The organism is Lactobacillus sp. C449L, from assembly GCF_059900815.1.
This window is the reverse complement of sequence record NZ_JBWXGA010000004.1, coordinates 1-57,671: the sequence shown is the minus strand read 5'-3', so window position 1 is coordinate 57,671 and position 57,671 is coordinate 1. Positions and strand designations below refer to the sequence as shown.

Genomic DNA, 57,671 nt, shown 5'->3' with positions numbered 1-57,671 from the left:
CTTTTTAAACAAGCATAGGTAAGAATGTTAAGCAAATCGGTTGGAATGCCCTTCTCATTATACAAGCTATCTAGCACTTTATATTCACTAGCATCAACATAATCATTACGTTCAGTTTTCAAGCTATAAATAAATTGCGCTGGCGATTTAGTTTGCGCAAGTTGTAAAATTTTCTGGTCTTGTTTGCTAAATTTAATATTCGTCTTACTATTTGTATTTTGCGTTTCTCGCTTGATTTGTGAACGGGTGCTGGCTGCATGGATGTTGCTAGCAATTGTTTGCTTAATTTGCGACATATTTAGCTGGTAATCGCCATGCAAAGACGACAGTGCCTCATCAATAAACTCTTGCTCAGACAAACCATAGGTTCTCATCACGCCACGAATTCCTTCACGGTTTTTGTCAATTTCGTTATTGGGAATTTGATATATCTCAAACTGTTGCTTCATGAAGTCCCAATCAACATTATCATTTTCGTTAATAGTGGCCTTGGCTTTTTGACTAACTTGGTTTTCCTTGGCAGCATTTTTAACCACTTGAGAAGGATCGATAGCTTCTTCTTCAGGCAACCTAAAAACATCCATAAATGAAGCTGAAATATCTTTAGCTTTTTCAACGCCTATAACTTGATTTTCGTTTATTTTACTTTCACAAGCAAAATCATGGCTTAACTTTTTAAAATTAGTTATGCCAACCTTCTCTTTGAGTAAACTAGCCAAAAGAGCAGTTGAAAAAAACTCACTGCTACTAGGAATTTGTAACAGATGAAAGCATAAAATTTGTCCCATAATGTGGTTTTCAACAATTTTGGTCTGAACTAAGCCCACAGCTTCAAGCTTATGCAAGGCCGCAAAAAGTTTTTTAAGATCACAATCAAGTTGTTCTTGAAGTACATATACTCCTTTTGCATCCGATAAAATTGCATTGGAATCGTAATCCTCATTTAGGCTTAAGTACATAGACAGTGCTAAAGAGCCAATCAGGGGTTGATACAACTTAACCAGAATGCGCAAATCACTAGGAAAAAGATTGACTCGGTTAGAAATGAAAAAAGGTTGTTTGGGATTAAGCGTCTCAAACATGGCTAATTTCCTTTCTCTCGTTTAGCAATCATGTCTTTCATAGTTTTCATAAAACTTGACATGTCTTGGAACTCACGATAAATAGAGGCAAATCGGATATAAGCAACATCGTCAAGTTCAGCAAGCTCGTCCATGACTAACTTACCAATCTTTTTAGACGATATTTCACTAACCCCTTGTTGCCTTACCTTATTTTCGACATGATCAACCAATTGCTCGAATTGCTCACTGGTAATTGGGCGCTTTTGCCCAGCTGCCATTACTCCATGCAAAATCTTCTTACGGCTAAAGGGCTCACGGGTGTTGTCGTTTTTAATTACTAGTAATGGGGTAGTTTCTATCCGTTCAAAAGTTGTAAAACGGAAGCCACAGTTTTCACACTCTCTGCGGCGTCTAATAGCTCGATTTTCGTCGCTTGGACGAGAATCAATTACGCGCGAGGCATTTTGTCGACAATTAGGACATTCCATGCTGGTTCTCCTCTTTTATTTTTAGTAATAGTCGATTTAACTTACTTTCTAATTCTTTTATTGTACCAGTATTTGTAATCACATAATCAGCTAATTTTTCTTTTTCAACAAGTGGCATTTGACTATGTATGCGTCTTAGCGATTCAGCTCGGGTCAGATGGTCACGTTGTTGCAGCCTTTTAATCTGCAAATCTTCAGGAACAGCAATCAGTAAAGTAGAATCGTAATAGCTTTGATCACCTGACTCAAATAACAAAGGTACATCGACAACCACAAGTTGTTTACCAGCTTGTTTGTTTTGCGTAATTCTATTCTCAATTTCTTGAAAAATCAACGGGTGAGTTATTTTATTTAAAATCTGTAATTGTCTTGGCTCGTTAAAAACCAACTCTCCTAGTTTACGTCGATTAATCGTTTTGTCTGGATTTAAATAACTGGGACCAAATTGGCTAACTACAGCAGCATAGCCCACGTTACCAGGAGTTAAAATTTCATGACTAATTACATCACTGTCAATAACTGGGATATCCTTTTGATGAAAAAAATTATCGACAGTACTTTTACCGCTAGCTATTCCGCCAGTTACTCCTAAAACAACTGTCATTTGTATATTACCTGACAGTGCGGACAGTAAGTAGTGCCTCGTCCGGTCACTTTTATTTTTTCTAGTAAATGACCACAGCGCAAGCAAGGCTCACTTTTATGACCATATACTTGTAACATTTTTTGAAAGTCACCATTTTTACCATTAGCATCTAAATAAGTGTGTACGGTCGTACCATGTTTTTCAATTGCTAGATTAATCAATGAATTTATATTATCGTGCAACTTTTTAATTTTCGTTTTCGGGATTTTATTCGCCATGCTCAACGGGTGAATTTTGGTTTGCCACAAAACTTCGTCGACATAAATATTCCCTAGCCCAGCAACAACCGATTGATCAAGGAGTGTACTTTTAATGCTCTTTTTTTTCTTACTTAATCCTGCCGTCAAATTCGCCACGGTAAACTCAGGAGAATTTGGTTCAGGTCCCAGTTTTTTGATTCCAGTTGTCTGTTTTTCAGTTCCCGTCGCAACTAACTGCATTCGCCCAAACTTACGCACATCATTATAGCGAAGCGCCGAGCCATCAGTAAAAATAAATTGAACATGATCATGCTTATCTTTTGGGGTATTTTCTTTTACTAATCGATATTTGCCTTCCATTCGCAAATGGGAAACTACAGTTAAATCATCTGATAAACGGATTAAAAGATATTTAGCATAGCGATCAATTGATACTACTCTCTTACCTGCTAGCTTTTGAACAAATTCAGTTGGATCACTGGCAATAATCTTTGGGTACCACAAAGTGACTTTTTTGATTTTTTTCCCTTTAATCAGTGGGAGCAAAGTTCGACGCACCGTTTCAACTTCCGGCATTTCTGGCATAAAATTTCACTCCTTACTTTGCATCAAACCAATTATGACCGTACCCAGAATCGGCAACTAACGGAATATCAAGCCGTACTGCAGATTGCATTACTTCGGGAACAATCTTTTTAATAGTTTCTAGCTCATCTTTTGGCACGTCAAAAATCAATTCGTCATGAACCTGTACAACCATCTTGGTCTTTAAGTTGAGTTCATCTAGTTTCTTTTGCATATTAATCATAGCAATTTTTATTATATCAGCAGCTGATCCTTGAATTGGTGAGTTAATTGCCGTCCGCTCCGCAAATGAACGAATATTGAAGTTTTTGGCATGAATATCCGGTAAGTATCGTCTTCTATGCATAATTGTTTCAGCGTAGCCTTTTTCACGGGCAAACTTAACCGCCTTATCCATGTAATCTCTTATTTGCGGATATTGTTCAAAGTAATTATCTATAAATTCTTTAGCCTGCTTTCGACTGATGTTCAAGTTTTTAGATAAACCATAATCGGAAATACCGTAAACTATTCCAAAATTAACAGCCTTAGCACGTCTTCTCATTAAAGGCGTTACTTCATCAGTCGACTTTAAATGAAAAATTTTCATGGCCGTATGCGCGTGAATATCATACCCCGTCTTAAAGGCTTCTTGCATCTGTTCGTCTCCTGACACTTGAGCCAAAACACGCAATTCAATTTGCGAATAGTCACAGGAAAAGATGTAACCATCTGGTTCACTAGGAACAAAGGCCTTTCTAATTTGCTTACCTTCTTCTGTTCTAGTAGGAATATTTTGCAAGTTCGGGTCAACCGAGGATAGTCGGCCAGTCGCAGTCAAAGTCTGCAAATATCTGGTATGAACACGACCATCTTTTTGAATAACGTCAAGTAGACCATTAACATATGTTGACTGAATCTTAGCTATCTGTCGGTAAGATAGTATCTGCTCGATAATCGGGTTTTCGTCTTTTAGCTGATTTAGAACATCAACTGAAGTCGAATAGCCTGTTTTAGTCTTCTTAACCGGCTTCAAACCCATTTTTTCAAACAAAATATGACCTAACTGTTTGGGCGAATTAATATTAAATGTTTCGCCAGCTTCATCATAAATTTGCTGTTCCATTTTCTTCAGCTCAATTGCAAATTCATCTTGCAACTGGGTTAACGTACTAGCCTGGACTTTTATTCCATTAATTTCCATAATGGCCAAAACGCGAGCAACGGGAATTTCGATGCTAGCAAAAAGATCATCCTGTTCGTGTTCTTTCAGCTTATCAAGCAAGGTATTTTTCAACTTTTCAATTGCTTGTACCTTGGTTGCTAAATGATTAAATAAAACTTGGTCATCATCGGGAATTTGTTCACTCTTACCTTTACCGTATATATCAGCGTCATTTCTGACAGAACTGTTACCATACATACGACAAACTTCAGCCATATCATCTGAATTATTTTCATTGTTAATTAAATAAGAAGCTAAAAGCATGTCATAATCAATACCTTGAGCATCTATCCCTAAACGATTAAGACCAACAGTAGTCCGTTTAAGATCAAAAACATCTTTTTGAATTTTTTCATCTTCAATAATGTGCTTTAGATTTTCATTTTTGAGCAAATCAACTTCACGACTAACAAAAATTTGCTTACCAATCTTAAAAGAAAAACCAACGAAATCCGCCAAATGATAATTTGAGCCTAACATCCCTAAATAAAAGACAATATCATCACCGGCTTTAGCTTTTACATCCACTATATTTTCTTTGGTTAACTCAGTATAGGCTATTTTGACATCATTTTCTTGACTGCTTTGATCATTAGACTTTTCACTAGCAGGATCAAGCTGGCTTAAAAACTTACGAAAGTTCATTTTTTCATAAAAACGGCGTAACTTTTGGTAGTCAATGTCACGTCTTTTAATATCGTTAATACCGATAGCTACGGGAGTCTCGCAATTGATCGTTGCCAGCTTTTTTCCTAACAAAGCTTTATCTTTATCATTAATTAAGTTTTCTTTGAGCTTTGATTGTTTCATATCGTCAACATGATCATAGAGATTTTCCACTGAGCCATATTCTTGAATCAGTTGCGAAGCCTTTTTAGGACCCACTTTAGTTACTCCGGGGTAATTATCAGAGTTGTCACCCATCAGTGCTTTCATGTCAATGAATTCAGTTGGACTTACACCATTAACTTCTTTCATATGCTCTGGCGTAAAAGCTTCAAGATTCATTACTCCGGATTTAGTTACCATGACAGTCGTTTTATCGGTAGCAAGCTGTGTTAAATCCTTATCACCGGTTACAATGGTCACTTCAAAACCCGCTTTTTCACCTAGGCGAGCAAAAGTACCAATGATATCATCAGCTTCGTAGTTTTCCAGCTCGTATGTTGAAATTCCCAAATCATGTAGAAGCTCTTGTACGTAAGGTAATTGTTCCGATAGTTCACCAGGAGTTTTTTGACGGCCACCTTTGTAGTCAGCATACATTTCATTTCTAAACGTTGTTTTACCTGCATCAAAAGCAACCAAAACATAATCGGGCTGAACATTATTTAATACGACATCCAGCATGTTTTTAAAAGTATAAATGGCGTTCGTATGCAAGCCCTCAGGATTTCTAAAATTTTCAAGTTGACGGTAAAGCGCATAAAAAGCCCGAAAAGCAACTGAGTTACCGTCAATTAAAAGTAGTTTTTGTTTAGCCATTTGATCTCCTCATAATTAAAATTGGTCTTTAATTCATCTTCCATTTTACCAGTTTTTATATCAATCTTGCACAATCCTGTTTTTTTCGTTAATTATGGCTTTTTTAAAATTTTTATATACAAAAAAAGACTGAAAACCAGTCTTTTTTCTTAATATCTAGTTTCATTTTGTTTAGTACTGACGCTCATACACATATGGTGTTGTCTGATTTAAAATTTTATCAGCAGCTTCTTGGCTCTCACTACAATTAAGCACATCAGCTTGAGTTTTCGTCAATATGGCCGTTGCTTTTTTAACTTCAGCAATAGTTGCATTGTCTGAACTGTTAACTGCTTTGGCAAATTCTAGAGCATAATTAAATCTACGGTCACAGATTCTTCCTGAACTAGGATTTTGGTAAGAACTAATATTTTCTTGGTCAATTAAGTTCTGTAAACTCTGTTTATCTGATGATGTGGCTGTTTTTGCATCAGCCTGCGCCTGCTCTGGCGTGTTATCAGGTTTTAAATAAGGTCCAGATAAATAATCTGCATTAGCCGCTTTGACATAAATTAAACCAGCAGAAGCAGTATTAAGATAGTTCGAAAAAGTGAAAAAGTCAGGTTTGTTCCAGGAATCTCTCAGCAAATAGAATAATTCGGCTTTATTTTCGCTAGGAATCCAGATATATGTGAGTTCCTCGACCGGATAAAGATCATTGCCAGCAAAAGTTGAGCGAAGATCATTGGTTGGTTTAGCTGCACCACGCGCATCATAAGTTCCAGTCTTTTGATTAAAACTTATATAGGTATACTTTGTATAGATTTTCAAATTATGTTGTGGCCTTACCTTCACCTCTTCTGCAGGCAAAAAAGCATCAGTCGTTCCACTTATTCGATACTTGGTTGAGCTGTTTGGTTTATCAAATATTGCTGTTATAGCATCAACTTGGTATTTTCTACCTCTTACTATTTTGGTTTTATCTTTACCAGTGCCAATTGTAAAAGATTTATTCTTTTTAGAATTCCGAACCTTAACTGTTGCTTTAGCAGTATAAAGAAGTTTGCTGTTAATTAGTCCTACATTGGTAGCTTTAATATAGCTACCCGAACTGATTTTGTAGTAATACTGTCCATGAATTTTCGTATATGGTAACCAAGACTGATTATAGTTATCATCCTCTAGAAGATAGAACTGTTTAGTATTAGGTTCAATTGGTTGAACAGCTTCAGCAACTTTGACCTCTTCGCCTTGCTTAAAGTATGTTTTTGACGCTTTGCTTTTCTTTAGACGCTTGCCGTTTTTGTTATAAACATAAGAATTATGTGACAAACTTAGTTTAGAAGTTGACGAAGCTGCAATCACGCTTGTATCAGGGTCCTTTACAAATGATGCAAAAGAACCTAACAAAAGAAAGTTAACTCCTATTAACGTGAAAATTTTTTGCCTTTTTTTCATAAAATACCTCATAAATAACAGTATAGATTTTATTTTTATTGTATAGAAAAATTCACGTTATTAAAAGAGAATTCGTAATAATTTAATTATTCTTTTGCTTACGTTTAATTGCTATTAAACTCGTTAATAGTAGCGAGGCTCCTAAAATGAGTATTGCAACATTAGATAGATAATCTGTTCCAGTATGCGGTAACGTACTACTTTTTCTTTCAGCTACAGGCAAGTGACCTTGTTTTTTGACTTCATGTTCTGAATTTAATTTGGGTTTTTTAACTGTTTTTAAATTATGTTCTTCGGATTGTACATGATTACTTGCTTGGCTAGTATTAATAATCTTAGTATATACATAAGTTACAATTTGCGTCTGCGTACTAAATACACCAGTGGCATTTACGGGACGTTCTTTTAATGTATATCCGGTTATTGCTAATGCATCAGTTATATAACCGTCTCCAACTCTGCCCGTTAAAATTGTGTCTGATGCTAGCGCATTACCAGCCTCATCTTGATAATGAACAATAACTGTCGCTGTTTTCGCCGGTTGGGGCTTTTCTGGCTGATTTTCCTGATAAATAAAAGTTACTTCCTGCGCAGTTTTGCCAAACTTTATTTTCGCCTCACTGATGCTGCTGATTTGTCCGCCGTTTACCTTAATCGAGTTAATTAAATAATTGCTCAGGTTGATTGGCTGAATCGTTAATTCCTCATTGATGCCATAATTGTCAATTATTTTATCAGGGGCTAATTTTTTACCCGCTGTGTCTTGGTAATGAACCGTAACCGGCTGAGCCAGAATAATATACGTATCGTAGTCCTGGCTGCCCTGATAGTTTTCAACAAATTCTTCTGAGGTCCATATATGGGTGCCTCTAGGCAAACTGGGATTAGTACCGGTATTGATCCATTTCGCGTTATACAAAGGATCTGCAGGATCATCATGAATATGTCCATTTTCAAGGTTAGGCATTCCCGGTCCAAGGACTAATGTATTTAGAGATATGCAAAGTTGGAAAAAAGAATCACCCAACCTATTATTATCTGGATTTTCAAAATTGAATCCGCTAATGTCTACTTTTTCCAATCTGTAACATCTTTTAAACATTTCATCCATATCTGGGTCACTAGTTGTTTCAAAGTTTTTTAAATCCAGCTCTTTTAGGTTGTTACATTCCGTAAACATGCTAAACATGCTTTCCACCTTAGCCGTATTAAAACTGCTCACATTTAATTTTTTAAGACTAGTACAGAAATGAAACATTTCACCCATGTCAGTTACCTTAGCCGTATTAAAACTGCTAAGATCTAACTCCTCAAGATCTCTACATTCGTTAAACATCTGTTCCATGTTTTCAACATTTGCCGTATTAAAACTGCTTAAATTGATTTTTTTCAATCTATAGCAATCTGAAAACATCGCAAACATATCTTCAACGTTTGTCGTCTTAAAGTTACTGAGGTTTAATGCTTCTAAACTTGAGCAGGATACAAACATAGTTGCCATACTAGTAACTTCACTGGTATCTAGTTTTTCTAGCCCTTCAATGCTCTTCAGATCCCCAAGGTTGCCAAAAAGCCGCTCAGCACTACCCGTAATTTTTAAGGGATTTTCAATAATTATTTTTGTGACGGTGCGATCGTTTAAAACATCAACGAGTGTCTCAGGATCATTAATTGGGGTGCTGCTGCCCGGTATCATTAATGTTTGAGAGTTGTTGTCATATGATAGTGTCAAACCGTTCCACATAATATCTGTTGTATTTGATCTTTTTAGACTCTCAGTTTTTTCATTAGAGGATTGCTCTTTGTCTTGAATAACTGAACCTGAGTCTGGGGAATTATTGACTATGTGATTTGAAGAACTTTCTTCTTGAGAATCACTTTCTACAAGATTAGTCTTACCCACTTCTTCCTGCTTTTTAGTCATCCACTCTGCATTGTCAGTTTTAAGCTTAAAGGAGTTTTGGGATTTTTGAGACTCTACATTTTCAGCTTTACCTTGCTCACTAAGTGGAATTTTAGCAGCTTCAACACTCTTTACGTTATAGCTCAACAAGCTCAATGCCATTCCAGCTAAACTGCTAATTACAAGCTTTTCTTTCTGCCTATGTATACCCATTGTTTTATCCTTCCTTTATAGATCTTTCTAACCATATGTTAACATTTATAAGGTATCACCTAGTAAATTATGCTTAAGAACAAACGGTTTTTTGCGTTGAGTTTAGTTTTACTGTTCTACATTATATGAACTTTTTTAGTAAAAGTACTCCATATTAACTAAGGATATACTGTGCTAATAGTTATTCGCAATCTCTTGGCAAGCAAAAAACCTGTTATGAAATAAATCTATAACAGGTTTTGCTTTACTATTTATTTTTAAATTAGCTTTTCCAAGGCGTCTTCATACTTTTGAATGTCGCCAGCACCCATAAAAACAATAACACTATTTTTATTTTTAGCTAAATCGGCAATATTATCAAAGTCAAGCACTTCAGAGCCTGGTATTTTGGCTGTCAAGTCACTGCTCGTAATATCACCTCCCGCTTCTCTTGCAGAAGCATAAATCGGAGTAATGTATGCCTTATCAACATCACGTAAAATCTTTTCAAAATCCGAAGCATACTTTTTCGTACGAGTAAAAGTATGTGGCTGAAAGACAACAACTAATCGTTTGTTGGGAAATTTTTGTCTAGCCGCTTGGATAGTTGCTCGCATTTCAGTTGGGTGGTGCGCGTAATCATCAATAACGTTAATGTCCCCAAAATCTTTCTCGGAAAACCGACGTTTAGCGCCTTGATAGGTCAGTAATCCCTTTTGAATGTCATCGAGCGGTATCTTCTCCGTATACGCAACAGCAATGACAGCAGTTGCATTCAATATATTATGGTCCCCAAATAAATGAATGGTAAATTCACCAATATTTTTACCATGAGCTAAAACGCTAAAAGTTGATCCTTCAGTTGTTCTTTTAACATTAACCGCTTGAAAATCATCAATAGATTCAAAGCCATAGGTATATTTAGGAACTTTAGCCTGTAAAGTTTTAAGGCGCTCATTACCACCCCAAACAAACAAAGCCTTCTTAGTTTGATCAGCCGCTGTTTGAAACGCCGAAGTATAATCATCCTGATCTTTAAAATAATCTGGATGGTCGAAATCAATGTTAGTCATAATCTGATAGTCCGGGTGATAGGCTAAAAAGTGGCGCCGATACTCATCTGCTTCATACACAAAAAAACGTGAGTTTTTGACACCCTTACCTTCACCATCACCAATTAAATACGAAGTAGGAGCAGCTTCGCTCATTACTCGAGCAAGAATCCCAGTGGTTGAGGTTTTACCATGAGTTCCCGAAACTCCAATACTGACATGCATTTTAATAACTTCTTCAACCGTATCGGGATAGCTCTGCCAAGTTATTTTTTTATCTTCACATGTCCTAACTTCGATATTATCATTTTTGAAAGCATTGCCCTTAATAATAACCTGGCCCTCATTCTTGATATTATTCTTATCAAACTGAGCTACTTCAATTCCGGCTTTACTTAAAGGGACTTGCGTAAAAGTATATTTGTCAATATCGCTTCCAGCTACTTGATAGCCTAAGTCGTTTAACAACAAGGCTAAAGCTGCCATACCAGTACCCTTAATTCCAATAAACCAGATTTGTTTGTTTTTATCTAACATTTTTAAGCTCCAAAATTCTAATTTAACATCGTTTATTATTTTACCATTACTACGACAAAAAGAGCTTAATCTCCCCAAAACTGTAGTAAAAATTTATTTTTGTTAAGTTATTCCTCTAATTCAGGAGGTCTTACCTGATGTTTTAGGAAAACCAATATCACCAGCATGATCTCCTTACTGGTTTAATTTCACAGTGCCATATTGGGAGGCAGCAAGTGTTCTAACAACAAATTATCGACAAGCAAAATAAAGCGAATGAATGTCAGCTTTCAAAATTTTGAGTAAACAAAAATATCTTAATCATTTTAATTGCTAAACGCATTGAGTAAGTTACCAATAAAGGAAAATAGATATTTAATCCGAGTCAACTATAAATAAAAAAGATAGTAATTACTTTCTCGGATTATTATTCCAGCAGTTTACCGACGATAGATGCTAGCCTCTTTATGCCCAAACAGCGATACTGTTACTTAGTATTACGATTTACTTTTTAAATCTTAAATTTGAAAAGTAAATTGACAAATCAAACTTCCAAAATTAAAATTTAATACATTATTAATCTTGCTTTCAACTAAAACGGAGGTCTAACATGCAAAGATTAACAGCAAAAGACTTATTAAACTTAACAAATGCCGGAGAATTAAAGACACAAGGTGATAATAGTATTTTCCAAACCGCGGATCCTAATCCTGATAATTTAGATAAATATAAGTGGTCACTTGTTAAACAAAATGGTAAGAAAGGCTTGCGTACCGTTTTAACTACCGACACTTATCCAGCTTTTGTCTTTGATAAAGAGCCTAATGTGTATTTTACAACGACAAATGATAAACAAAAGACTCAATTATTTAAATTAAACACTGATACTCAAGATTTGACTGTAGTTCATGAATTTAAAAAACAGAGTTTGGCAGTTCAAGAAGTATTAAAAGACAAGCAATTGCTCTTATCAGGTACAGCTTTCTTATCCAAAACTGGTAATGATTTGCCCTGGCATGAAGTAACTGAAGTACCCTATTGGACAAACGCTGAGGGAAATGTGAATGGTAAACGACATCAACTTTTCATTTTTGATTTAGAGAATAAAAAATTGCACTCATTAGTACCAAAAGATTTTGCGGTAAGCAACTTTTGGTATCAAGACGGTCGCCTGTTCTTAACTGGATCACAATATAAAAATCACCGACCATTTCAAGACGGTCTCTATGAATATGACCTTTCTGAAAAAAAACTTCATGAGTTGCTTAAGCCTGAAACTTGGTCTATAGGTGCGGTTGCATTATTGAATGATGAATTATATCTAGCAGCAACTGATAATAAAAAATATGGAATCGAAGAGAATCCCGATTTTTATCATTTGACTAAAGATACTCATGAAATGCGGCTAGTGCAAGAATGGGATCATAATTTATCCAATATTGTCATACATGATATGGAAGTAGTTCCAGGTAAAACCACCTTTGTCCACAACAATAAACTTTATTTTGTTTCTACAATTGCTACACATAATGAAATTTATACATTTGACGGTGAGAAAACAGAACTAGTTGGCAAGTGGGATGGTTCGATTGTTTCTTTAGCATTTCAAGGCGATCGTTTACAATTTATCGCTAATAGTCCACAAAGTCCGCAGCAGCTCTACCAATTTGAAAAGGATGGACAAGTTAAACAACTTAGTCATTTTAATGAATTTTTGAATGATCGATATGTTGCCGAACCAAAACAAGTTGATTATCAGGATCATAATGGTGATAAACGTTATGGTTGGGTACTTTATCCGCTTAATTATCAAGAAGGTAACAAATATCCAGCTGTTTTAGAAATTCACGGTGGTCCACGTGCTACTTATGGAGATGGTTTTTTCCATGAAATGCAAATGCTTGCTAGTGCTGGATATTTTGTCTTCTTTACTAATATTATTGGCTCTGAAGGTTGGGGAGATGAATATGGTGACTTGCGCGGCAAATATGGAACTGTGGACTATGATGATTTAATGTTATTTACCGATGAAGTCTTAAAACAAGTTCCAGATGTGGACGAAGAAAAGCTTGGTATAGCTGGAGGAAGTTATGGTGGCTTTATGACTAATTGGGTCATTGGTCATACTGATCGCTTTAGTGCTGCTATAAGCATGCGCAGCATCGCTTCTTGGACAGCTATGTATATCTCAGATATTGGTCCTGAATTTGTAAATGATCAAATGGCCACAGATGATTTACATTCTGACGATATCGATAAACTTTGGTTCCACTCACCTCTTCGCTACGTAAATAATGTAACCACTCCAACGTTATTTTTACATTCAGATCATGATTATCGTTGTCCGATTCCTGATGCTTATCAAATGTTCCAAGCTTTGAAATTACGTAATGTACCAACCAAATTGGTAGTCTTTCAAGATTCTAATCATGATTTATCAAGGAATGGTGCCCCTAACAGGCGTATTAAGAGACTAGAAGAAGCATTGAAATGGTTTGATAAATATCTAAAGTAAAAAAGTTATGCTTTCAGGTAATCAATGTTTTAACTTAATGGTTTTGTTTCGCACATTGAATAATTTTTTGTTCTCGTTATTGTGACCTCATCATGATTAAACAAGCATACTCCATTAGAAGAAACAAAGTGCTTTTCTATCAAATTGCTAATTACCTAACATAGAAATATCTTATGAAAGTAGGAAAGAATGAATATTTTGAATTTGGACAAAAAGGTTGGACAAAACTTATTATATTGTGAAATTGGGTTAGATATTAATTACTTTTTTATGTCTCGTATTGTTAAAGGGATATTACTCCATACTTAAAATTTGTTTTTTTTGTTAAACAGAGATATTTATTTTTACCATCTAAAAATATGTAACTACCTTTTTTTGAAATTTCCAGATATATTATATTGTACTTTACTAGTAAGCGATTTCTTGAGATAATGGATAATTTTTAACTAGAACATTTCAAAATAATTTATGCCATCTTATGAGATTTTCGCATATAGGCATAAACTCTATTTTTTAAAAAAATCTAGAAAAATTGTGCCTCGCTTTAAACGAAAAAGAAGCAGGCAAAGTTGACTATTAGACATCCTTTGCCCATATTTGCTTAGGTTCATCGTCATAACTTAGATTTTTAAACTATTACTTGCCCTCTTAGGTATGCTAGTCACATGCCAAATACGTTCTTCAAATGGCCAAAAATAGTCCCACATCAGTCTGGCGCTGACTGTAGATTGTTTGCCAGTTTTGTTTTGAAACACTGCCACGTGGAATTGTAATTAAGCTGGCGTTGGTGTCCGCTTGGCGTTTTTCTAATATAATTTCTACATTATCGAAATTAAATTGCATTCCCAAACCTTTGAAAAACTATGCCTAGAGCAATGGCTACAATAATTAGTGCATAATAATGATTCATTCTTTATGACTTATAGCTCTTAATGTCCCCTTTTACTTACCTCTGTTTTATAATGTTAGATGCATGTAGAAAAAAGATGAGTCAATGAGGTAAAAATGCTATCAATTATCAAACTAAAGTACTTTAAAGATGTAGTTGATTTGCGAAGCTTCACTATAGCTGCAAGTAAAAATCATGTAGCTCAAACTTCAATCAGTCAGCAAATTAAAGAATTAGAAACAACATATGACGTTAAATTAATCGATCGCAGTACAATTCCAATTTCTGTTACTGAATCAGGACAACTGCTATATCAATGGTCTGAGATTATTCTCAAAGATATTGATCGACTGAACAAAGAAATGGAACAGCAAAAAGCTCAAAGGCTTAAAGTCGCTTATACATCCATGGAAGATTTGACATATTTAAATAAGTTGTTCAGCTATATGCCGCTATATCAAAAGAAAGTTTCAGTAACTAAAGAGTTAATGATTAATCTTACGCCCTATCTTCGTGACGAAAAGATTGATTTTGCAATTACCTTTGACTCTGAATTTGTCGATGAGCCAGATATTGAAACCATTCCGCTTTCCAGTGGTCATTACAAGATAGGATTAAGAGAAGACCATCCACTAGCTAAAAAAGAAGAAGTGACAATGGATGAAATTTATCAATATCCTTCTGTTATGATCACGCCTACAAGTATTGGAAAATCTTATAATTTAATGATCAAAAGATCACAAAAAGCAGGCGAAAAACCAAATATTGATGAAATTGTAGATAATGTTGAAAGTGAACTATTTATGATTCAACAAAAGAATTTGATTGGTTTTTTCCCTGAAGATTTCCCAATGAAACTTGAAAATCCAAATTTAAAGCTAATAAAAATCAAAAACTCTCCTCATTCATATCAACGTGTCATAGCCTACAAGAAGAACACATCCCCTAAAATTACATCTTTAACAAATGAAATCAAAAATATAGCCACTTATAAGTTTTACCTATAACTATAGTGTTTTTATATATTGGTCAAAGTAGCCGCTTTCATTTATAGTTTAATTATAGATAAACTATATGAAGGAGATTATTTTATGACTAAATATATTTTGACAGGCGTTGACGGCAACTTAGGTGGTCAAGCAGCTAAATACTTAATGAAATTAACCGATAAGAGCAATTTGGTTTTTTGTGGCTATTCTGAAGACAACTTAAAGAAATATCAAGACATGGGTATTGATACCAAACAAACCGACTTTAATCATACAGATGGATTAGTTGATAGTTTTAAAGGCGGCGATGTTCTTGCTTTAATTTCCATGCCATTTGTTGGTGAAAAGAGACGTCAAGCACAAAAGAACGTGATTGATGCAGCGAAAAAAGCCGGTGTAAATAAGATCATTTATACCTCACTAGTAAATGCTGGTGATCCGATGAATCCAAGTAAGGAAAAGATCGATCACGCTTATACTGAAAATTATATTGAAAATACTGGTTTGGATTATATTCTTTTAAGGAATTCACAATACGCAGAAGCCATGATTACTAACTACTTCACTTTTGTAAATAACGGTGGGATAGTTAGAAATAATCAAGGTGACGGTAAGATGGCCTATATTTCAAGAAAAGACTGTGCCAAAGCTGTTGCCTATGCCCTGCTCGCTGATAATTTACATTACCGTATTCTTAACATTAATGGCGCTGAACTCATGAATATTACTAAATTTATCGAAATTGGCAACGAGGCAACTGGTAATCACGTAAGTTATGAAGAAATTTCTGATGAAGAAAACTATGCAGTTTTTGATAAAATGGGAGTTCCTAGAACTACAGATGGTGAATTTCAGAAGCATTCTTCTGCTCCATTCAGTTCAGATGGGATGGTCACCTTTGGTCAAGCAATTCACGAAGGAAAAATGGACATGTTCACTGATGACTTCAAGAAGCTAACTGGTGATGATCCAATTACTGTTAAATACATGTTTGAACATAGCAATGCCTTCCAAATTGGTGATCGCCATTCCAAGGATAGCTAAAGAGACGCACAAAATGAAAAAGATTGTAGTTAATGGTGTTGATGGCAATTTTGGAAAATTGGTAGTTGAAAACGTTTTAAAATTAATTCCTAAAGAAGAATTGCTCTTCACTGCCCCACGTGCAGATAAATTAGAAAATTACAAGAAAATGGGTATCAAAACAGCGGTTGCTGACTTTAATAACTCCGATAATTTAACTAAAATTTATGAAAATGCGGATAAAGTATTATTAATTTCCATGCCGTTTGTTGGTGCTAAGAGGAGGAAAGCACACAAGGATTGTGTAAATGCTTGTGTTAAGGCTCATGTTGGTCAAATTATTTATACTTCAGTGCTATCATCAGGAAATCCTTTCAACCCTAGCGTTGAAAATGCAGATCATGGTTACACTGAATCTATTATTCAAAACACTGATTTGGATTACATTATCTTACGTAATTCATTATTTGCAGAAGCATTCGTCACTGATTACTTCAGAGCAGTTAATAGCCATGAAGACAGCATTGAGAAAAACATGGGTGAAGGCCGTGTATGGTTCATCTCTAGAAGGGATGCAGCTTTAAGTGCCGCTTGTGCGTTAAACAATGACTTGCTCCACCGTACTATTTTAAACATTAATGGCTGCGAGCCATTCACTTACGATGCTTTCCTAAAAGTAGCAAATGAAGTGACTGGCAACAATATTAATTACGTTAAGAAGACAGATCAAGAGCTTTATGACTACTTTGACAGTATCGGTGTTCCTAGAAACACCGATGGCGATTTCTCCAAGAGTCCCATTCAAGCAACTTCTGAAGGAATGGTTACTTTTGGTACCACTGTTAGAGATGGTTATTTGGATGTGCCAGTTAGTGATTTCACTAAATTATGCGGTAAGAAGCAAATCACTGTTAGAAACATGTTTATACATGAAGAGGACTTCCAGTTAGGCGATCGCCATTCTACCGAATAAAACAACAAAAAAGGGTAAATCGTAAAAAGATTTACCTTTTTTACTTTCTCAAGCGTAAATGATCAACTACAACAATGTCATTTTTCTATTTGCATAACTTTAATTAAGCGCCTATAAAATCAAAGTTCAAAATGTGCTAAAAGTATGCTGTTTAAGATTGACCAAGTAAAATCTGTCAAAAACGGCTCTTCAATTCATATTGTTTCTAAAAATGATAAATATCATTTTGGGACTGATTCTTTAATTTGTGCTTTTAATGTAAATGGTCAAAAAAACACTTCAACCGTTAATTAACGCAGAAGTAATTAGCACTAACCAAAAAGCTATAAATGTTCAATTAAGTAAAAAATTCCAGTAAACTAACGGGGAAAATGAAAAATTGGCGCTTTAATCAATTAAACAACTTAATTAATGGCTTAAAGACAACGGTTTTGCCAATATGCAAAAACTAGTTTACTGGAGAACTTTTTTCTGCATTTAACTAATTTCTTTTTATGGTCTTTATTGTTTTTACTGAGCGAGTAGTAATAAGTGCTGCTGGCAATCTGGATTAAAACTAGGAGTGAGTAGGCATTTCAGCTTGATGACGGCATTATGCCCATTTTCTTTGTATTTGCAAATCCAATTAAACAGCTGCCGGAACTTTAAGCCCTAAGTTAACTGATAATTGGGTAGCGTATCTAGTTGTTCAACTGCTGCTTCGATGAATTCCACAAAATAATTATGATATGGATGGTCAGAAACCTGAATCCCATGAAACTCAGTCAGTTTGAACAGCATTTGATATTACCAGTTATAATTTGCCATTTGGGAAATAGAAATTGAGCAGAATAACCTTGTTGCCATTGATGATAGATTTGAATTTTATTTTTTTTAGATAACTTAGACATAAAAATAAGCCCCGCAAGTTGTTTAACTTTTGGGACTCACCACACATTCTAGGGTCTTTTTTATATACTAATCTTGCCACTAGCAAGCAAATCATCACACTGCGCTGCATCAAATGGTTCGCCAATTGGAAAGTCAGCAGGCAAAACCATAATACCGCGTTTTTCAGGAGCATGTTTAAGTCCTAATTCACGTGCTGAACATATCATACCAAACGAATCAATCGAACGCAGCTGCCCCGGCCATATCATTTGCCCGTTTGGCATTAGTGTGCCAGGAAGTGCAACTACGACTTTTTGGCCTTGAGCAATGTTAGGTGCACCGCAAACAATTTGGTATTCTTCGCCATTGCCAACCTCAACTGTTGTTACGTGCAAATGATCAGAATCTGGGTGCTTCTCGCAGCTCTTAACAAAACCATAAACCAACGTTGGTTCTCCATAAGCAAGCTTATCCTCAAAGCCTACTTCAGCTAACTTACCGTTTAATGCGCTCAAGTCACTATCCGACAATTTAACTTGACCATCAGGTAACTTGTCGTAATCAATTACTTGATTAACGTTAAAAAAATTATAGCCTGTTACCTTGCCATTATCATCAGTAATGCGAACCACATCACCCTTTTCATCATATTGGCCATCTCCTTGGCCTTGATCTAAAATCACAATCAAGGTATTTGGGTAGCTTCTTTTGTTAATACTAGTAATCATATAGGAATCCTCTTTCATTTAGTCGAGCGATCGCAAAAATTCTTCAACTTCATCCTTAGCTTTACGATCCTTATTAACTAGTCTACCAATTTCTTGACCATCTTGGTAGACAACAAATGATGGAATTCCCATAATGTTTAATTCCTTGGCAATATCAACTGCGCCATCACGATCAATTTGGAAAAATTTGCTATCAGGAAAGTCGGCTTCAATTTCAGGCATAAATGGATCTAAAAAGCGACAGTCTGGACACCAATCAGCTGAAAATTCTAAAACTACTCGACCATTTTTTGTAACTTCAGTTAATTTTTCTCGATCAAATTTCTTAATTTGTTCCATTTTAATTACCTCACTTATCATGTTTAATTTAATTTATTTTACTCCAAAACTAGCATGAAGGGCATAAATTGGATTTCCTTTAGTTGCAAATTTATGTTCATATTCAGTTTCAATGTTATTAGCAACAATTTCTGCGTTTTCATTGTGCAAATCAACTGAGACAAAGTCAAAGTTCATGCCATAGTTATTCATACTTTGTACTGAGTATGAATAAAGACCAGCATTATCGGTCTTAAACTCAATATGTCCTTCAGAATCAATGATTTTCTGGTACTTAGCCAAAAATGTTTTATAAGTTAGACGACGCTTCTCATGGCGCGTCTTAGGCCATGGGTCACTAAAGTTAAGATAAAGCGTAGCAGCACTATGTGCCGCAAAAAAACAGTCAATATTCGCAGCATCAGCACATAATATTTGCAAGTTGTCCAAGTGCTTTTCCAACTTCGTTCGCAGTATCATGCCAGCAGCAGTTATTTGCAGTTCAACAGCAACAAAGTTCTTTTCAGGGTGTTTTTCAGCTAGTGTTGTAATGAACTGTCCTTTGCCTGAACCAATTTCAATTTCAAGCGGTTTAGAAATATCAGTAAAGCGTTTTTCCCAGTCAATTTTTTTGGCAGTATCTGGTCTATCTAAAACGCCTTCTGGATGTTCTCCAACCAACTTCACCGCCCAGGGTTTATTACGTAACCTCATCTATTTAAATATTCCTCTTTCTAATTTTCATTGGTAAATACAGTCGCAAAAGCCCCCAACTAAAGACTACCAATATACAGATTGCCTCAAATAGCTGCAAATTAATCGGAAGGGCTATTAGCCAAGATAGACTGATAATCAGCCATTGTATTAGCATTGCAAAGGCCAAGACAATAACTAAGTCTTCTCCACGCTTTGACCGTTCAATTGGATAGACCCGATACATAATATTATCATCAAACTCACTTGCCATCGGTAAGAGTTGATAGATTGTTAAAAAAATTACCAAGCAAGACAGTCCTAGTGCCCAGAGCCAGTTTTGCACAAGCCAAGATATTAGCACTGCAAATGCCGTCATTCGTACCAATAAGTTAAGATTTTCCGGATTTCTTAACAGCGAGCGCCGATACAAAAAACGATTAGGATTTTCACTAATTTGGGGTAAGCTCAACAAAAAATCTAAGTATTTACGCCGCTTGATATTAACCTGTTTTTCCTTGACATCCGTGAACATGCTAAAAGCATTATATACCCGGCTTTTCCTTTTTTCTTCCATTTCAACTGCATACTGCCAGTCAAACAGCTTTTCGTGATGCGGTCTAAAAATCAACAAACTAATTCCGATTAATAAGATTACTGCACTCAAATAGATAAATCGTGGCCAAGACATACCCAAGACAATAACTATTAGCAATATAAAGTTTACTAAAGGTAAAGAAACCTTTTGGTTAAAGTATAAATTATGCTCCATTGTTTTTAGCTGCAAAATTTTGGCTATAAAAACGCACATAACCCCAATAACATAATCTACTACCGAAATTTCGGCTTTAATTGTCGCAAATGGAAACAAAATTCCTGCGAGCAGTATCATTACAATTACAGGCACAATTAGGCTATAAGTAAACATTGGTTTAAGGTATTTTTCTATCTGCTTATCCTGTGGCAACAAAAATTGCGTGTCAGCCGGTTTGAGTAATGTGACCAATTTTCCAATCATTAGTGGAAGCCACAAAAGTGCCCCAGTGAGTGGACGGTAAAACCATAAATCGCTTGGCATGGTTTTCATGCTTTGAGCATACCAAAACATCAAAGCGCCAAATAAAAAAATCAACGCCAATATAAAGAAATCATTAAAAACCAAAACCAAATACTTGAGCGACTGTTGCAAATTTTTTTGCAGTCTTTTACTAGCTAACTCACGCATTGTGGTGCTCCTGATTAAGCATTCGATAGATTTTATCAAAAGCATCAGATTCTGTTAAGCCATAATGTGTACGAATTTCAGGTAGGCTGCCAATAACTTCAATTTCTCCATTATTTAAAACTGCATAATTTGAAATTGCTTGCTCAGCATCAGCTAAAATATGAGTGGACATCAAAATCATTTTGCCTTCAGCTACTGCCTGTTTAATTAAATCAATTAAGTTGGAAACCGCCAATGGATCAAGCCCAGTAAAAGGCTCGTCAATCACCAATAAATTCGTATCAGCTAAAAACGCAGTCACAATCATAACTTTTTGCTTCATTCCTTTAGAAAAATGAACGGGCATCCAGTCTAGTTTATCTTCTAGCCTGAACATCTGTAAAAGTCGCTGGGCGCGTTCCCAAGCTTCTTTTTCAGCTAAATGATAGCTTAAAATTGTAAGTTCAAGATGCTCTTTTAAAGTTAATTCATTGTATAAAACTGGAATCTCAGGAATATACGCAACTTGTCGTTTAAATGCAGTTGGCTGTCGGATGAGTTCAATATCGTTTAAAGTAATTCTTCCCTTTTGCGGGCGAAGCAATCCTAGTATATGTTTGATTATCGTTGACTTTCCAGCGCCATTGAGACCGATAATTCCGAGGGCTTCGCCCGGTTTAATTTCTAAATTAATGTCTTTAATGACTGGTACACCAGTATAACCACCGGTTAAGTGCTCTATCTTAAGAACCATAATTCCTGTCTTTCTTTTACTGAATTTACTCATTTTATATGATAGCATGATATTAGGGTAAACTAAATTTTAAAATTAAGAGGTTCTTAAGAGGTTTGATATGGAGAAATTAGAGAAAGATTGTTTATTTTGCAAGATTATTCGCGGTGAAGTTCCAAGCTATACTGTTTTTGAAAATAATGACGTAAAGGCATTTCTAGACTTATCACAAGTAAACCCAGGACATACATTAATGATACCTAAAAAGCACATTGCTAACTTATTTGATTATTCTACTGAAGATGCCCAACGTTTTTTACAATACGTTCCAATGGTGGCTAATGCAATTAAAAACTATGACCCTAAAATCACGGGTATGAACATCAGTACTAATAATGGTGCAAGTGCAAATCAAGTAGTTATGCATTCTCATGTTCACTTTGTCCCTCGTTTTGAAGGTGACGGATTGAAAGTAATTACTCGTAACAATGAAGCGGATTATGAGGACGCTGATTATCAAAAAATTGCTGACGCAATTCAGGCACAATTTTAAGGAGATATTATGAAACACTTTAGTTTAGGCTTGGCCGTTGGTGCTGGCTTTGGAATGGTTTTATCACTATTTAAAGATCAACATGGTCACCGCTTAGGGCGGCCAATTCAAAAACAGTTTTCTGGAACTAAAAATGACCTCGATGATTTAACTCAGGCAATCAATAAATTAAAGATTGCCCAGCAAGAATTAACCAATGCTCTCCCCAACGCGCAAATCGCGTACACCGAGTTAGAAAAAGAAATTGAATACTACCAAATCAGTATTTCTCGTTTAATATCTAAGTTGCAAGAACAGGCGGGAACACTTAAAAAAGAAGCTGGCTAAGCAAGATTATTCAAATAATATAAAAAATATTAAAGAAAGTTTGATTTTTTAGTGAAATTATCGATTTTAAAAACCTGATCAGCCAGTTTATGTTATATTAATTGTCGGTGACTTAGTTTATTAAGGATGTGGAGAATTACTTTATGAAGAATTATATTAAAAAAATAGCTGCCGTTGCCGCTGTAACAGGTATTGCTTTGTCAACCACAGCTTGTTCTAGTGGTGGTGAAACTGTAGCCTCATACAAAGGTGGCAAAATTACCCAACAGCAATATTATGACGAAATGAAGAAGTCACAAGCTGGTAAAACTGCTCTAGCTAACATGATTATTAACAATGTTTTAGATGAGCAATATGGCAGCAAGGTTTCTAAGAAACAAGTTGACAAACAGTTTAATACTTACAAGAAGCAATACGGTTCACAATTTAGCGCTGTTTTGGAGCAAAATGGCATGACAGTTTCAAGTTTTAAACGCAACTTGAAGACTAACTTGCTTAGTGAAGTTGCTTTAAAGGATGTTAAGAAGATTTCCAAGAGTCAAGAAGAAAAGGCTTGGAAGTCATATCAACCAAAAGTAACTGTTCAACATATTTTAGTTTCTAAAAAGTCGCAAGCCGAAACAATTATCAAGGAACTTGATGCGGGTAAGAGCTTCAAGAGCTTAGTTAAAAAGTATTCGCTTGATACGGGTACCAAGAACAATGAGGGTAAATTACCTGCTTTTGATTCAACTGACACAAGTTTAGACCCAGCATTTAAAAATGCTGCCTTCAAGCTTAAGACTGGTAAAACCACTTCTAGCCCAGTTAAATCTCAATCTGGTTACCATGTGATTAGAATGATTAAACACCCTGGTAAAGGCACATTTGCTTCTCACAAGAAGGAAATTGATGATGCAATTTACCGTTCGATGGCTCAAGACCAAGAAACAATGCGTAGCGTAATTTCGACAGTTCTTAAAAAAGCTGATGTTTCAATCAAAGACGATGACTTGAAGAATGTTCTCTCGTCCTACGTTACTACTTCAGATTCAAAGAAATAGTAAATTAAAAAAGAAGTTCAATTGAACTTCTTTTTTTACTCTAAATTTTTCGATTTAGTTAATGGCTCGTCAACTTTTGGCCGATAGAATTTGCGTCCGCCTTGACTCATAATGCTGTCGGTAAAGTCACCTGGACGCGTGTGCTGAAGTGCATTGGTAATCGCATAGATTGCAGCATCTAAGTCATCAATACGGTGTAATAATTCAGCTTCTAAAAGTGCCGGTAATTTCGGAGAACCGTATTCAAACTTGCCGTGGTGCGCTAAAACCATATGGCGTAAAAGCAAAACATCTTCCGACTCTAAGTCAAAATTAAGTTCTTTAGCCGTTAGCATAATTTGTTCATCAATTAGAACTAGATGACCGACCAAATTTCCTTCGGTTGTATACTGAGTAGCTGCGGGGCCTGACAACTCTAAAACTTTACCCATATCATGCAATATGCAGCCAGCATATAGTAACGAGCGGTCAATTTGAGAATAATTATCAGCCAACCCTTTAGCATCCCTTAACATTGACAAGGTGTGATAAGCTAACCCTCCTCTAACCGCATGGTGGTTGCTTTTACCTGCAGGATAGTCGAAAAAACGCTCATCCCATTTTTTCAGTAATGATCGGACAATTCGATTCCAAGTTGGATTCAGAATTTCAAACACATACTGATTAATTTCTTCTTTCATTGAAGATATTTTTTCAGGTGCCGATTTAATAAACTGGTTTAAGTCATATCCTTCTTCCGGACCGACCACACGTAGACTATAAATTTTAATTTGCGGCTGGCTTTGATACTCTTCCCGCTTACCATCTAATTCGACAATCGTACCTGCACTAAAAGTGGCAGCATCCTGATTAGTCGCGTCCCAAAAATTACCACGAATTTCACCAGAAGAATCGCTAAACGACATCGCCAAATACAGCTTACCTTTCTTAGTATGCCGTAATTGCGAATTCTTGATTAAAACAACTGCCTCAAATTCTTCGCCATCATTATAATCTAGCAAACGTTTATACATTATCGGTTCCTTTCGTAAAAGTCAGTGGTTGAAGCTGCAGCTTTTCAACTAAACTAGATTGTGCCGTAAAAATCAACACTTGATTGTTTTCAGCAACTTGCTTCAGTAATTGGTTAATTTGATCAACTCTTTGATCATCAAAATTAACAAATGAATCATCAATTAAAATTGGTAAGCTAATTTGATCTTTAATTTGTTGAACAAACGCTAACTTTAACGCAAAATACAATTGTTCGGAAGTACCTCGGGACAAATACTGAACCTTGATTTTCTTACCGTCAACACGTGTAATTGTTATTTCCTTGTCAATTTCAATATTATTATACCGATTATTCGTTAACAGTCGCAAATATTCTTTTGCAGCAACTAGCATTTTAGGGAAGCGCTCGTTTGATGCTAAGTCTAAAGCCCGCGCAATCCACTTAGAAGCAGAGAGATTAGCTAGATATTCAACACTCAATTTCTGAAATTGCGTTTGCGTATTAGCTAATTCTTGTTTCGCCTTATAAACCGAACTAGAATTAGCTAAGCTGGTCATTTTAACATTGATTTCCGCAATTTTTGTTTGTAACTGACTAATCGAAGCTTGCTGGCGCTTAATTTTAAGTTCAAGTTCAGCTTGTTTCTTATTAGCTAACGAAGTATTTGCTTGTAACTCCTTTAGCTGGGACATGTCTTGCTCTAAATTGGCTGTTAATACTTTTATTTTAGTTTTAAGGGCAGCCTGTTTTTGCTTTTTAGCTTGCAAAAATTTATATTGCTCCATATCGACAACATGAGCCTCAGCCAAAGTGGCTCGCAGTTTAAGTTCTGTTTCCTTTAACCTCTCATTATTTTCTTTGATAGTGTTTTGAAAACTAACTCTTTTTTCAACTTGCTGTCGAGCTGTAGATAGATGTGTTTCAATTAGGTCAAGGGCAGCAATTAATGATTCAAAATCTGTTGCGATTGGCTTAAGTAGAATATCACCAATTTGTTCCGCTAACTTATGCGTTTGTTTCTTTAAATCATCTTCTTGCTGTTTGGTTGCTAATTTATTTTGTTCTTGTAATTGATACTGACGCCAGGCGTTGATTAAATTGTGAATGTCAAGACGATCTATCTGTAGTCCATATTTATGTATAAAATCAGTTCGAATATTTTCTTTTTGAGATCTTTTTGCTTCAAATTCACGCTGAAGATTCTTTTCTTTTCTTTGCCTAAATAGACCAACTACAACTGCACTAATCCCAGCTATTAAGCCTATTCCACCTGCCAAAGGCATTTTTGACAACAGGATAATTCCAATGAAAATAAATGCCAATCCACCTGCAAGCCAATATAGGCCTATCTTACTCGTAGAAAATACTTCATTTTTATTTTTAGGTAGTTGGTCAAATTCATTTTGAAGTTTGATAATTTCATCTTGATTCATATCAGCAATTTGAGCTAAATCAGGATTAAGAGCAATTAGTTGTTGTTCCTCACTAGTAATTTGTTGCTGCTTTTGCTCGCAACTATGATATTCTGATCGCCATTGTAAAACTTCGGGTTTTCTTTGGACTAATTTGTTTGCTCTCTCACTATCAATATTTTCTTGTTTAAGCTTTTCAAGACTGTTTTGTAATTCTTGATTATTCTTTTTTAAATTTTCAACTTGCAAAACCAGACTTTGCGCTGATTCATATTGTTCTTGGTCAAAATTAACAGGTTCAATCTGAGCTTTTAACTCAGTGAGCTCTTGATAGTTTGGCAACAGTTTTTGCAACTGTTGCAGACGATTAAGTTCTTTTTGCAAAACCTGTAAATCTTGATCTTGCTTTTTCAGAGCCTGAGTACTTTCAACATACTGACTATTTAATTCCTTATAGTCGATGAACTCATTCTCAGCCATGTCAACTTGTGCTCTTTGATTTTTAAGCTGCACTAACAGGCGGTTAAGTGGTGGCTTACTACCAGCTTTTTTAAACAAATCGCTTGCCTTTTTAGCAAAATCGTCACGCAAATCAATCAGTTTATCACTATTAGCTGCACCTAAATAATAGATTCGTTCAAGTAAATCAGTCTGTTGAATCTTGTTAACCTTGGCTAACATATCCTGATTAAAAATAAAACTATCGGCATAAAAATCGCCATCAATATTTTTTATTTGATCAAAAAAAGTACTTTCGGGAACAATTTGGTTATTCCTTTTAACTGTTAAGGTGCCAAGCTTAGAGCCTTTACCACTAGCATATAATCTCTCTAGTTCATAGCTGTCGCCCTGATTATTTTCAAAAAACAGTGAGCCACCCATTGGACTCACACGCGCAAGTGGTTGGTAATCTTCAAAAAAAGCTGAGTTTTGACTTGCTAAGTGAAAGCCAAACATTATCTGCTTAATAAAGGCAACAATTGTACTTTTTCCAGCCTCGTTTTTGCCAAAAAAAACATTAAGCTTTGAGTTAGTTAAATCAAAATCGAAGTTAGAGAATTGACCAAAGTTGACAATTTTAATCTTAGTTAACTTCATCGCTGATTCCTTTCAACTTGCTGTCTAATTTCACTTCAGTTAGTTGTTTTACTTCCTGCAAAAATTGCGGGTTACGCACCAACTCCTCAGAAAGCTGATCTTTTTTGGCCCAATCTTTACACATAGTGGCAAAGTAATCAGTGGCAAAAACTTCCTGTTCTGCTTGCATAAAATATGCCTGGTCATTCTCAGAGATTTCAAGATGACTATTAGTTTTATAGCGAATATCAACTAACTGCGAATTATTTGCGAGCTGATTGGAAATCATCTGCCAAAAATCTGTTTCTTGAACAAGTTCACGTTCCTTTTCATTCAGAAATTCCGCACCACTAATTTGTAAACTAAAATAAGTAGTTTCGGTAGCAACCAAATTTATTAAGACTTTGTCCTGTAGATCCGTTTGACTTAACGGCTCATGAAGCTCAACTAGAGCTTTTTGCCAGACGATTGGACTAGTTTGAACGAATTTGATTCTGGTTACCCTAGTTTGTTCATTAATTTCGCCTAAATAGCAGCCTTTGGCACCAGTTTCATTAATATGTCGGCCTTGCAAGTTTCCGGAATACACAATTAGCGGAACTTCCGCCAAGGTTTGCCGAAGATGAATGTGCCCTAAAGCGAAATAATCATAATTTAGTTCTTTAATTTCAGTTAAATTAAATGGCGCATAAACATTTTGCGCACTTTTGCCTGTTTTTTCTTGTGCATGCATTAACCCAAAGGTATAATGTTCACTTTTATTGGGAAAATCACCCATTTTATCTTCAGTAATATGATTTTTAAAGTAGGAAAAACCAGTCACATCATAAGTAAAACCACTTTTTGTGTGATAAGTAACTGTTTCAACTTTTTCATTATTTCCAAGTAGCTTAAAATATGGACTTACTGGTACCAGCAAATCAGCTTCTTGCATGTGATCATGATTGCCAAAAATCATTACTACTTGAATTTGGGCATCCGTCAAACGTTTGATTTGTTGGGCAAAAAAAATCTGACTGCTTGGATTAGGACGCGCACTATCAAAAGTATCACCCGCAATTAACACCAAATCAACATTTTCTTGCAAAGCTAAATCAATTACGCGCGTTAAAGACTGATTGGGTGCCTGATGAATTGATGAAGAATCTCTAGATGGCAAAAAAGATAGTCCCAAAAATGGACTATCTAAATGCGCATCGGCAAAATGGATAAATTTCATAATTAGTTAGAGCTTCTAAGTCCATTAAACAAATCATTAATTGGTTTAGTGATTACTTTTTGGACATCTTCAACTGTCTTATATAAACCCTGTTCAGCTTGTAAAAGCTTGAGAATTTGCGGATCTTTTTGAACATCGTCGTTTAATTTTTGATATTCAGTTTGCATTTCTTCAGACAGTTCCTGACCTTGGGCTTGCGCATTCATGATTTTGCTTTGAATTTGATCCATTTTTCTAAAAAGGTCAGTACTTTCAGCACTATTTTCAACCGCCTCGATTGCTTCTTGCAAAGCCTTATATTCGTCAATTTCTTGTATATCCGAAGCTAATTGATTAGCTGAGTCATAAACGTTTACCATAGATAATTATCCTCCTAATTATTGGCCAAAAAGCCCTCTCAAGCTATTATACCATTCATTTAGCTTTTCTCCCGCAGATCCTATGCCTTTTTCGATTCGATCTCCTAGTCCGTTTGTCCAATCTGAATTAGCACCATTATTTTGCAAAATTTGTCTTGGTGATTTTTCAGTAAATTGGTTTTGAGCAGTATAAGGTAATATCCCTTCCATCTCTGCTTTATAAAGGCGAGTAATTTCGGTTTCTGAAACACCGTGCATAAAGTGCTGTTTATTAGTCCGATCATAGCCAACCCAAGTGGCAACAACTACATCTGGGGTATAACCAACAATCCACTGGTCCTTGGTACCAAAGCCATAGGAATTAGGCACCTCAGTAGATCCAGTTTTACCAGCAACCCGATAACCAGCAGGCTGAGCTGATGTTCCAGTTCCACCTGAAAATACGCCTAGTAGCATAGTTGTCATTTCTTTAGCAGTATTTTCAGAAATGATTCGGTGCTTACCAATATCGTGGTTCTCAGCAATCACATTGCCACTGGCATCAGTAATTTTAGTAATGAAATACGAGTTATTTGGCAAATTGCCCTTGTTGGCAAAAGCTGAATAAGCACGCGCCATTTGAAGTGGTGACACTCCAGTCGATAAACCACCCAGTGCTAATGCTAAGTTTTGATCTTCTTTTGGAACTTTGATGCCAAAGTTACTTGCAGATTGAACACCTTTAGAAACCCCAATACGGTCAAGCAGCCAAACAGCAGGTACATTTTTACTTTGGGCTAACGCAACATACATTGGAATTTTAGGTGAATAGCCATTATCAACATTATGAGGTTCATAGCCATTTTTGCCAAAGCGCTGTAACTTGTTAGAAAGTTCAGAATCATAATGATAACCTTGCTGCAAAGCAGGTGCATAAGAAACAATTGGCTTAATTGCGGATCCTGGTTGTCGTTTCATTTGCGTAGCCCGATTATAGCCACGGAAAACGTGTTTTCCGCGTCCACCTATCACGGCTCTGACAGCACCAGTATTGGGATCCATTACTACACTGGCACCTTGGGTTTTAGTTCCATCGGAAGAACCTTGTGGAAATAACCAATCTTGTGTGAATTTATCTTGCAGTTGCCCTTGATAATTCTGGTTGAGAGTAGTGTATATCCGTAGGCCTTTATTCATAACATCTTCTTCTTTTAGGCCGTAACGTTGAATTGCTTCATCAACAACCGCATCGAAGAAATATGGATAACGATAGCCATCTTGATTTTGATAAGTGTCTCTTAACACTAAGCCCTGACTTTTGACCATTTTTGCCTGCGAAGCAGACAGTTTTTTATTACTTACCATCAAGTCTAGAACCAAGTTTCGACGAGATAGGGAATAATTCATGTGGTCAATTGGGTTGTACTTACTTGGATTACGCAAAATCGCAGCTAAAGCAGCTCCTTCACCAACTGTTAATTCGCTAGCGTTTTTGCCAAAGTACTTTTGACTAGCATCCTGCACGCCCCAAACACCATTACCGAAATAAGCGTTATTAAGATACATAGTCAAAATATCTTTTTTAGAGTAAACATGAGTAATTTCAACCGCAAAAAAGAGCTCCTCGACTTTTCGCGAAAGGGTCTGGCGTTGCGTTAACAATGCATTTTTTGCAAGCTGTTGGGTAAGCGTTGAACCGCCACCAGAAATCTGGCCACGATGCACGACGAGGCCAAGTGCTGCCCGTCCCATTCCCTTAATACTGAAACCAGGATTTTTCCAAAAAGTGCGGTCCTCAGTTGAAATAACTGCATTTTTGACATTGGGAGAAATTTTGCTATATTCAACAAAAGTCCCTTTTTGCGAGTATAGATCTCCTGCTTTCTGATTTCTATAATCATAAATAGCAGTCGTCGCTGATAAAGAGGCCTTTAAATTTGAAATATTTGATGTTTTCACTTTGACGGTATAATAGGTACAAACCAAAAGTGTCATGCTGAGCAGGATCAGAATAATCCAACGCCCGATAAAAAAACGGCTGTCAAAACGGTGCCATAAGCCACCAAGCACGCTTTTCTTTGGTTCATTATTTTCCATTTTATCTGCTCCTTTTAGAAACAACTAAAATTGTATCATATCAGAGAGTATTGCTTTTGTTTTCAGAGAGATTTAATAAATATTTATGAGCTATTATTTTACACTATATTACCCCAAAAATCGCAAACCGTGTTCTGTAAATGAACTTTTGTGCAGGCTATTAGTTCCACGCAAGTGGAGACACTATTTGCGCGTCAAGCAGCAGGTATTAATTAACGGTTCTTATCATTATTTTAATCAACTAATTAAACCAGGGGATAAAATTGAACTCTTTTTAGATGATGTCGAGTCAGAACAAAAGGAATATCCTGAAAGTGGGCAGCTACCTGATGTAGTTTTTGAAGATGCTGATTTACTAATCATTAACAAACCAGCTGGTCAAAAAACGCATCCTAACTTAGACGAAACTAACACCGCACTAAACGATTGCGCTACCTATTTAAAGCACACGCCTTTTATCGTACACCGTTTAGACATGCTGACAAGTGGTTTGCTTCTCGTGGCTAAAAATCCAGCTGTGGTACCGATTTTGAATCGTGAATTAACCACCAAAAAATTTCAGCGAGAGTATTTAGCACTGGTTAATCATGCTGAAAATTTGCAAGATTCGGGAATAATTGATTTACCCATAGGCCGTAATCCTCTCGATCAACGGAAGCGAATGGTAAAAGACGATGGGCTCAAGTCAATTACCCACTACCAAGTTTTAAAACGTAATAGTGATCAAACTGCACTAGTTAAACTCGCACTTGAAACCGGACGAACTCACCAAATTCGAGTTCATTTAGCAGCAATTGGTTGTCCAATTATAGGTGATCCATTATATAATTCCCATCATATTGACGCCGAAGAGTTTTTACATTTGACCGCATACCAAATGTCCTTAACAAAGCCATTTAGCTTCGAGCAAATTAAAGTCAAACTACCTGAAGAAAAAGTACTGTTGCTAAACAACTAAAAAGCCATGAGATTGTTCTCATGGCTTTTTTAAACTAAATTATTTCGACAAATTTCTAACAAAAAATACACTATAAGACTTTTTTGTTTGTTAAAAGGCAAACTAAGAATAATTATTCACCTTTAAAAGTTCCAGCTTCAACTTCTCTGATAAAGTCCGCTACATGTTTGTAGTAAACGTCAGGATTATCTACCATGTGGTGATGACCAGCATTTGGCGTAGTTACTAACCGTGAATTAGGAATTTCTTTTTGCATAATTCTAGCCGTTTCTAATGGCATCGTATCCTCTTCACCAAAAGTTAGCAGAGTTGGCATCTTGATTTCCTTCAAGTACTTTCTGAAGTGCCAATCTTTTAGCTTACCGGTAACGACAAACTCATTATCACCTTGGAAAGCATGGTATACTGGTAAGCCACCAATACGCTTGATGTGATACAACTTGCACGGCTGACGACGATCAAGGAAATTAATGTTCAAAATTTGCACATCTTCTTGGTAACGCTTGTTGTCGTAGTCGTTATTTGCCTCACACTCACGCATAAAATCAATTTCCGTTTGAGGGAAAATTTCTTGGCGGCGGCGGTTGATTGATTCGATGTAATCATCAGTATCGTCGACCATTGAAGAAATAATCGTGCCTTTGAGGTGTTGTCCGTACTTAACGGCATATTCTTGGGCTAAAAGACCGCCCCAGCTTTGACCAATTAAATAACAATTGTCAAGGCCAAGTTTGTCTCTAACTTCGTCTACTTCATCAAGGAAGTACTCGTAAGTTAAGTACTTGGCAGCAATTTCGGGATCATCATAGTCTGGTTGATCAGAATAAAGTGATCCTAGCTGATCATACATCGTAACTTGGACATTTAATCCTTGTTTTGCTAACTGATCAGCAGCATCTTCCCAGTATTCATGGTTGCCACCAGGACCACCATGCAAAGCCAATAAATGAATATCACCTTCACCTTGAGTACTCGTCCATAAGTGATAACCGTTATCTAAAGTGATAATTTTTGATCCTGTTCTCATTATTTAGTCTAGTTCCCTTCTAGTCTAAGTTATTTAAAAATTATTTAGCATAGCCAACATTGTACCATAATGGATGGCCGTTATTGCCTTGTGATGGTTTCAAGGAATAACCAGAAATCTTGTCATTAACAGCCGTAATTTGGTATGAATTATCAATTGGAATGACATATGCTTCTTCGTTCATGTACTGTTGCCATTCGTGGAATTTTTGAACACGGTATTTATGGTTAAAGGCTTTTTGCGAGTTCATTTCACTTAACAGCTTGTTATTCTTAGCAGTAACATAGCGAGTCATGTTGAATGGAGCTGATTCACTGTAGTAAGGATGTGGCGATGGCTCTGTTGGGGTTGACCAACCGCCGATGTACATATCAATACCTTTATCGTCATGTTGAAGCTTGTCATAGAATGAGTTGTGCTCAATCAAACGACCGGTTGCAAGTTTAACATTTAAGCCGGCCTTGTGCCATTGTTGAATGTAGTTTTGAATGATTGGTTCCTTAGTTGAATCCCCAGTCATTGCAGCTACATAAATGGTTAAAGGCTTACCATTTGGTTGAACACGCCATTTGCCTTTCTTCTTGTAACCGGCTTTATCTAAGATTTCATTCGCCTTTTTCAGGTTAAAGTCATAACCCTTAGCACTCTTGTCGTAGTAGTCTCCGAACTGCTCAGGAATCAGGGTTTTAACTCTAAAAGTAAGTGAACTAGTATAGCGCTTATTAACAGCGTCAACGTTCATTGCATAACCAATTGCCTGACGCAAAGCCTTATTATTCATTTTGGCTTTAGGGTTCATAACATTCTTGGTTGCCTCTGCATCCCACTTACCTAATTTAAATCCTAAGTAGTGATAAGCAATTGGAATTTGGGCAACAAAGTTAACATCTTTGGTATCTTTTACTTGTGGCCATTGTGTGTTAATAACTGGAATTACATCAAATTTGTGGCTCTTGATTGCTTGCGAAGCTGAATTAGGTGAAATTACCGAAACCACAATTTTATCTAGTTTTGGTTTGCCACGCCAATAATATGGGTTTGGTACCCAGGTAGCAGATTGACCGCGAACCAATTTCTCCATCTTGTAAGGGCCAAAGAACAATGGATTCTTTCTAATTTTGTCAGATGATTTTAATTTAGAAAACGGAACGTCTTTTAAGTAGTGATACGGTTCAACTGCTTCCCATAAGGACCGACTACCGGCGTTAGTCATACTTGGGCTAAGCTCATTAAAGTGCATAACAATCTTGCGACCATTTTCGCCGTCTGGCATTTCAATTCCTGAGATTGTCTTTGCCTTGCCTTCGTGATATTCTTTCAATCCCTTTAAAACTTCAAATTGACTACTATATCGTTGACATTCAGTTGCTTTATTAGCCAAAATTTCATAGGCATACTCATAGTCTTTAGCAACTACAGGCTTACCATCAGACCATTTAACGCCTTTTTTAATATTTATAGTAATTGTTTTATTCTTTAAATCCAATTTACGAGTTGCGGCGCCTTTATCGGTAACTTTATAGTGATCATCACTATCAAATAAAGTCTCTTGACCAGGAGAAGCAACCATTGAATCAACATCTTCAGAAGACATTTCTTGGGAAAAAATACCAGAAAATGGCGTATCAGTTTCGACAGCAATTTTAACAGTACCACCTTGTTTAATTTCTTTTTTAGGAGTTTCTACAGGAAACTTAGAAACAGACTTAGTGTCATCATTAGTTGCATCATTGTTTTTACCACATCCAACCAATGCTACTGCCGACAAACTCAAAATACCAATTGAGGTAAGTAATTTGTTTTTTTTCATATTCTCTCTCATTTCTGTATCAATTTATTTTATTACGTTAACAAATATATCATAATAATTAAATAATTACATCACAATTCAAAAATTAATATTTAATTTTGCTTATGAGTAGAGTAAGATGTTACGTAAGAGACTGTTTTGCTGTCTTTAGAGATTAATAACACAAGGAGAAGTAATGAATAATCAGAAAATAGATGATTTTGCCCATAAGGTAATGGCCTCTTTTAATTTGCCTAGTTTGGGCTTTGGTGTTTATCACAAGAATGAAAGTTTCAGTCAGGTATATGGTGAAGCTAACAAAGATAGTCTCTATCCATTGGCTTCAATTTCTAAGTCCTTTTTAGCTACTGCAATTTGTCAATTAGCAGATGAAGGAAAAATTGATTTAGATGATCCACTAAAAAAATACTGGCCGGACTTTAAATTAGTGGATAAGTATGCGGAAGACCATTTAACTTTTAGGGATGCACTAAGTCATCAAAGTGGGCTGCCAGCTCATGATTTGATGCGTTTTACCAATATGAATAAACATGATCTTACATTAAAAGAAAAAGCTGAACACGTTGGCTATTTGCAACCTAATCACGAACTGCGTTACAAGATGCAATATAGCAACCTAATATACGCAGTAGCAACTTATGTCATGGAACAAGCAATTGGCCAAGATTATGGTTCCTATGAACGTGAACACTTACTTCAGCCTCTTCAGATGAACAATACTTTTATTAATCACCATGAAGCCCCTCGCGATAGAATCCCTAAACCATACATCAGAGATAATGAGGTTACCCAAGAAGTACCTTTTATTGCTCCAGGCAAAGTCGGTGGTGCAAGCAGTATGCTCGCAACTATTTCTGATTTATTAATTTGGGCCAAATTCCAGTTAAAAACTCAACAGTCAACTGATAAAGAAGTAACAGCCCAACGATACATACCGCAATCAATTATGTTGCCTAACCGAGCATATGGTGGTGCCAATTTTGGAGCCTATGGGTTAGGAATGATGATGGAAGACTATCGCGGACACAAGTACTTTTACCACAGTGGCTCATACATTGGATACTGCTCATTCTTAGGGTTCGTACCTGACCTTGACTTGGCCTTTGTTTTTACTACTAATATGGATTCAACTGATTCAATTTTTGCTCTTGCCTACCAAACAATTGATGAGGCCATGGGAATTCGTGATACTGACTGGGCTGACAAAGTAAGCAAAATCATGGTCAAAAAGAACCAAGATCGAGAAGATAAAATTGCTAAACTTAAGGGAAATTCATGCCAAGCAGTTAAAGCAACACAAAAATTAATTGGTGATTACACAAATCCTGGTTATGGTTTAGTTTCACTTTGCGATGAAGATGGTGAATTAAAGGCAACGATTGGCAAGTGGAATTACCCGGTAATTGAAAACGCTGAAGGAAAAATGTTCATTGAAGAAAGGTTATACCAACATGAACTTATTCCAATAAAACTCGGTGAAGGACGGATATACTTACAATCAGACCCAGCACTTGAACAGCCAACTGAATTTATCAAAGTAAAATAAGCTAGGACTTCGAAATCATAAAAAAGCACTACGAAATTAATCGCAGTGCTTTTTTGATAAGGCTGAAGAGCTATTCAAAGATAAAAAGTATATTTAAAAGCAATATAGTTCATTTAGCTATTTTATCTTTTCTAAAGAGTCTTTTACCGCTTCTTTAATTGCTCTACTTGTTTGAGAAGCACCTGAGATTGCATCAACATCATAAGTGTTTTCTTCAACCATTTTCTTCGGTAGTTCTTTTACGGCTTTCAGACCATAATCATCACTCTCAGTTTGCTTTAGTATTTCGACATTCTTTATTTTTCCTTCGTCATTAACAGTAGTCCGCACAACGACACCATCACCCATGCCTTGATTGCTGTATCCTAAATATTGGTTTTTTCCAACTGAATAATTTTGATTAGCTTCATCACTTGTAGCGTCAAAGTCATTGCTTATTACTGCTTCATTTAAATTTACCCCGCCAGCTACAGGTAAGTCCTGTTTTACTTTAGCGGCATTTTCGCCGGCAATTTTACCCGAAATCAAGCAATCGGCTACATTACCGCCAGTTGTATATTTATTTACAAACGGTGAACCTAACTCACCGGCTTCATATAAATGCGGAATTGGTTCCCCATCTGGATTAAGAACTTGGCAGTGACCGTCCCTGCGACCTCCGCCTTGAGTGTTCAACATATTCTGCCTTAATGCAATAGCGTAATATGGTCCACTGTTACTAAATTTTCGCAGTGTTTTTGAATCACGATGAAAAGCATAATCTGTGCCCTGTTCAGCCATAGTATTAAATTCAGAAATCGTATTTTCCAATATATTAGCGTCTTTACCAATTTTTTCAGCTAATTCGGTAATTGAATTAGCTTTAACTGCTTTTTCTAAATATCCAGGAACCTTTAGACCGTCATCGGGCTCATTTTTTAGCTCTTCGTATTTTCTTTGATCAAAAATCATATAAGGGCGTTCTTGATTTAATGGAACAACCCAATCACCATGGTTATAAATATGGCCGTGACGATTCATCTCCGCTTCATTAAAGTAACGTGTACCGTCATCACCTACAACTATCACACTACCAGTCGAACTTTCTTGCCAAAATACATTTAATGCATAAGTAGATCTCATGCCCTCATTTTGGCGAAGCGATAAGCCATGAAATTGACCAAGTGATTCAAATGAACGCATATTCCACAACTGTGCGTTTACCTCTTCCAGCATTTTAATGCCATCACCCTTATTGTATAAGGAGCCTATTGGCGAAAGGTATGGCGCTTGTAAGAAAGTCTGAATCATCTCTTTATTATTTTCAAAACCACCAACGGCTAATACAACACCATTTTTGACTTTAATATTACGTAAAACATGATTGCGCTCAATCTGTACTCCGATAACTGTTTTGGTTACTCCATCTTGAATCAAGTGTTTTGCGGGTGAGGCGTACCAAATATCTATTTGGCTAGAACGATCCAAAACTTTTTGACGCAGTATTTTCCAAAGAGCTGCATCGTCAACTCCCTGATGAACTAAGTAATCATCATAAGAATCCGCATCAGGTAATTCCGGATATTCAGTTACATATGCTATTGATGGGGTGCCGGCCAACATTTCTTTCATACTAACTGGTTCAACGTCCAAATATCTTCTAAAGTAATCGCCCATATTAGCCATACCATCAATCAAGTTATCAAAAGCTTCCTTGTCAGGCTTCAATGGAGACGCAAGATGCTTGTGGTAGTTTTTAAGGGCGTCGTAATCTGTACCCGCACCAACCATTTGTCCAGAATAACGTGTATTTCCACCCTCATGCCCTTCTGGAGCACTATCAACCAAGAGTACCTTAGCGCCGTTATCAGCTGCAAATCTTGCTGCTGTAGCACCTGCTCCACCAAAGCCCAAAACAGCAACATCGTATAAAGCATCCCATTGGAATTTTTCATTATTAGTCATTATAAAATCTCCTCTCTAATTTTGTTGTTTACACTTTCATTTAACACTATAATAGATAGTATGTGAAATACCTAATTATTTAATTTGCTATTACAAAACAGGAATGAGTAGTTTTATGGATAATCGTTTATTAATTTTTTTAGAGACTCTTGAAAGTAGTAATTCTGTTTCTGAAGCAGCACAAAAGCTATATTTAACACAACCTTACATTAGTCGTGTAATTAAAAAATATGAGCAAAAATACAATGTTTTAATACTTAAACGAGATTCGCACCCTATTCAATTAACCCCAGCTGGCCAACTTCTTATCACTTATTTGAGAAGAAGTTCACAATTAGAAAATCAATTGAATAAAGAAATGAAAAAGTTTGAAAAAAGCAGCTTTCCAACTTTGAAAATGGGTATTACTCCACCATTGGGAGAAAACTTTAATTTAGCAATACTACCTGAACTGCTTGAAAAATACCCTAATTTAAAGACAGAAACCCTTGAGTTAAGTACTGCTGATGCTGAAAAAGCTTTTAAAGATGAGCAAATAGACTTATTTGTGGGAAATACTATTCAGCTTCACAATGTTGAAAATCAAAGTTTGCATACCGATACACAAGTATTAGTTCTAGGAAAAAATTCAAAATTATTTAAAAAGAACCAACAAGAAATCATCTTATCACCAACTGATTTTCAAACTCTTAACCATGAAAACTACATAACTGTTGACGGAGAACGACGATATCAAGAAATCATCAACAACTATTTTAGCAATATTGGCATTCATTTTTATCCGCACATCCATGTAAGAGATTCACTCACAGCTCTTAAGTTAGCAGCTCAAGGACTAGGTAATATGACTACTAGTATAGAAGCTGTAAAAGATGGTAAGTATCAAAATATCAATTATATTAAATTACCTGTCGAAGAAGTTAGCATTAATTTTTCTGTATCTACACTTAAGTCAAGTGTTCAACTATCTTCTGAGATAGCAGATGTAGTTAATTTGTTGAAACATAAATTTACAACTAAGATTCTGTCGGTTTGACTGCCTGCTTTAAAAGTAACGCACTATCTTTAAATATAAAAACCAGCTAGATAAATAATCTGGCTGGTTTAATTCTTTAAAAATTATACGATACAAAATTTTCAATTTTGAAAAACATGTTTAATTTCGCTCAAATAACTTAGAGTATTTTAAAATCTATAACTTTCCGCCAAATACTGGAAAATGGCTAGCTGCACCATAGTCCAATGATGATAGTTGTGACAAAGTTGCCATGTCTTCATTACTAATTGCGAAATCAATTTCGGTATTTTGCTTAATATGCTGCGGCTGAGAAGCTTTAGGCAACACTACCGTATTTAATTGCCAGTCATATCTGATACATAATTGCGCAACTGATACTTGATACTTCTTAGCCATTTCACTAATTACTGGATTACTTAGCGCAGCTCCATGAGCGACAGGCGAAAAAGATTCAACTACGATTCCTTGATCTTGTGAGAAGTTAATCAAGTCTTTTGGCGTTTGACCAATATGACATAGAATCTGATTTACCATCGGCTTAATGTCACTGTGATTAATTATATTCTGTAAGTCTTTGGGCTGAAAACTTGAAACGCCAATTGCTCTAAGTTTTCCAGCTTTCAGTGCATCCTCCATTGCCTGCCAGGTCGCGATGTTTCCTTCATAGTGACGGTCTTCCGACTGATTAACTTCTTTCCAGGGTTGCGGATTATGAATAATCATCATATCTAAATAATCTATTTTCATCTTCATCAGTGTTTCATCAATTGATTTTTGGACTAAATTATAGTCTTTAATTTCAGCAGCTATTTTTGAGTTAATAAAGATTTGATCACGAGCAATTCCCGAATTTCTCACTCCTTCAGCAACCCCGGCTTCGTTGCCATATGCTTGAGCTGTATCAATGTGACGATAACCTAGCTTAATAGCTGTTTTCACTACTGATGTAACTTTACTATCGTCTATTTCCCAAGTTCCTAAAGCTAGTTTAGGAATTTTAACACCATTTGCTAATGTTAGAGTTTCATCTAATATCATATTTGACCTCCTTGAAATATTTGACTTGAGTATAGAACTTCAAGCGCACTTTAAGTCAAGAGATACCATAATTTTATTTTTGGATAAGTTACTATTTACCGATAAAATCATTTACAATTAAGATTACGGTTAAAAAAGAAAGGTAATTTTAGTAATGAAATCAATATACTTAGTAAGACACGGACAAACACTATTTAATCTCCAACACAAAATTCAGGGTTTTTGCGATTCTCCCCTCACTCCGCTGGGTAAAAAGCAAGCTCAAACAACTAAAGAAGATTATTTCATCAAGAAACAGATTAATTTGGATGAGGCACACTGTTCCACTTCTGAGCGAGCAATTGATACACTTAAAATAATTACTGATTTGCCATTTGAAACACACAAAAACTTGCGTGAATGGAATTTTGGAACTTATGAAGGAGAAGGTGAACACCTTAATCCACCGTTGCCGTATAACGACTTTTTTGTGCAGTTTGGTGGTGAATCACAAAAACAGCTAATAGCAAGAATTAATCAGGCAGTTACTAGTATTGCCGAATCCACGAAAAATAGGAATATTCTAGTTGTATCTCACGGTGGGGCAATTGGGAACTTCTACAAACATTGGGAAAAATATAACACGTTTGAACGAACAGATCGTATTAAAAATTGCTCCGTTCTCAAATATAACTTTGAAAATGGTGTTTTTCGTTTGCAATCTTTGTTTAATCCTGATTGCTAAAAATGAAGACAGAACTAAAAATTTAGTTCTGTCTTTTTTATAAGCAAAAAGACCAGCCCTACTACAGGACTGGTCTTTAATAAACTTATTAATTTAGATGATAATTATTCTAAGTTTAATGAGCTCTTGTCAAATGCAACAGATTTAATCTTGTCATCAATTGATGGAGTACCTAGCCAAGTAATCATTTCCTTCATCGAGTTAGTGATTGCTTCAGTACCTGGAAGAAGAAGTTTACGAGGGTCGTAACCCTTGTTATTCTTATCTTCATCCTTGTGAGCTTCAAAGTACTTACGAGTTGCTTCTTGGAATGCTAATTGGAATTCAGTGTTAATGTTAACCTTTGAAATACCAAGAGAAATAGCTTTCTTAACTTGTTCTTCAGGAATACCTGAACCACCGTGTAATACCAATGGAACGGGAACTGCATCGGCAATTTCCTTCAAACGATCAAAGTTCAATCCTTTCCAGTCAGCTGGATAAACGCCGTGAATGTTACCGATACCACAAGCAAGCTTGTCTACACCAGCAGCAACGAAAGTTCTAGCATCTTCAACAGAAGCTAATTCGCCACCTTCGGAACCTTGATTTTCACCAATTTTACCAATTTCAGCTTCAACTGAAATTCCACGTTCATGAGCTAACTTAACGATTTCTTTAGTCTTAGCCAAGTTTTCTTCAGTTGGTAAAGCATGACCATCAAACATAACTGATGAGTAGCCAAGTGCGATACACTCTTTAGCAGCTTCAAAATCACCGTGGTCAAGGTTCAATACTACAGGAACAGAAATGTCCATTGCATCCATTGAATCTTCAACTATATCCTTAGCAACCTTGTAGCCACCCATGTACTTAGCAGCTCCCATTGAAACTTGGATTAAAACTGGGGTTCTAGTTTCCTCAGCAGCTTGCAAAATTGCGCGCGTCCATTCCAAGTTGTTAGTGTTATAAGCACCTACTGCATAATGGTTTTTACGAGCATCTTTAAAGATCTGATTACCATTATCTAAATATGCCATTAATAATTACCTCCTATATATCTTACAGTCACATTGTACCGTAATAATGAAACGTTGAGCAATATTTTAATCGATGTAAACGCTATTTTCGAAAATATTTTTACATTTCTTTAGGAGCATTCACACCTAATAATCTCAAGGCCTCAGTCAGCACAATCGACGTAGCTTGAACTAGCGCCAAACGAGTATTGATTTGATCGTCGTCAGTCAAAATTTTAACATTTGCGTAGTATTTATTAAACTTCTTTGCAACATCTAATGCGTATTTGGCAATAACTGATGGTTCGAATTTGTCACTACTACGGGCAACAATTCTTGGAAAGTCAGCAAGTGCTTTAGCCACACTAAATGACCAATCATCATTAATCGCTTTAGCATCAAATTTAGGTATTTGCCCCATTTTAGCAGCTTTGCGTAAAACGCTTTGAGCCCGTGCGTTAGTATATTGCACATATGGTCCAGTATCACCTTCAAAACGAACAACCTCGTCAAGATCAAAGTCAAAATTTTCTACACGGTCGTTTTTTAAATCATGAAAAATAACGGCACCAACACCAACATCGTGAGCAACTTGTTCTTTGTTAGCTAAATCAGGATTTTTTTGATCAATTTGTTTGCGAGCTAGATCAACAGCATCTTTTAAAACTTGATCAAGAAAAACCACATTACCTTTTCTGGTTGATAATTTCTTGCCATTTTGGGTAATCAAACCAAACGGCACATGGTAAATCTCATCTGACCAGTCATAACCCATTTTTTTCAAAACCGCTTTAAGTTCAACAAAGTGATGTGCTTGTTCATTACCAACAACATAGAGCATTTTAACAAAATGATAAGTGTTCATTCGATAAATTGCAGCTGCTAAGTCACGAGTTAAGTAAATGCTACTACCATCAGATTTTACAATCATCGCTGGTGTTTCATCCGCACCCATATCAACAACTTGCGCGCCATGAGATTCATGTAATAAGCCTTTTTCTTTTAATTCATCGATAACTGGTTGCATTTTATCATTATAAAAGGCTTCACCTTTATATGAGTCAAATTCAACACCAAGCTCTTTATAAATACGCTTGAAGTCACTTAGCGAAACATCGCGGAACCACTGCCATAACTCTACCGCTTCTGGATCTCCGTCTTCTAGTTTTTTAAACCAAGCTCGTCCTTCGTCTTCAAGTTCGGGATGTTTTTCAGCTTCTTCATGAAATTTAACATAGTACTTAAAAAGACTCATAATTGGATCTTTTTTAACGTCCTCTTCATTGCCCCAATGCTTATAAGCTGAAATCAACTTTCCAAATTGGGTACCATAATCACCTAAGTGATTAATTTTAATTGGAGTATAACCAACCTTTTTTAAAGTTTCGGCAATTGAATTTCCAATTACAGTTGAACGCAGGTGCCCCATAGACATCGGTTTAGCGATATTAGGACTAGACATGTCAATAGGGACATTTCCTTTACCAAGTTTTTGATCACCAAAATGTTCTTTTTCTGTTAAAACTTGCTGTAAAGTCTGCTTAATTAACTTTTCATGATTAATTGCAAAGTTAACGTAGGGGCCAACTGCTTGAATTTTGGCAAAATCTTCATCGGCTATATTAGCTGCAATTTCAGTAGCAATTTCTGCTGGATTTTTATGTAAAGTTTTTGCTAATACAAAAGCAGGAAATGCATAATCACCCATTTTTTCATTTTTTGGTCTTTCAATCAGTTGATTAATTTCATCTTTTGGTAAATCTACTTGACTAGCAATTAAGTCAACCACTTTATTTTTAAAATTCATGTTTCCTCCAAAGCTCAATAAAAAAGTCTCTTCCTTCAACAACGAAGAAAGAGACGAGGTTTTACCCGCGGTACCACTCTATTTGATACAAAAAAGTATCCGCTTGTTAAATTTGCATAATTGTCAGTTAGACACGCCTTCATACACTTTTCCAGCTCGACTTGCACCATCACGAGCTCGCTATCAGTATTGGAAAAAATGACTACTACTTCTAACATCCTTCAAAATCAGATTATAACAGGAAAAAGCTTCTAAGCCAACTCTTTTAATTATTTTTGATAACTACTTTTGTATCAGCTGGAATGTGCTTCATTAGCCAACGAGAGTCTGCCACGCTGAGCCAAATGCAACCATGAGAAGATGGTTTGACACCTAATTTTTGAGCTGCTTTTTTGTTGTATTTGCCATTTTCTTTGGTTGGAACAGAATGAAAAAGATAATTATTTTTCGGATCCTAACTAGTCCAGTTCTTGGCGCCTTCATTCAAATTGGGATTGTAAAAGGACTCTCCCCGATCAGGTTGAATTTGGTAAGTTCCTGTCGGTGTCATTGACTTACCATCCTTAAATGTTCCGGAGCTGGAAAGCATAGTGTAAATTACCTGATCTTCGCGTAGTATATATACCCGGTTTCCCTTTAGAGAAACACGAATTGTTAAATTATTTTCTAGATGCTTGATTTTGGGATAAGAAGTAGTTTGACTAGACTTGTACCATTTATATGGTTGCCGCATGCTTTTGGGATCTTGATAAGGTCGATATAACCTTGCCGTCTTTTTTTCTACCGTTTTTTCATTTGGGCTTTTATCCCGAGTAGACGGCATAGAGACCCGCGCCAAGCTGATGGCACAGATTAAAAAAACAAAGAAAGCAGTTAATGGTTTTAAAAAACTGTTTTTCATAATAGCCTGGCACCTCTTTTCAAGGTCATCTTAGAACTAGTAATTAAACTTCATCAAAACTCAATTAGCAAATTTGTTCATTATTTTAGGAATTAATGCGCTAACCTTGGTTGGCTGCACAATATAATTGTCTTTTGCAATTAAATCTCCAGCTAGTGAGTGAATATAAACACCAGCAAGAACTGAGTCTATATTGCCTCCAAATTGTGCAGTAAAACCACCAATAATACCAGCAAGTGTATCGCCCATCCCGCCAACAGCCATTCCTGGGTTGCCAATTGGATTGACAAACACTTGTCCATCCTGAGCGTATACTCGCGTATGGTTTGACTTTAAAACTAAAATGGCATTTTTTTCGGGAAAAAGTGAGGAAATAGTCGAAGTATTAGCACTATCATTTTGATAGGGGATTCTAATTTCGCTGATTCTTTGCCATTCCATTTGATGAGGTGTTAGAACCACAAGACCAGCATTATGTGGCGCTAGACGATGGTCTTGGGCAATCAAATCAAGAGCACCTGCATCTAAAACCAGAGTCTGTTTTGCTGTCACTTTTTGGCAAAGCATCTGCATTATTTTTTGACCAAATGGATTGACTCCTAATCCTGATCCACAAACTATAACATCTACATTTTTGACCATTTCAGATAAGCTGTCACTCCGCCAGTCAATATACATTGCCTCAGGATCACGTGCATGAAGTGCATGCAGATTAATTGAGTGAGAAGCAACAGCAACAAGACCAGCACCACTTTTTAGGGCACCTTCAGCTGCCATAATAATTGCTCCACCGTAATTTTCGCTACCACCAATTAGCAAGACACGACCGTAATTTCCTTTATGGGAATCGCTTTTTCTTTTTTTTACTACTTTATCTAAAATATCTTGCGAAATTTGCGTCATTTTTATCCTCCAAATAACCAACGCCAAAAGCGAACAAAGATGTTAACTTTTTGGGAAGATTGTAGTGCCTTGGCTGGAAGGCGTATACCATTAGGACTTTGAAGTGAGATTAGGTTTGTTGATCCCGACTTAATGTAATAGTATCCCACCTGCTGTCCTTTAGCAACGGGGGCTTCAACCATATTATTAACCAACCCAATTCTAAGTTTTTGACTGGTTACTGGAATCCAAATATTACAGTCTTTTTTAATTCCAATGTTAACTTTCTTATTACTGCCATTATGAACATTTATTAAAGTAGTACCAATAATCGCTTCATTCTGGCTTAAAACAAGTGGTCGATAGTTTTGATAAACGAATTTAAGTAATGTACTGGTTGCTTCAAAGCGAGCTGGGTCGTTACTATTAGCATGTCGGGCCCCCATCACAATCGTAATGATTCTGGCACCATTGTGCTTTGCTGTCCCTATAAAACAAGCACCAGCTTTATCCGTTGTACCTGTCTTTAGTCCATCCACTTTAAAATTCTCATGATATTGCGAAAGACCCTTGAGCATCCAGTTAAAATTAGTCATCGGAGTTACAACGTCTTGATCCACAAAATTCAAACGCGCAATTTTGGTGGTTCTAACTACCTCAGGAAATTCGTTAATTAGATGCTGACCAACAATTGCCATGTCTTTAGCGGACATTGTGTTTTCAGCATTTGCATCTATGTTAGGATAAGCATCCGTACCCATACTTTTATTTGGTAAACCACAAACAGTATATATTTGTGCATCATCTATACCCCATTTTTTTAGTTGCTTACGCATCTGTCTCACAAAGGTTAATTGTGATCCGCTAATCGCTTCAGCCAACATCATAGCCGCACCATTAGCTGATTCAATTAGTGTAGCTTGGTACAGTTGCCTGACTGTATATGAATGCTCCATTTTTAGTGGTACATTAGAGAACCTTTTATTATCAGCGACTTTAACGATGTTTTCAGTCGGTTTGACTTTTGTATCCCAACTAATCTTTTGATCCTTAACTGCTTTCAACGTTAGGTAAGCAGTAATTATCTTGGTCATCGAAGCAATCGGTAAGGGTTGGTTGATATTTTTTCCATATAAAAGCTGGCTAGAATTAGCATCGATGGCAATTGCTGATTTAACATTTAAGTTAAGCTGGTTTTCATGGTAGTTATCGGGTACAGCAGCAGCGGCAGTCACCTGAACAGGTATTAATAACATAATTGTGGCCACAATTGCCGTAACTAGCTTTTGAATTTTCCTTTTCAAAACCTCACCCCTTTTACTAGCTCTTTTAGATTATTTTGCCTTTTATGCTTACATTTTACCAAATTTTTGGTATTATTATTACTGTGTTTAAAACAAGGCCCCGATGGCGGAATTGGCAGACGCGCAGCGTTCAGGTCGCTGTTTAGGCAACTAAGTGAAAGTTCGAATCTTTTTCGGGGCATAATTTTAAGAGCTAACTATATTCGGTTAGCTCTTTTTGTATTAAAATGTACGTAAAAGGAGGAATTACCATGCAAAGACGGTTAACGAAATCAAGAGATAAAATTGTTGCTGGTGTTTTGGGCGGAATTGCTGAATACTTTGGCTGGGATAAAGCTTGGACAAGAATTGGTGGAGCGTTATTAATGTGTTGTACAGGTTTCGGCTGGATTTTGTACATTGTTGGCGCAATGGTAATGCCTGAAAGAACACGTTATGACGACACATTTGAAGGTAACTATCGCAAGCATTAAATTGCTTTTGTTAATTTAAGTTGGTAAAATTAAATTCCTTGGCAGGGGCAAAAGCTCATAAAAAGCGGGTTTACTCATCTTGAGTAACCCGCTTTTTCTATGCCTTAATATGCAGTTTTTCTAAAATAGGAACTATTCTATTGCCTAAGATTTTTTCGGCTAAGCTCGATTTAATCGCCACAAAAACGTAAAAGAGCCCTCCAACTATTACTGAAATCATAACAATTATTAGTGATGGTATACGTTGGGCCGGATTTAAGAATAGCTCTAGCAGTTTTTCAACCCCTAAAACTAATAAAAACATCAAGAGCGAAAAGCAAGTAATGCCAATAAACCGACGACTGGTTCGGCTTTTGTTAAAGTCGTAAGTAACTTCAAGGTGCTTAAGTGCTAAGAAAATGATTACCAACATACCAAGATTAGTTGCCACTAATGGTCCAAATACTTTAAAAAGATAAATCATCGGGTACTGTGCAACTGCTTTTATTAGCAAGCCTAAAATTAAATACTTAATTGCCAGACCGTTCTCTGATAATCCTTGCAAAACAGCCATTAAAACAGTAAATAGGCCTAAGCTGATTGATGTAAAAGCTGAGAGATAAAGAATATTTGACCCCAATTGATCAAAACCATAAAAAATAGTATAAACTGGCGTTGCAATTGCTGCCATCCCAAAAGCAGCTGGAATCATTATAAAGAGAAATAAGTCTAACGTATTACCAACTTGTTTAGAGATCCCTTTAAAGTCATGTTTGGCATGCGCTGCGGATAGTAGTGGAATTGCAGTCACCGCCATTGCACTGGCGAGCGAAACAATAATCATAATCAATTTATTGGCATTGAGTGCAAAAAGTGCGTACCACGTTTCAATTGTGTTATAGCTAGCATGCAAAACACTAGCAATCATTGGGTGGAAAGTATATTGATCTACAAGGTAAAATAACTGAATACCTGCATCAATAATAATAAACGGAATTGCTTGCTCAACTATCTCGCCAAACAGCGCTACTGTTGAAACCTGGATTTTGTTTTCAGAATTTTCAACTAAGTCATTTAGTTTTCTTCGTCTGGATAACAAAAACCAAGCTAAAATGGCAATACCAAACACCGCACCAACAGCTGCAGCCAAATTGGACTGAACGACTGCATCAACAAAATTGCCATGTTGGACTTGCATAATAATGTATGCCGTTAATAACATCCAAACAACTCGGGCAAGTTGTTCTACAAACTGAGACATTGCCGAAGGCATCATGTCGGCATAGCCTTGAAAATATCCTCTCATAATGCTTAAAACAGGTATAAGCAAAATGGCATATGATAGGCTTCGCATTACAGCTACTTGTCTGGGATCGCTACGTGAGCCATTTGAAGCAAGAAGTGGCGAAGCAAAGTACATAATTGCCGCAGAAATTATTCCTAAAATAACCATCAATACTAATCCACGGTGAAATAGTTTCCGTCCTACACCATACTCATTAAGAGCGTTGTATTTAGCCACTTGCTTAGCAACCGCTCCGGGAATCCCAGCAGTAGAAATCAAAATAAAAATACTGTAAATATTATAGCTTCTAGCAGTTAAAGCGTTGGCAATATTACCGTAGGGCGACATCCAGTAAAACCATGGAATAATGTAGAGTGCACCCAAAATGCGTGAGGTAATCGAGCCAAAAGTCATCCACGCACTGCCTTTGATAAAAGTATCTTGCGTGTTTTGTTCTTTCAAATTATTTTCTCTCATTAATTTTCCCTAAACTCATGTTCTAACCATCTTATTTTGAATGAAATGCGCTAATTAACAACAAATAAACTAATCACTTTAGGAAAAATTAAAATTATTTAGCAACAATATTGACAATTTTGTTCGGAACAACAATAACCTTTTTGATTTCTTTGCCATCCAAGAATTTTTGAACATGAGGAAGTTCTATAGCCTGTTTTTTGAGGTCTTCTTGATCAGCATCTTTGGCTGCGTCAAAATTGCCACGAAGCTTACCATTAACTTGAACCATAATTTCTACTGTCGACTCAACTAATTTAGTTTGATCGTAAGTTGGCCATTTAGCAAAAGTTACTGATTCATCATGCCCAAACACTTGCCAGATTTCTTCCATCATGTGAGGAGCAATTGGAGCCGCAAGTGTAACAAAGCCCTCGGCATATTTTCTTGGAATGGTCTTTGCTTTTTGAGCGGAATTAATAAAGACCATTAATTGAGAAATAGCGGTATTGAAATGCAAATTATCAAAGTCTTCAGTGACTTTCTTAACGGTTTCGTTGTAAACCTTGTCAAGTGAACCATCATTTTCTTCGACAATGTTCTCTTGCGGAATAGCTTTAAGATCGAGGTCATTAACGAATAAACGCCAAATCCTATCCAAGAATTTCTTGGTTGAAGCAGGTCCATTATCGTCCCAATCAATTGATGCGTCTAGTGGCCCCATAAACATCTCATACATTCTCAGACTGTCTGATCCAAATTCTTCAATCACGTCGTCTGGATTGATGACATTCCCTTTAGATTTAGACATTTTATCATGATCTTTTAAAATTAAGCCTTGATTGTAAAGTCGTTGAAATGGTTCTTCGTTGGGTACAACACCTAAGTCATAAAGAACCATATTCCAAAATCTCGCATAAAGTAAGTGGCGAACAGCATGTTCTGCTCCACCAATATAGAGATCAACCGGCATCCATTTTTTAAGCAGGTCAAAATCGGCCAATTTATTGTCATTATGCGGATCAATATAGCGCAAGAAATACCAAGAAGATCCAGCCCAGTTTGGCATGGTATTGGTTTCGCGTTTACCCTTACGTCCATTTTTATCAACGACATTAACCCAATCCTTCAAGTTAACTAATGGGCTTTCAGGAGTTCCGGAAGGCTTGATGTCAGTAGCATGTGGTAAAACAAGCGGAAGCTCACTTTCCGGAACAAGGGTTGTTTCGCCATCTTCCCAGTGAATTACAGGAATTGGCTCACCCCAATATCGCTGCCGGCTAAATTCCCAGTCACGCAATTTATAGTTGACTTTCTTCTCACCAACGTGATGATCTTCAAGCCAATCAACCATTTTCTTTTTCGCATTTTCAATATCTAAACCATTTAAAAATTCAGAATCAATATGGGAACCTTCACCAGTAAATGCTTCTTTAGTGATGTCTCCGCCTTTAATTACCGCTTTAATCGGTAAGTGAAATTTTTGAGCAAATTCATAATCCCTTGTGTCATGAGCAGGAACGGCCATTACTGCCCCAGTACCATAGCTACCAAGAACATAGTCGGCAATCCAGATTGGTATTTCTTCGTTATTAACCGGGTTAATTGCATAAGCACCAGTGAAAACACCAGTCTTAGTTTTATTTAAATCAGTTCTTTCAAGGTCAGATTTAGATTCAATTTGCTTAACATAGGCTTCGACTTCTTCCCGGTGACTATCTGTAGTAATCTTTTTAACCAGCTTGCTTTCAGGAGCTAAAACAGCATAAGTTGCACCAAAAAGAGTGTCAGGACGAGTACTAAAAACATCAAAAACTTCGTCAGTATCTTTAATTTTAAACGTAATTTGTGCCCCAACGGAACGGCCAATCCAATTGCGTTGCATTTCCTTAACGTTTTCTGGCCAGTCTAAATTATCAAGACCGGCAAGTAAACGATCAGCATATTTAGTAATGCGTAACATCCACTGCTTCATATTACGCCGATATATTGGATAACCGCCTCGTTCAGTTTTACCATCAACAATATCTTCATTAGCAACCACAGTTCCTAAGTCAGGAGACCAATTAACTGGTACTTCAGCTTCGTAGGCAAGACCATTCTTGTACATTTGTTCAAAAGTCCATTGTGTCCATTTGTAGTACTTCGGATCACTGGTAGATATTTCACGATCCCAATCGTAAGAAAAGCCCAACTTATTTAGCTGTCTCTTAAAATTAGCAATGTTTTCTTTAGTAACTACTGCTGGATCTTGACCAGTTTGAAGTGCATATTGTTCAGTTGGCAGACCAAAAGCATCCCATCCCATTGGATGAAGAACATTATAGCCCTGACTGCGCTTCATTCGAGCAACGATATCGGTTGCCGTGTATCCTTCCGGATGTCCTACATGAAGTCCCTTACCTGACGGAAATGGGAACATATCTAGCACATAGTAGTTTTTCTTTTTAGGGTCGTTACCCGTTTTAAACGTTTGGTTCTTAGCCCAATAATTCTGCCATTTTTTCTCAACAACTTTGTGATTGTACATATATTTACCTCATAAAAAAAGTCCTATGAAATTTAAAAATCATAGGACGAATAATCGCGGTACCACCTAAGTTCCATGCTTAACACATGACCCTCAAACACCCCTTAACGCGGATAGCCAACGATAGATTTCAACCAGGCTCAGTTCACAACGCACTTTTCAAGTCTTGCACCAACCGACTCTTCTCTAAAGAAAAACAAAATTGTTACTAGTTCCCGACCTTTATTTTTTGTTCAATAATGATTATAATTTACCACAAATGCTAAAAAAAACAAGGGGAGAAAGTTACTTGAACACAAAAAACCATTCAAAAAGAGATACAATCATACCTGCAACCATTTTTCTGATTTTATATGCTTTTTGGGCTATTCTGGTTTCCTCAAACAGCCAGTTCATAAGCCAATTTGATAAAGCACTGATTGGATTAATTTGCAACAATAATCCGACTCTCATTGGTTTTGCTACTACCTTTACCAATTTGGGTAATACGAACGTAATTGTCGTTGAAACAGTTATATTAGTTATAATTTTAGCTTTGTTCCGAAAGTTTGCATATGCTTTCTTCGCTGCTGGCACAATGATTGCCGCCAACGGATACAATTGGATTATTAAGCATGCAATTGCTCGCCAGCGCCCGTTAGTTCACCATCTCGTTGATGCTCATGGCTTTAGCTTTCCATCAGGACATTCCGTCGGAAGTGCAGCGCTATTCGGTGTATTAATTGTTTTAACAATCTTATTAGTTAAGAATAAGGCAATCAAAACCGTCTTATGTATTGTTTGGACATGTTTCCCTCTCCTTATTGCCTATACAAGAGTATTCAATCATGTTCACTTTCCGTCAGATGTAGTTGGTGGTCTTTTAGAGGGCATTACTTTCGTACTTATTGGGTACTCGTTCCTGTATCATCTTTATTTAGAATAATAAAAGCCGTTTAGATAAACGGCTTTTTTAGTGTTATTATTTGTTTCTCCAACAATCGTATTTTAAAATTTCAGACCGTAACTAAAATCAGTTTATCCGGTCTATTAAATCGCGGTGCAAGTGATTTTGTAAAGTCAAGCGAAGCTGGATTAGTTTTTGTTGATAATCCGGGCTAAAGTTGCGTGGTTTTTGATCATTAACAAAACGACCAGCGTTTGTCATGCCCCAAAATTGAGCTGTATCATCATCAAAAACTTTAAAAGCCTTCATGTACTTATCCCACAATTGATCATTTTGTCCAATGCCGTCTCCGACATAGCCTTGACCTCCGCCTAAATAGCCACAGTTCATAATTGTGTAAAGATATTTGCCACTTAATAATCCAGTTAATCCTTCCGCTCCGTCTTCATATGCAAATCCAGCAGCAAAAACTTTCTCAATATATCCTTTGACAATGCTTACTGGAGCATCATGCCAGTTAGGATAAGCAAAAATCACCACATCTGCCTGTCGCACTAATTCTTGCTCTTGCACAAGATAAGCTGGTGCCTGACCTAAGCCATCTTTAACATAATAAAATTCCTCCGGATGTAAAACCGGATCAAAATTGAGGTCATAAAGATCTCGCAGTTCAACTGACCATCCCTTTTGTTCCAAATACTTCATCGCAGTATTAACTAAATCATAAGTTAAACTGTATTTACGAGGCTCACCTACAACAAATAGAGCTTTTTTATTATTCTGATTTTCTTCAAAACCGTGTGGTGTATATGACTGCCGCAAAGATTCGGGAACTATTGTCCCAGAAGTTTTTATTTCTCCGTTTAAGATGTTTTGAATTTGTTTCATTTTCTTCTCCTCAACTTCTTATTTTTACAAATATATCATAATCTACAGTCTTTAAAAGTATGACAATAAATTAAACAAGCTAAATATGATTATTAGTTTGCTTTAAGAGCAAAGAAAAAGTCCAAAAAATCAGTTGAATTTTTGGACTTAATATTTTAGTCAAAGCTTTTCGTTACTTTTTTTATAAATACAGTTAAAGCCAATTGAAAGAATAATTGCAACTAAAGATACAACATAAACGCCTTTTAAAGCACTAAATAATACTTGTCGCAGTTGGGGAATTAGGTTTGCAGCTAATTCTTTGGATTTAACTGAAGAAACAATTTTGTTCATCATTGACTGATTAAGATTCGGATGCTTAGCTAGCTGGCTAGTGACAATTGAGTTAAATGTTATGCCATAAATAGAAACTAGCATCGTCTGGCCCAAATAACGCATCAGCGTATTAAATGAAGTAGCCACTCCAACGTGATCTTTATCTACTAAAACCTGAGAGCGTACTTGTGAGGCCGTCATAACCGACCCAAAAGCAAAACCATTCATTACTGCTATCACACAAAATACCCAAAATGAAGTGTGGATTGGTACAAGTAGTAGCATACCGTCAGCAATCAAAAGCAATGTTAACATTCCAAAAAAGGTCTTCTTTACGCCCCAACGACTTAACATGCCACCAATTAGAAAGGACCCAATAACCCACATTACTGAGCTTGGCGTTACTGCAAAACCAGCAACTGTAGCCGTCGTGCCTCTGATTCCCTGCATCCATGTTGGAATATAGAATTCAAAGCCAATTACAACACCAGAAACAAGTAAGGTGATCATATTAACTGCTAAAAACTCTCTACCTTTAAGCATTGACAATGGCATTATTGGGTCGTCTGCGCGCTTTTCTTCACGATAGAACATAATTCCACTGACAGCAATTAAAACAACTAGAGCGAACAGCACAACTGGACTTAGCGCACTTAATTCTTGCAAAGTGAACATTAAAGTTAAAAGTAAGACAACTAACCAGAACGTTCCCTTAATATCCAGTTTTGTAGTTTCTTTTGTTTTTGGTTCGTTTAAAAATACAACAACCAATAAGAATGCAATCAAACCAATCGGAACATTAATATAAAAAACCCAGTGCCACGAGAGATTTTGGACAATAAAACCTCCTAGTAAAGGTGCAATAACTGAAGCAACACCCCAAAATCCTGAGTTAAGACCAAGCATTTTAGTTCTTTTTTCTAGAGTATACATGTCTGCAATAATCGTCATAGCTACGGGTTGAACAGCACCAGAACCTAACCCTTGAATTACTCGGAAAAGAATCAATTCAATCATGTTATTAGCTTGCCCACATAGCGCTGAGCCAATTACAAATAAAGTTATGCCAAATAGAAAAATTGGTTTACGTCCAATGCTATCAGCCAATTTTCCATATAAAGGAGTCGAAACGGCGGTCATAAACAAAAAGATTGAGACAACCCAATTCATAATTTCCAATCCATTGAGATCAGAAACAATCGTTGGCATAGCTGTTGAAACGATAGTACCTTCAATAGCAGTCATAAACGTTGTCATAAAAATTGCAAGTGTGACAACTGGCACATTTGTCTTCTTCAAAATTATTGCTCCTTCATTTATTTATTTTTCTGCACAAAATCCAAAAGATTCTGTACCTTGTCTGTCTTCTCCCATGGCAAGTCAATATCATTACGTCCAAAATGTCCATATGCTGCGGTCTGTTCATAAATTGGTCGCTTTAGGTTAAGCATCTTGATTATTCCGGCAGGACGTAAATCAAAAATGCTCCTTACAGCTTTATTCAGTATTTCATCACTAACTTTACCAGTGTTGTCAGTATTAACCATAATTGATACTGGATGGGCAACACCAATTGCATAAGCAAGTTGAACTTCACACTTAGTAGCTAGTCCAGCAGCAACAATGTTCTTGGCGACATAGCGAGCAGCATAGCTAGCACTTCGGTCAACTTTTGTCGGATCTTTTCCTGAAAAAGCGCCACCGCCATGACGAGCATAGCCACCATACGTATCAACGATCACTTTACGTCCAGTGAGACCTGAGTCACCCTTTGGTCCACCAATAACAAAGCGGCCCGATGGATTAATCAAATACTTGATTTCTGCATCAAGATATTTCGCCGGTATCACTTTTTTGACAGCCAAATCAATCATTGCTTGACGAATTTCTGCATTAGTTACTTGATCATCAGTTTGAGTTGAAATAACTACTGTATCAACCCGCTTAGGTTTTTGATTTTTGTCATATTCAACCGTTACCTGAGCCTTAGCATCAGGTCTAAGCCAAGTCAACGTGCCATTTTTGCGCAAGGTAGCAACTTGACGCATCAACCCATGTGCTAATGAGATTGGCAATGGCATTAATTCAGGCGTTTCGTCGATAGCAAAGCCAAACATCAAGCCTTGATCACCTGCACCAATTTGATCTAATGCATCTTCATCAGCTTGATTCTCACGTGTTTCTAAAGAATGGTCAACACCATCAGCAATATCAGGTGATTGTTCATCAATACCGACTAAGACAGCACAATTATTGCCGTCAAAGCCAAGCTCTGGACGATCATAACCAATTCGCAGAACTGTTTTTCGAACGATACTTTGGATATCAACATACGCACTAGTTGATATTTCACCAAAAACATACACAATGCCTGTGTTAACAACCGTTTCGCAAGCCACGTGCGCCTCAGGATCTTTGGCAATAATTGCATCCAGAATTGCATCTGAAATCTGATCTGCAATTTTATCAGGATGCCCTTCAGAAACTGATTCCGAAGTAAATAAACGTTTTTCCATAATAGTCCCCCTCTATAGACAATAGCTATTCGGTTACAAGGCATCTCCAAATTAATGGATCCTCTCAGGACTTGAACCGATATTATTTCGTTCTTCTTGTAAAAAAAAGACTACCGTGGATCCGGTAGTCCTAGAACGATGGAGGATACAGGGTTCGAACCTGTGACCTCCTGCTTGTAAGGCAGATGCTCTCCCAGCTGAGCTAATCCTCCAAAGTGACCCGTACGGGATTTGAACCCATGTTACCGCCGTGAAAGGGCGATGTCTTAACCACTTGACCAACGGGTCGTGTTCTGATTCAAGCACATTCAATAGTATACTAAACGAGAACCAAATTGCAAGGCTAAAAAGCTAAAATATGGAATGAATTTATAAAAAGCACTTTCATTCTTAAGGTAACAAAAAAGGATGCAATTCTACATCCTCTTTTATTACCTATGGAGGATACAGGGCTCGAACCTGTGACCTCCTGCTTGTAAGGCAGATGCTCTCCCAGCTGAGCTAATCCTCCAGATAACGTGATTTTATTGACCACTTTTAAAACTATACCATGAGATTTTTGGCTTGTCTAGAAATATTTTTTAAAAAATCTAGCAAACTCATGGGGTGTAGTTTCTTTGCAATTATCTCTCATCTACGCAAATTTACTTTTAAATTTTTAGTAATAAACTTGTTTAAAAACGTTCGAACAAATAAAAAGATTTTGAGTAGTAAAATTAACAATATTGGTGTCAGTAATTAATATATTCGGTTTTAAACAAACCTGAATAACTCACTTTATTAATAGACGGTTTTTAACTATCTACTTTTAGAATTAAAAACTCCATTTAGGCAAAAATAAATAACAGTACTTAGTACAAATTTGTTACTGTGCTGAGAGTTATTTTTTGATTTATTATTAATTAAGCAAAGCAAAAGTAACATAACTTAGTTTTTCAAATTTCTTTGTTGCTTGTTAAAAATCGAAGTGCTATAATTCATTTTAAGCAGATGTACTTTGAATGAGCATATCTACTTACATATATACTTTACTTTATAATTTCGTGTTAATATATCAACTTTATAGTTAATTAACTTAATTGATTATTACTTTCTCCAATTATAGTTAATAAACAACGAAAACCCTCACTAAATTTAGTGAGGGTTTTTGCATGCTCTAAGATTAAAATAATTTTTTAGTTTATACTCCGTCTATAAAAAACTCATTTATAGTTTAGAGCTGTATTTGCTTAACCAGAAAAAATGGCTTTAGTATGATTTATTTCAATAGTAGCACTACTAATTCATATAATTACTCAAGATAAACAAATCCATCAAGCAATATAGTTAAGTTTATTGTTAATAAACAAAAAACACCGCTAAATGTTAATTTAACGGTGTTTTATCTTATAAAATACGGAGTGTGAGAGATTTGAACTCTCGATACAGGATTGACCCGTATACATGATTTCCAATCATGCTCCTTAAGCCACTCGGACAACACTCCAAAATACTCCGGCTGTCAGACTCGAACTGACGACATCTTGATTAACAGTCAAGCGCTCTACCAACTGAGCTAAGCCGGAATATTAAAAAAGCACGGCAGCTTCCTACCCTCGCAGGCAGTCTCCCACCAACTA

46 protein-coding genes, 6 tRNA genes, 1 pseudogene and 1 riboswitch (1 of these 54 running past the window's edge) are annotated in these 57,671 nt (G+C 36.4%); of the genes and pseudogenes, 14 read left to right on the top strand and 39 right to left on the bottom strand.

Annotated elements, in window-relative coordinates:
- The 8 genes from AC2JF9_RS06850 to murC form a co-directional block, all read right to left on the bottom strand.
- On the bottom strand, positions 1-1,082 hold the 5' portion of the coding sequence (locus tag AC2JF9_RS06850; protein ID WP_500726322.1) for a DnaD domain protein. The gene continues 262 nt to the left of window position 1, outside the view; 1,082 of the gene's 1,344 nt are visible here — the first part of the coding sequence; its start codon is at positions 1,080-1,082; the stop codon falls past the left edge of the window.
- Positions 1,083-1,084: 2 nt separating this feature from the next.
- Entirely contained in the window at positions 1,085-1,552 is a 468-nt protein-coding gene (gene nrdR / locus AC2JF9_RS06845) for a transcriptional regulator NrdR (RefSeq protein WP_500726320.1), read from the bottom strand.
- On the bottom strand, positions 1,539-2,156 hold the full coding sequence (gene coaE, locus AC2JF9_RS06840; protein WP_500726317.1) for a dephospho-CoA kinase: 618 nt from the start codon (positions 2,154-2,156) through the stop codon (positions 1,539-1,541). The genes nrdR and coaE overlap by 14 nt, the downstream gene beginning before the upstream one ends.
- The gene (gene mutM, locus AC2JF9_RS06835; RefSeq protein ID WP_500726315.1) at positions 2,153-2,983 is read right to left on the bottom strand and encodes a DNA-formamidopyrimidine glycosylase; all 831 of its coding nucleotides are present in this window, start codon (positions 2,981-2,983) and stop codon (positions 2,153-2,155) included. The genes coaE and mutM overlap by 4 nt, the downstream gene beginning before the upstream one ends.
- Before the next feature lie 13 nt (positions 2,984-2,996).
- A complete protein-coding gene (gene polA / locus AC2JF9_RS06830) occupies positions 2,997-5,672 on the bottom strand; it encodes a DNA polymerase I (RefSeq protein ID WP_500726312.1) in 2,676 nt (891 codons plus the stop codon).
- 171 nt (positions 5,673-5,843) lie between these two features.
- Complete coding sequence (locus AC2JF9_RS06825) at positions 5,844-7,109, bottom strand: SLAP domain-containing protein (protein WP_500726310.1); 1,266 nt, start codon at positions 7,107-7,109, stop codon at positions 5,844-5,846.
- An 82-nt stretch (positions 7,110-7,191) separates the two neighbouring features.
- Positions 7,192-9,225, bottom strand: coding sequence for a BspA family leucine-rich repeat surface protein (locus AC2JF9_RS06820; protein WP_500726308.1), 2,034 nt, complete (start codon positions 9,223-9,225; stop codon positions 7,192-7,194).
- A gap of 257 nt (positions 9,226-9,482) precedes the next feature.
- Positions 9,483-10,793, bottom strand: a complete 1,311-nt coding sequence (murC, locus tag AC2JF9_RS06815) for a UDP-N-acetylmuramate--L-alanine ligase (RefSeq protein WP_500726305.1) — start codon at positions 10,791-10,793, stop codon at positions 9,483-9,485.
- 589 nt (positions 10,794-11,382) lie between these two features.
- Between murC and AC2JF9_RS06810 the strand changes: the two genes are divergently transcribed.
- Positions 11,383-13,287, top strand: a complete 1,905-nt coding sequence (locus AC2JF9_RS06810) for an alpha/beta hydrolase family protein (RefSeq protein WP_500726303.1) — start codon at positions 11,383-11,385, stop codon at positions 13,285-13,287.
- A 681-nt stretch (positions 13,288-13,968) separates the two neighbouring features.
- On the opposite strand, the gene AC2JF9_RS06805 is transcribed toward AC2JF9_RS06810, so the two are convergent.
- Entirely contained in the window at positions 13,969-14,130 is a 162-nt protein-coding gene (locus AC2JF9_RS06805; RefSeq protein WP_500726301.1) for a hypothetical protein, read from the bottom strand.
- 162 nt (positions 14,131-14,292) lie between these two features.
- On the opposite strand from AC2JF9_RS06805, the gene AC2JF9_RS06800 reads away from it, so the two are divergent.
- From AC2JF9_RS06800 to AC2JF9_RS06790, 3 genes are all read left to right on the top strand, one after another.
- The gene (locus tag AC2JF9_RS06800; protein ID WP_500726299.1) at positions 14,293-15,183 is read left to right on the top strand and encodes a LysR family transcriptional regulator; all 891 of its coding nucleotides are present in this window, start codon (positions 14,293-14,295) and stop codon (positions 15,181-15,183) included.
- 84 nt (positions 15,184-15,267) lie between these two features.
- Complete coding sequence (locus AC2JF9_RS06795) at positions 15,268-16,209, top strand: NAD(P)H-binding protein (RefSeq protein ID WP_500726295.1); 942 nt, start codon at positions 15,268-15,270, stop codon at positions 16,207-16,209.
- Between the two features lie 13 nt (positions 16,210-16,222).
- A complete protein-coding gene (locus tag AC2JF9_RS06790; RefSeq protein ID WP_500726293.1) occupies positions 16,223-17,161 on the top strand; it encodes an NAD(P)H-binding protein in 939 nt (312 codons plus the stop codon).
- Between the two features lie 651 nt (positions 17,162-17,812).
- On the opposite strand, the gene AC2JF9_RS06785 is transcribed toward AC2JF9_RS06790, so the two are convergent.
- The 6 genes from AC2JF9_RS06785 to AC2JF9_RS06760 form a co-directional block, all read right to left on the bottom strand.
- Positions 17,813-17,941 carry a hypothetical protein gene (locus AC2JF9_RS06785; protein ID WP_500726291.1) on the bottom strand — a complete coding sequence of 43 codons (129 nt, stop codon included), beginning with the start codon at positions 17,939-17,941 and terminating at the stop codon, positions 17,813-17,815.
- A 170-nt stretch (positions 17,942-18,111) separates the two neighbouring features.
- Positions 18,112-18,759 (bottom strand): YtpR family tRNA-binding protein, encoded by a 648-nt coding sequence (gene ytpR / locus AC2JF9_RS06780; RefSeq protein WP_500726288.1) that lies wholly within the window; start codon positions 18,757-18,759, stop codon positions 18,112-18,114.
- Positions 18,760-18,777: 18 nt separating this feature from the next.
- Positions 18,778-19,098 carry a thioredoxin family protein gene (locus AC2JF9_RS06775; RefSeq protein WP_500726284.1) on the bottom strand — a complete coding sequence of 107 codons (321 nt, stop codon included), beginning with the start codon at positions 19,096-19,098 and terminating at the stop codon, positions 18,778-18,780.
- 33 nt (positions 19,099-19,131) lie between these two features.
- Entirely contained in the window at positions 19,132-19,791 is a 660-nt protein-coding gene (trmB, locus tag AC2JF9_RS06770) for a tRNA (guanosine(46)-N7)-methyltransferase TrmB (protein ID WP_500726281.1), read from the bottom strand.
- Positions 19,792-19,795: 4 nt separating this feature from the next.
- Complete coding sequence (locus AC2JF9_RS06765; RefSeq protein ID WP_500726279.1) at positions 19,796-20,995, bottom strand: ABC transporter permease; 1,200 nt, start codon at positions 20,993-20,995, stop codon at positions 19,796-19,798.
- Complete coding sequence (locus tag AC2JF9_RS06760) at positions 20,988-21,728, bottom strand: ABC transporter ATP-binding protein (RefSeq protein ID WP_500726276.1); 741 nt, start codon at positions 21,726-21,728, stop codon at positions 20,988-20,990. Before AC2JF9_RS06760 ends, AC2JF9_RS06765 begins: the two co-directional genes overlap by 8 nt.
- 100 nt (positions 21,729-21,828) lie before the next feature.
- On the opposite strand from AC2JF9_RS06760, the gene AC2JF9_RS06755 reads away from it, so the two are divergent.
- From AC2JF9_RS06755 to AC2JF9_RS06745, 3 genes are all read left to right on the top strand, one after another.
- Positions 21,829-22,260 carry an HIT family protein gene (locus AC2JF9_RS06755; protein WP_500726274.1) on the top strand — a complete coding sequence of 144 codons (432 nt, stop codon included), beginning with the start codon at positions 21,829-21,831 and terminating at the stop codon, positions 22,258-22,260.
- 9 nt (positions 22,261-22,269) lie between these two features.
- Positions 22,270-22,587 (top strand): hypothetical protein, encoded by a 318-nt coding sequence (locus AC2JF9_RS06750; RefSeq protein WP_500726271.1) that lies wholly within the window; start codon positions 22,270-22,272, stop codon positions 22,585-22,587.
- A 143-nt stretch (positions 22,588-22,730) separates the two neighbouring features.
- Positions 22,731-23,630 carry a peptidylprolyl isomerase PrsA gene (locus AC2JF9_RS06745; RefSeq protein WP_500726267.1) on the top strand — a complete coding sequence of 300 codons (900 nt, stop codon included), beginning with the start codon at positions 22,731-22,733 and terminating at the stop codon, positions 23,628-23,630.
- A gap of 35 nt (positions 23,631-23,665) precedes the next feature.
- Here the strand turns inward: AC2JF9_RS06745 and AC2JF9_RS06740 are convergent, their stop codons facing one another.
- Genes AC2JF9_RS06740 through AC2JF9_RS06720 form a run of 5 tightly spaced genes read right to left on the bottom strand, consistent with a single transcriptional unit; the run spans position 23,666 to position 30,767 of the window.
- Entirely contained in the window at positions 23,666-24,643 is a 978-nt protein-coding gene (locus AC2JF9_RS06740; protein WP_500726265.1) for a 3'-5' exoribonuclease YhaM family protein, read from the bottom strand.
- Positions 24,636-27,134, bottom strand: a complete 2,499-nt coding sequence (locus tag AC2JF9_RS06735; RefSeq protein WP_500726263.1) for an ATP-binding protein — start codon at positions 27,132-27,134, stop codon at positions 24,636-24,638. Before AC2JF9_RS06735 ends, AC2JF9_RS06740 begins: the two co-directional genes overlap by 8 nt.
- Positions 27,121-28,332, bottom strand: coding sequence for a metallophosphoesterase family protein (locus tag AC2JF9_RS06730; protein WP_500726261.1), 1,212 nt, complete (start codon positions 28,330-28,332; stop codon positions 27,121-27,123). The genes AC2JF9_RS06735 and AC2JF9_RS06730 overlap by 14 nt, the downstream gene beginning before the upstream one ends.
- 2 nt (positions 28,333-28,334) lie before the next feature.
- A complete protein-coding gene (locus AC2JF9_RS06725) occupies positions 28,335-28,691 on the bottom strand; it encodes a YlbF family regulator (protein WP_500726259.1) in 357 nt (118 codons plus the stop codon).
- 18 nt (positions 28,692-28,709) lie between these two features.
- Complete coding sequence (locus AC2JF9_RS06720; RefSeq protein WP_500726257.1) at positions 28,710-30,767, bottom strand: PBP1A family penicillin-binding protein; 2,058 nt, start codon at positions 30,765-30,767, stop codon at positions 28,710-28,712.
- Between the two features lie 85 nt (positions 30,768-30,852).
- On the opposite strand from AC2JF9_RS06720, the gene AC2JF9_RS06715 reads away from it, so the two are divergent.
- Entirely contained in the window at positions 30,853-31,725 is an 873-nt protein-coding gene (locus AC2JF9_RS06715; RefSeq protein ID WP_500726255.1) for an RluA family pseudouridine synthase, read from the top strand.
- Positions 31,726-31,837: 112 nt separating this feature from the next.
- Here the strand turns inward: AC2JF9_RS06715 and AC2JF9_RS06710 are convergent, their stop codons facing one another.
- Complete coding sequence (locus tag AC2JF9_RS06710; RefSeq protein ID WP_500726253.1) at positions 31,838-32,752, bottom strand: proline-specific peptidase family protein; 915 nt, start codon at positions 32,750-32,752, stop codon at positions 31,838-31,840.
- 40 nt (positions 32,753-32,792) lie between these two features.
- Complete coding sequence (locus AC2JF9_RS06705) at positions 32,793-34,562, bottom strand: oligopeptide ABC transporter substrate-binding protein (RefSeq protein ID WP_500726251.1); 1,770 nt, start codon at positions 34,560-34,562, stop codon at positions 32,793-32,795.
- A gap of 175 nt (positions 34,563-34,737) precedes the next feature.
- On the opposite strand from AC2JF9_RS06705, the gene AC2JF9_RS06700 reads away from it, so the two are divergent.
- Positions 34,738-36,108 (top strand): serine hydrolase domain-containing protein, encoded by a 1,371-nt coding sequence (locus AC2JF9_RS06700; RefSeq protein ID WP_500726249.1) that lies wholly within the window; start codon positions 34,738-34,740, stop codon positions 36,106-36,108.
- 117 nt (positions 36,109-36,225) lie between these two features.
- On the opposite strand, the gene AC2JF9_RS06695 is transcribed toward AC2JF9_RS06700, so the two are convergent.
- Positions 36,226-38,052, bottom strand: a complete 1,827-nt coding sequence (locus AC2JF9_RS06695) for an FAD-binding protein (protein WP_500726247.1) — start codon at positions 38,050-38,052, stop codon at positions 36,226-36,228.
- 115 nt (positions 38,053-38,167) lie between these two features.
- On the opposite strand from AC2JF9_RS06695, the gene AC2JF9_RS06690 reads away from it, so the two are divergent.
- Entirely contained in the window at positions 38,168-39,088 is a 921-nt protein-coding gene (locus tag AC2JF9_RS06690) for a LysR family transcriptional regulator (RefSeq protein WP_500726245.1), read from the top strand.
- A gap of 156 nt (positions 39,089-39,244) precedes the next feature.
- On the opposite strand, the gene AC2JF9_RS06685 is transcribed toward AC2JF9_RS06690, so the two are convergent.
- Positions 39,245-40,108 carry an aldo/keto reductase gene (locus AC2JF9_RS06685; RefSeq protein WP_500726243.1) on the bottom strand — a complete coding sequence of 288 codons (864 nt, stop codon included), beginning with the start codon at positions 40,106-40,108 and terminating at the stop codon, positions 39,245-39,247.
- A gap of 154 nt (positions 40,109-40,262) precedes the next feature.
- Between AC2JF9_RS06685 and AC2JF9_RS06680 the strand changes: the two genes are divergently transcribed.
- A complete protein-coding gene (locus AC2JF9_RS06680; RefSeq protein WP_500726241.1) occupies positions 40,263-40,832 on the top strand; it encodes a histidine phosphatase family protein in 570 nt (189 codons plus the stop codon).
- Between the two features lie 104 nt (positions 40,833-40,936).
- On the opposite strand, the gene fba is transcribed toward AC2JF9_RS06680, so the two are convergent.
- The 5 genes and pseudogenes from fba to AC2JF9_RS06655 all read right to left on the bottom strand — a co-directional run bounded on the left by fba (position 40,937) and on the right by AC2JF9_RS06655 (position 46,676).
- A complete protein-coding gene (gene fba / locus AC2JF9_RS06675) occupies positions 40,937-41,851 on the bottom strand; it encodes a class II fructose-1,6-bisphosphate aldolase (RefSeq protein ID WP_500726239.1) in 915 nt (304 codons plus the stop codon).
- A 100-nt stretch (positions 41,852-41,951) separates the two neighbouring features.
- Positions 41,952-43,637, bottom strand: coding sequence for an arginine--tRNA ligase (gene argS, locus AC2JF9_RS06670; protein WP_500726236.1), 1,686 nt, complete (start codon positions 43,635-43,637; stop codon positions 41,952-41,954).
- A 265-nt stretch (positions 43,638-43,902) separates the two neighbouring features.
- Positions 43,903-44,370 (bottom strand): annotated as a pseudogene (locus AC2JF9_RS06665) (L,D-transpeptidase).
- A 228-nt stretch (positions 44,371-44,598) separates the two neighbouring features.
- Entirely contained in the window at positions 44,599-45,441 is an 843-nt protein-coding gene (locus AC2JF9_RS06660; protein WP_500726234.1) for an NAD(P)H-hydrate dehydratase, read from the bottom strand.
- A gap of 2 nt (positions 45,442-45,443) precedes the next feature.
- Complete coding sequence (locus tag AC2JF9_RS06655; protein WP_500726433.1) at positions 45,444-46,676, bottom strand: D-alanyl-D-alanine carboxypeptidase family protein; 1,233 nt, start codon at positions 46,674-46,676, stop codon at positions 45,444-45,446.
- Between the two features lie 145 nt (positions 46,677-46,821).
- On the opposite strand from AC2JF9_RS06655, the gene AC2JF9_RS06650 reads away from it, so the two are divergent.
- Positions 46,822-46,905 (top strand) — tRNA-Leu (locus AC2JF9_RS06650).
- Between the two features lie 70 nt (positions 46,906-46,975).
- Positions 46,976-47,197, top strand: coding sequence for a PspC domain-containing protein (locus AC2JF9_RS06645; RefSeq protein ID WP_500726232.1), 222 nt, complete (start codon positions 46,976-46,978; stop codon positions 47,195-47,197).
- 97 nt (positions 47,198-47,294) lie between these two features.
- Here the strand turns inward: AC2JF9_RS06645 and AC2JF9_RS06640 are convergent, their stop codons facing one another.
- Both AC2JF9_RS06640 and leuS read right to left on the bottom strand, forming a co-directional pair.
- Positions 47,295-48,938 carry a putative polysaccharide biosynthesis protein gene (locus tag AC2JF9_RS06640; protein ID WP_500726230.1) on the bottom strand — a complete coding sequence of 548 codons (1,644 nt, stop codon included), beginning with the start codon at positions 48,936-48,938 and terminating at the stop codon, positions 47,295-47,297.
- 94 nt (positions 48,939-49,032) lie between these two features.
- On the bottom strand, positions 49,033-51,447 hold the full coding sequence (leuS, locus tag AC2JF9_RS06635; RefSeq protein ID WP_500726228.1) for a leucine--tRNA ligase: 2,415 nt from the start codon (positions 51,445-51,447) through the stop codon (positions 49,033-49,035).
- Between the two features lie 259 nt (positions 51,448-51,706).
- Here leuS and AC2JF9_RS06630 point away from each other — a divergent pair, with 259 nt between their 5' ends.
- Positions 51,707-52,372: a phosphatase PAP2 family protein gene (locus AC2JF9_RS06630; RefSeq protein WP_500726226.1), complete on the top strand. Its 666-nt coding sequence runs from the start codon at positions 51,707-51,709 to the stop codon at positions 52,370-52,372.
- 87 nt (positions 52,373-52,459) lie between these two features.
- On the opposite strand, the gene AC2JF9_RS06625 is transcribed toward AC2JF9_RS06630, so the two are convergent.
- The 8 genes from AC2JF9_RS06625 to AC2JF9_RS06590 form a co-directional block, all read right to left on the bottom strand.
- Positions 52,460-53,221 (bottom strand): NAD(P)H-dependent oxidoreductase, encoded by a 762-nt coding sequence (locus tag AC2JF9_RS06625; protein WP_500726224.1) that lies wholly within the window; start codon positions 53,219-53,221, stop codon positions 52,460-52,462.
- Between the two features lie 159 nt (positions 53,222-53,380).
- A complete protein-coding gene (locus tag AC2JF9_RS06620) occupies positions 53,381-54,835 on the bottom strand; it encodes an MDR family MFS transporter (protein ID WP_500726222.1) in 1,455 nt (484 codons plus the stop codon).
- A 17-nt stretch (positions 54,836-54,852) separates the two neighbouring features.
- Positions 54,853-56,052, bottom strand: a complete 1,200-nt coding sequence (gene metK, locus AC2JF9_RS06615; protein WP_500726220.1) for a methionine adenosyltransferase — start codon at positions 56,050-56,052, stop codon at positions 54,853-54,855.
- Positions 56,050-56,134, bottom strand: a riboswitch (SMK box riboswitch). (Overlaps the previous gene by 3 nt.)
- Before the next feature lie 57 nt (positions 56,135-56,191).
- Positions 56,192-56,264: transfer RNA gene (locus AC2JF9_RS06610), tRNA-Val, on the bottom strand.
- 4 nt (positions 56,265-56,268) lie between these two features.
- Positions 56,269-56,340 (bottom strand) — tRNA-Glu (locus tag AC2JF9_RS06605).
- Positions 56,341-56,490: 150 nt separating this feature from the next.
- A tRNA-Val gene (locus tag AC2JF9_RS06600) sits at positions 56,491-56,563 on the bottom strand.
- 885 nt (positions 56,564-57,448) lie between these two features.
- Positions 57,449-57,538: transfer RNA gene (locus tag AC2JF9_RS06595), tRNA-Ser, on the bottom strand.
- Positions 57,539-57,544: 6 nt separating this feature from the next.
- Positions 57,545-57,617: transfer RNA gene (locus AC2JF9_RS06590), tRNA-Asn, on the bottom strand.
- Between the last annotated feature and the right edge of the window lie 54 nt (positions 57,618-57,671).

What these genes read in the sequence shown, in the direction of transcription:
- AC2JF9_RS06765 (WP_500726279.1), bottom strand. Translation starts at nt 20,995, where the DNA reads ATGCGTGAGTTAGCTAGTAAAAGACTGCAAAAAAATTTGCAACAGTCG.
- argS (WP_500726236.1), bottom strand. Translation starts at nt 43,637, where the DNA reads ATGAATTTTAAAAATAAAGTGGTTGACTTAATTGCTAGTCAAGTAGAT.
- coaE (WP_500726317.1), bottom strand. Translation starts at nt 2,156, where the DNA reads ATGACAGTTGTTTTAGGAGTAACTGGCGGAATAGCTAGCGGTAAAAGT.
- AC2JF9_RS06690 (WP_500726245.1), top strand. Translation starts at nt 38,168, where the DNA reads ATGGATAATCGTTTATTAATTTTTTTAGAGACTCTTGAAAGTAGTAAT.
- AC2JF9_RS06785 (WP_500726291.1), bottom strand. Translation starts at nt 17,941, where the DNA reads ATGCTGTTCAAACTGACTGAGTTTCATGGGATTCAGGTTTCTGACCAT.
- leuS (WP_500726228.1), bottom strand. Translation starts at nt 51,447, where the DNA reads ATGTACAATCACAAAGTTGTTGAGAAAAAATGGCAGAATTATTGGGCT.
- AC2JF9_RS06645 (WP_500726232.1), top strand. Translation starts at nt 46,976, where the DNA reads ATGCAAAGACGGTTAACGAAATCAAGAGATAAAATTGTTGCTGGTGTT.
- AC2JF9_RS06705 (WP_500726251.1), bottom strand. Translation starts at nt 34,562, where the DNA reads ATGAAAAAAAACAAATTACTTACCTCAATTGGTATTTTGAGTTTGTCG.
- murC (WP_500726305.1), bottom strand. Translation starts at nt 10,793, where the DNA reads ATGTTAGATAAAAACAAACAAATCTGGTTTATTGGAATTAAGGGTACT.
- AC2JF9_RS06790 (WP_500726293.1), top strand. Translation starts at nt 16,223, where the DNA reads ATGAAAAAGATTGTAGTTAATGGTGTTGATGGCAATTTTGGAAAATTG.
- AC2JF9_RS06775 (WP_500726284.1), bottom strand. Translation starts at nt 19,098, where the DNA reads ATGGAACAAATTAAGAAATTTGATCGAGAAAAATTAACTGAAGTTACA.
- AC2JF9_RS06740 (WP_500726265.1), bottom strand. Translation starts at nt 24,643, where the DNA reads ATGTATAAACGTTTGCTAGATTATAATGATGGCGAAGAATTTGAGGCA.
- fba (WP_500726239.1), bottom strand. Translation starts at nt 41,851, where the DNA reads ATGGCATATTTAGATAATGGTAATCAGATCTTTAAAGATGCTCGTAAA.
- AC2JF9_RS06745 (WP_500726267.1), top strand. Translation starts at nt 22,731, where the DNA reads ATGAAGAATTATATTAAAAAAATAGCTGCCGTTGCCGCTGTAACAGGT.
- AC2JF9_RS06805 (WP_500726301.1), bottom strand. Translation starts at nt 14,130, where the DNA reads ATGCAATTTAATTTCGATAATGTAGAAATTATATTAGAAAAACGCCAA.
- AC2JF9_RS06715 (WP_500726255.1), top strand. Translation starts at nt 30,853, where the DNA reads ATGAGCTATTATTTTACACTATATTACCCCAAAAATCGCAAACCGTGT.
- AC2JF9_RS06625 (WP_500726224.1), bottom strand. Translation starts at nt 53,221, where the DNA reads ATGAAACAAATTCAAAACATCTTAAACGGAGAAATAAAAACTTCTGGG.
- AC2JF9_RS06800 (WP_500726299.1), top strand. Translation starts at nt 14,293, where the DNA reads ATGCTATCAATTATCAAACTAAAGTACTTTAAAGATGTAGTTGATTTG.
- AC2JF9_RS06725 (WP_500726259.1), bottom strand. Translation starts at nt 28,691, where the DNA reads ATGGTAAACGTTTATGACTCAGCTAATCAATTAGCTTCGGATATACAA.
- AC2JF9_RS06720 (WP_500726257.1), bottom strand. Translation starts at nt 30,767, where the DNA reads ATGGAAAATAATGAACCAAAGAAAAGCGTGCTTGGTGGCTTATGGCAC.
- AC2JF9_RS06660 (WP_500726234.1), bottom strand. Translation starts at nt 45,441, where the DNA reads ATGACGCAAATTTCGCAAGATATTTTAGATAAAGTAGTAAAAAAAAGA.
- AC2JF9_RS06700 (WP_500726249.1), top strand. Translation starts at nt 34,738, where the DNA reads ATGAATAATCAGAAAATAGATGATTTTGCCCATAAGGTAATGGCCTCT.
- AC2JF9_RS06685 (WP_500726243.1), bottom strand. Translation starts at nt 40,108, where the DNA reads ATGATATTAGATGAAACTCTAACATTAGCAAATGGTGTTAAAATTCCT.
- mutM (WP_500726315.1), bottom strand. Translation starts at nt 2,983, where the DNA reads ATGCCAGAAATGCCGGAAGTTGAAACGGTGCGTCGAACTTTGCTCCCA.
- AC2JF9_RS06680 (WP_500726241.1), top strand. Translation starts at nt 40,263, where the DNA reads ATGAAATCAATATACTTAGTAAGACACGGACAAACACTATTTAATCTC.
- ytpR (WP_500726288.1), bottom strand. Translation starts at nt 18,759, where the DNA reads ATGATTACTAGTATTAACAAAAGAAGCTACCCAAATACCTTGATTGTG.
- AC2JF9_RS06755 (WP_500726274.1), top strand. Translation starts at nt 21,829, where the DNA reads ATGGAGAAATTAGAGAAAGATTGTTTATTTTGCAAGATTATTCGCGGT.
- AC2JF9_RS06820 (WP_500726308.1), bottom strand. Translation starts at nt 9,225, where the DNA reads ATGGGTATACATAGGCAGAAAGAAAAGCTTGTAATTAGCAGTTTAGCT.
- AC2JF9_RS06695 (WP_500726247.1), bottom strand. Translation starts at nt 38,052, where the DNA reads ATGACTAATAATGAAAAATTCCAATGGGATGCTTTATACGATGTTGCT.
- trmB (WP_500726281.1), bottom strand. Translation starts at nt 19,791, where the DNA reads ATGAGGTTACGTAATAAACCCTGGGCGGTGAAGTTGGTTGGAGAACAT.
- AC2JF9_RS06630 (WP_500726226.1), top strand. Translation starts at nt 51,707, where the DNA reads ATGCTAAAAAAAACAAGGGGAGAAAGTTACTTGAACACAAAAAACCAT.
- AC2JF9_RS06710 (WP_500726253.1), bottom strand. Translation starts at nt 32,752, where the DNA reads ATGAGAACAGGATCAAAAATTATCACTTTAGATAACGGTTATCACTTA.
- AC2JF9_RS06735 (WP_500726263.1), bottom strand. Translation starts at nt 27,134, where the DNA reads ATGAAGTTAACTAAGATTAAAATTGTCAACTTTGGTCAATTCTCTAAC.
- metK (WP_500726220.1), bottom strand. Translation starts at nt 56,052, where the DNA reads ATGGAAAAACGTTTATTTACTTCGGAATCAGTTTCTGAAGGGCATCCT.
- AC2JF9_RS06795 (WP_500726295.1), top strand. Translation starts at nt 15,268, where the DNA reads ATGACTAAATATATTTTGACAGGCGTTGACGGCAACTTAGGTGGTCAA.
- AC2JF9_RS06750 (WP_500726271.1), top strand. Translation starts at nt 22,270, where the DNA reads ATGAAACACTTTAGTTTAGGCTTGGCCGTTGGTGCTGGCTTTGGAATG.
- AC2JF9_RS06810 (WP_500726303.1), top strand. Translation starts at nt 11,383, where the DNA reads ATGCAAAGATTAACAGCAAAAGACTTATTAAACTTAACAAATGCCGGA.
- polA (WP_500726312.1), bottom strand. Translation starts at nt 5,672, where the DNA reads ATGGCTAAACAAAAACTACTTTTAATTGACGGTAACTCAGTTGCTTTT.
- AC2JF9_RS06760 (WP_500726276.1), bottom strand. Translation starts at nt 21,728, where the DNA reads ATGGTTCTTAAGATAGAGCACTTAACCGGTGGTTATACTGGTGTACCA.
- AC2JF9_RS06655 (WP_500726433.1), bottom strand. Translation starts at nt 46,676, where the DNA reads ATGTTATTAATACCTGTTCAGGTGACTGCCGCTGCTGCTGTACCCGAT.
- nrdR (WP_500726320.1), bottom strand. Translation starts at nt 1,552, where the DNA reads ATGGAATGTCCTAATTGTCGACAAAATGCCTCGCGCGTAATTGATTCT.
- AC2JF9_RS06825 (WP_500726310.1), bottom strand. Translation starts at nt 7,109, where the DNA reads ATGAAAAAAAGGCAAAAAATTTTCACGTTAATAGGAGTTAACTTTCTT.
- AC2JF9_RS06730 (WP_500726261.1), bottom strand. Translation starts at nt 28,332, where the DNA reads ATGAAATTTATCCATTTTGCCGATGCGCATTTAGATAGTCCATTTTTG.
- AC2JF9_RS06640 (WP_500726230.1), bottom strand. Translation starts at nt 48,938, where the DNA reads ATGAGAGAAAATAATTTGAAAGAACAAAACACGCAAGATACTTTTATC.